Annotated in this window: 47 protein-coding genes and 3 tRNA genes (2 of these 50 cut by a window edge); 25 read left to right on the forward strand and 25 right to left on the reverse strand. The window is 39.1% G+C overall.

The annotated features are described in order from the left end of the window. Positions 1 to 93, reverse strand: partial view of an alpha-xenorhabdolysin family binary toxin subunit A gene (locus tag PSE60_RS04165; protein ID WP_272664637.1) — the 5' end (the start) only. 1,116 nt of this gene lie to the left of the window's left edge; 93 of the gene's 1,209 nt are visible here — the first part of the coding sequence; it begins with the start codon at positions 91 to 93; the stop codon falls past the left edge of the window. A 749-nt stretch (positions 94 to 842) separates the two neighbouring features. On the opposite strand from PSE60_RS04165, the gene PSE60_RS04170 reads away from it, so the two are divergent. The 6 genes from PSE60_RS04170 (at position 843) to menE (ending at position 7,970) form a co-directional block, all read left to right on the forward strand. Further along, positions 843 to 2,177, forward strand: coding sequence for an isochorismate synthase (locus PSE60_RS04170; protein WP_210837243.1), 1,335 nt, complete (start codon positions 843 to 845; stop codon positions 2,175 to 2,177). 117 nt (positions 2,178 to 2,294) lie between these two features. Beyond that, positions 2,295 to 3,968, forward strand: coding sequence for a 2-succinyl-5-enolpyruvyl-6-hydroxy-3-cyclohexene-1-carboxylic-acid synthase (gene menD / locus PSE60_RS04175; RefSeq protein ID WP_272664638.1), 1,674 nt, complete (start codon positions 2,295 to 2,297; stop codon positions 3,966 to 3,968). Then, entirely contained in the window at positions 3,968 to 4,732 is a 765-nt protein-coding gene (gene menH / locus PSE60_RS04180) for a 2-succinyl-6-hydroxy-2,4-cyclohexadiene-1-carboxylate synthase (RefSeq protein ID WP_272664639.1), read from the forward strand. The genes menD and menH overlap by 1 nt, the downstream gene beginning before the upstream one ends. 12 nt (positions 4,733 to 4,744) lie before the next feature. Next, positions 4,745 to 5,602, forward strand: coding sequence for a 1,4-dihydroxy-2-naphthoyl-CoA synthase (gene menB / locus PSE60_RS04185; RefSeq protein WP_210837248.1), 858 nt, complete (start codon positions 4,745 to 4,747; stop codon positions 5,600 to 5,602). After that, positions 5,602 to 6,573, forward strand: coding sequence for an o-succinylbenzoate synthase (menC, locus tag PSE60_RS04190; RefSeq protein ID WP_272664640.1), 972 nt, complete (start codon positions 5,602 to 5,604; stop codon positions 6,571 to 6,573). Before menB ends, menC begins: the two co-directional genes overlap by 1 nt. Then, positions 6,561 to 7,970, forward strand: coding sequence for an o-succinylbenzoate--CoA ligase (menE, locus tag PSE60_RS04195; protein ID WP_272664641.1), 1,410 nt, complete (start codon positions 6,561 to 6,563; stop codon positions 7,968 to 7,970). The genes menC and menE overlap by 13 nt, the downstream gene beginning before the upstream one ends. Before the next feature lie 43 nt (positions 7,971 to 8,013). Here menE and PSE60_RS04200 read toward each other — a convergent pair whose 3' ends face one another. After that, the gene (locus PSE60_RS04200) at positions 8,014 to 9,453 is read right to left on the reverse strand and encodes a catalase (protein WP_272664642.1); all 1,440 of its coding nucleotides are present in this window, start codon (positions 9,451 to 9,453) and stop codon (positions 8,014 to 8,016) included. A gap of 333 nt (positions 9,454 to 9,786) precedes the next feature. On the opposite strand from PSE60_RS04200, the gene PSE60_RS04205 reads away from it, so the two are divergent. After that, positions 9,787 to 10,326 carry a YfaZ family outer membrane protein gene (locus tag PSE60_RS04205; RefSeq protein ID WP_272664643.1) on the forward strand — a complete coding sequence of 180 codons (540 nt, stop codon included), beginning with the start codon at positions 9,787 to 9,789 and terminating at the stop codon, positions 10,324 to 10,326. 152 nt (positions 10,327 to 10,478) lie between these two features. Here the strand turns inward: PSE60_RS04205 and PSE60_RS04210 are convergent, their stop codons facing one another. Both PSE60_RS04210 and tyrP read right to left on the reverse strand, forming a co-directional pair. Beyond that, a complete protein-coding gene (locus PSE60_RS04210) occupies positions 10,479 to 11,417 on the reverse strand; it encodes an Rpn family recombination-promoting nuclease/putative transposase (RefSeq protein ID WP_272664644.1) in 939 nt (312 codons plus the stop codon). Positions 11,418 to 11,700: 283 nt separating this feature from the next. Continuing rightward, positions 11,701 to 12,849 (reverse strand): tyrosine transporter TyrP, encoded by a 1,149-nt coding sequence (gene tyrP / locus PSE60_RS04215; RefSeq protein WP_247605336.1) that lies wholly within the window; start codon positions 12,847 to 12,849, stop codon positions 11,701 to 11,703. A gap of 479 nt (positions 12,850 to 13,328) precedes the next feature. Here tyrP and PSE60_RS04220 point away from each other — a divergent pair, with 479 nt between their 5' ends. Further along, positions 13,329 to 14,669 (forward strand): anaerobic C4-dicarboxylate transporter, encoded by a 1,341-nt coding sequence (locus PSE60_RS04220; RefSeq protein ID WP_210837260.1) that lies wholly within the window; start codon positions 13,329 to 13,331, stop codon positions 14,667 to 14,669. A 72-nt stretch (positions 14,670 to 14,741) separates the two neighbouring features. On the opposite strand, the gene yfaE is transcribed toward PSE60_RS04220, so the two are convergent. From yfaE to ubiG, 4 genes are all read right to left on the reverse strand, one after another. After that, positions 14,742 to 15,005 carry a class I ribonucleotide reductase maintenance protein YfaE gene (yfaE, locus tag PSE60_RS04225; RefSeq protein WP_210837262.1) on the reverse strand — a complete coding sequence of 88 codons (264 nt, stop codon included), beginning with the start codon at positions 15,003 to 15,005 and terminating at the stop codon, positions 14,742 to 14,744. Positions 15,006 to 15,007: 2 nt separating this feature from the next. Beyond that, entirely contained in the window at positions 15,008 to 16,144 is a 1,137-nt protein-coding gene (gene nrdB, locus PSE60_RS04230; RefSeq protein WP_004912195.1) for a class Ia ribonucleoside-diphosphate reductase subunit beta, read from the reverse strand. A gap of 11 nt (positions 16,145 to 16,155) precedes the next feature. Then, positions 16,156 to 18,447, reverse strand: coding sequence for a class 1a ribonucleoside-diphosphate reductase subunit alpha (gene nrdA / locus PSE60_RS04235; protein WP_210837264.1), 2,292 nt, complete (start codon positions 18,445 to 18,447; stop codon positions 16,156 to 16,158). A gap of 357 nt (positions 18,448 to 18,804) precedes the next feature. After that, positions 18,805 to 19,527 carry a bifunctional 2-polyprenyl-6-hydroxyphenol methylase/3-demethylubiquinol 3-O-methyltransferase UbiG gene (gene ubiG / locus PSE60_RS04240; RefSeq protein ID WP_272664645.1) on the reverse strand — a complete coding sequence of 241 codons (723 nt, stop codon included), beginning with the start codon at positions 19,525 to 19,527 and terminating at the stop codon, positions 18,805 to 18,807. A 298-nt stretch (positions 19,528 to 19,825) separates the two neighbouring features. Here ubiG and gyrA point away from each other — a divergent pair, with 298 nt between their 5' ends. After that, entirely contained in the window at positions 19,826 to 22,441 is a 2,616-nt protein-coding gene (gene gyrA, locus PSE60_RS04245; RefSeq protein WP_272664646.1) for a DNA topoisomerase (ATP-hydrolyzing) subunit A, read from the forward strand. A 214-nt stretch (positions 22,442 to 22,655) separates the two neighbouring features. Beyond that, entirely contained in the window at positions 22,656 to 25,442 is a 2,787-nt protein-coding gene (gene rcsC, locus PSE60_RS04250; RefSeq protein WP_371031989.1) for a two-component system sensor histidine kinase RcsC, read from the forward strand. A gap of 78 nt (positions 25,443 to 25,520) precedes the next feature. Here the strand turns inward: rcsC and rcsB are convergent, their stop codons facing one another. Then, positions 25,521 to 26,171, reverse strand: coding sequence for a response regulator transcription factor RcsB (gene rcsB, locus PSE60_RS04255; RefSeq protein WP_004259923.1), 651 nt, complete (start codon positions 26,169 to 26,171; stop codon positions 25,521 to 25,523). A 1-nt stretch (position 26,172) separates the two neighbouring features. Continuing rightward, positions 26,173 to 28,872: a phosphotransferase RcsD gene (gene rcsD, locus PSE60_RS04260; protein ID WP_272664648.1), complete on the reverse strand. Its 2,700-nt coding sequence runs from the start codon at positions 28,870 to 28,872 to the stop codon at positions 26,173 to 26,175. 214 nt (positions 28,873 to 29,086) lie between these two features. Here rcsD and PSE60_RS04265 point away from each other — a divergent pair. The 3 genes from PSE60_RS04265 (at position 29,087) to lpxL (ending at position 30,913) form a co-directional block, all read left to right on the forward strand. Beyond that, a tRNA-Ser gene (locus tag PSE60_RS04265) sits at positions 29,087 to 29,174 on the forward strand. 5 nt (positions 29,175 to 29,179) lie between these two features. After that, a tRNA-Thr gene (locus PSE60_RS04270) sits at positions 29,180 to 29,255 on the forward strand. Positions 29,256 to 29,989: 734 nt separating this feature from the next. Continuing rightward, complete coding sequence (lpxL, locus tag PSE60_RS04275; RefSeq protein ID WP_272664649.1) at positions 29,990 to 30,913, forward strand: LpxL/LpxP family Kdo(2)-lipid IV(A) lauroyl/palmitoleoyl acyltransferase; 924 nt, start codon at positions 29,990 to 29,992, stop codon at positions 30,911 to 30,913. A 538-nt stretch (positions 30,914 to 31,451) separates the two neighbouring features. On the opposite strand, the gene gltP is transcribed toward lpxL, so the two are convergent. Both gltP and PSE60_RS04285 read right to left on the reverse strand, forming a co-directional pair. Continuing rightward, the gene (gene gltP / locus PSE60_RS04280) at positions 31,452 to 32,759 is read right to left on the reverse strand and encodes a glutamate/aspartate:proton symporter GltP (protein WP_272664650.1); all 1,308 of its coding nucleotides are present in this window, start codon (positions 32,757 to 32,759) and stop codon (positions 31,452 to 31,454) included. Between the two features lie 564 nt (positions 32,760 to 33,323). Beyond that, positions 33,324 to 33,986 (reverse strand): GntR family transcriptional regulator, encoded by a 663-nt coding sequence (locus tag PSE60_RS04285; RefSeq protein ID WP_272664651.1) that lies wholly within the window; start codon positions 33,984 to 33,986, stop codon positions 33,324 to 33,326. Between the two features lie 405 nt (positions 33,987 to 34,391). Here PSE60_RS04285 and PSE60_RS04290 point away from each other — a divergent pair, with 405 nt between their 5' ends. Genes PSE60_RS04290 through PSE60_RS04310 form a run of 5 tightly spaced genes read left to right on the forward strand, consistent with a single transcriptional unit; the run spans position 34,392 to position 40,570 of the window. Beyond that, complete coding sequence (locus tag PSE60_RS04290; RefSeq protein WP_004912166.1) at positions 34,392 to 35,633, forward strand: NRAMP family divalent metal transporter; 1,242 nt, start codon at positions 34,392 to 34,394, stop codon at positions 35,631 to 35,633. 14 nt (positions 35,634 to 35,647) lie between these two features. Continuing rightward, complete coding sequence (locus PSE60_RS04295) at positions 35,648 to 36,427, forward strand: LamB/YcsF family protein (RefSeq protein ID WP_272664652.1); 780 nt, start codon at positions 35,648 to 35,650, stop codon at positions 36,425 to 36,427. After that, the gene (locus PSE60_RS04300) at positions 36,424 to 37,230 is read left to right on the forward strand and encodes a putative hydro-lyase (RefSeq protein ID WP_272664653.1); all 807 of its coding nucleotides are present in this window, start codon (positions 36,424 to 36,426) and stop codon (positions 37,228 to 37,230) included. Before PSE60_RS04295 ends, PSE60_RS04300 begins: the two co-directional genes overlap by 4 nt. Positions 37,231 to 37,239: 9 nt before the next feature. After that, positions 37,240 to 38,844: a 5-oxoprolinase/urea amidolyase family protein gene (locus tag PSE60_RS04305; protein WP_272664654.1), complete on the forward strand. Its 1,605-nt coding sequence runs from the start codon at positions 37,240 to 37,242 to the stop codon at positions 38,842 to 38,844. After that, entirely contained in the window at positions 38,831 to 40,570 is a 1,740-nt protein-coding gene (locus PSE60_RS04310) for an acetyl/propionyl/methylcrotonyl-CoA carboxylase subunit alpha (RefSeq protein WP_272664655.1), read from the forward strand. Before PSE60_RS04305 ends, PSE60_RS04310 begins: the two co-directional genes overlap by 14 nt. A gap of 41 nt (positions 40,571 to 40,611) precedes the next feature. Here PSE60_RS04310 and PSE60_RS04315 read toward each other — a convergent pair whose 3' ends face one another. Continuing rightward, a complete protein-coding gene (locus PSE60_RS04315) occupies positions 40,612 to 40,881 on the reverse strand; it encodes a hypothetical protein (RefSeq protein ID WP_210839778.1) in 270 nt (89 codons plus the stop codon). Positions 40,882 to 41,283: 402 nt separating this feature from the next. Between PSE60_RS04315 and PSE60_RS04320 the strand changes: the two genes are divergently transcribed. Further along, complete coding sequence (locus tag PSE60_RS04320; protein WP_272664656.1) at positions 41,284 to 41,826, forward strand: DUF924 family protein; 543 nt, start codon at positions 41,284 to 41,286, stop codon at positions 41,824 to 41,826. Positions 41,827 to 41,884: 58 nt separating this feature from the next. On the opposite strand, the gene PSE60_RS04325 is transcribed toward PSE60_RS04320, so the two are convergent. The 5 genes from PSE60_RS04325 to PSE60_RS04345 form a co-directional block, all read right to left on the reverse strand. Further along, positions 41,885 to 42,478, reverse strand: coding sequence for a TorD/DmsD family molecular chaperone (locus tag PSE60_RS04325; protein ID WP_272664657.1), 594 nt, complete (start codon positions 42,476 to 42,478; stop codon positions 41,885 to 41,887). 150 nt (positions 42,479 to 42,628) lie between these two features. Then, positions 42,629 to 43,405 (reverse strand): dimethyl sulfoxide reductase anchor subunit family protein, encoded by a 777-nt coding sequence (locus tag PSE60_RS04330; RefSeq protein ID WP_210839766.1) that lies wholly within the window; start codon positions 43,403 to 43,405, stop codon positions 42,629 to 42,631. Position 43,406: 1 nt separating this feature from the next. Next, a complete protein-coding gene (locus PSE60_RS04335) occupies positions 43,407 to 44,024 on the reverse strand; it encodes a DMSO/selenate family reductase complex B subunit (protein WP_110731999.1) in 618 nt (205 codons plus the stop codon). A gap of 11 nt (positions 44,025 to 44,035) precedes the next feature. Further along, positions 44,036 to 46,465, reverse strand: a complete 2,430-nt coding sequence (locus tag PSE60_RS04340; protein ID WP_272664658.1) for a DMSO/selenate family reductase complex A subunit — start codon at positions 46,463 to 46,465, stop codon at positions 44,036 to 44,038. Positions 46,466 to 46,765: 300 nt separating this feature from the next. Then, positions 46,766 to 48,016 (reverse strand): mechanosensitive ion channel family protein, encoded by a 1,251-nt coding sequence (locus PSE60_RS04345; RefSeq protein WP_272664659.1) that lies wholly within the window; start codon positions 48,014 to 48,016, stop codon positions 46,766 to 46,768. 332 nt (positions 48,017 to 48,348) lie between these two features. On the opposite strand from PSE60_RS04345, the gene PSE60_RS04350 reads away from it, so the two are divergent. Next, complete coding sequence (locus PSE60_RS04350) at positions 48,349 to 48,873, forward strand: anti-virulence regulator CigR family protein (protein ID WP_272664660.1); 525 nt, start codon at positions 48,349 to 48,351, stop codon at positions 48,871 to 48,873. A gap of 450 nt (positions 48,874 to 49,323) precedes the next feature. Further along, positions 49,324 to 50,166, forward strand: coding sequence for a D-amino-acid transaminase (locus PSE60_RS04355; protein ID WP_210840321.1), 843 nt, complete (start codon positions 49,324 to 49,326; stop codon positions 50,164 to 50,166). 20 nt (positions 50,167 to 50,186) lie between these two features. Here the strand turns inward: PSE60_RS04355 and PSE60_RS04360 are convergent, their stop codons facing one another. The 3 genes from PSE60_RS04360 to PSE60_RS04370 form a co-directional block, all read right to left on the reverse strand. Further along, positions 50,187 to 50,762 carry a cysteine hydrolase family protein gene (locus tag PSE60_RS04360; protein WP_272664661.1) on the reverse strand — a complete coding sequence of 192 codons (576 nt, stop codon included), beginning with the start codon at positions 50,760 to 50,762 and terminating at the stop codon, positions 50,187 to 50,189. A gap of 96 nt (positions 50,763 to 50,858) precedes the next feature. Next, on the reverse strand, positions 50,859 to 52,220 hold the full coding sequence (locus PSE60_RS04365; protein ID WP_272664662.1) for a sensor histidine kinase: 1,362 nt from the start codon (positions 52,218 to 52,220) through the stop codon (positions 50,859 to 50,861). Beyond that, positions 52,210 to 52,884: a response regulator gene (locus PSE60_RS04370; RefSeq protein ID WP_272664663.1), complete on the reverse strand. Its 675-nt coding sequence runs from the start codon at positions 52,882 to 52,884 to the stop codon at positions 52,210 to 52,212. Before PSE60_RS04370 ends, PSE60_RS04365 begins: the two co-directional genes overlap by 11 nt. A 172-nt stretch (positions 52,885 to 53,056) precedes the next feature. On the opposite strand from PSE60_RS04370, the gene PSE60_RS04375 reads away from it, so the two are divergent. Then, positions 53,057 to 53,299: a hypothetical protein gene (locus tag PSE60_RS04375; protein ID WP_210836765.1), complete on the forward strand. Its 243-nt coding sequence runs from the start codon at positions 53,057 to 53,059 to the stop codon at positions 53,297 to 53,299. A 189-nt stretch (positions 53,300 to 53,488) separates the two neighbouring features. Here the strand turns inward: PSE60_RS04375 and PSE60_RS04380 are convergent, their stop codons facing one another. After that, positions 53,489 to 53,749: a DinI-like family protein gene (locus PSE60_RS04380; protein ID WP_272664664.1), complete on the reverse strand. Its 261-nt coding sequence runs from the start codon at positions 53,747 to 53,749 to the stop codon at positions 53,489 to 53,491. A 221-nt stretch (positions 53,750 to 53,970) separates the two neighbouring features. Between PSE60_RS04380 and PSE60_RS04385 the strand changes: the two genes are divergently transcribed. Next, complete coding sequence (locus PSE60_RS04385) at positions 53,971 to 54,504, forward strand: GNAT family N-acetyltransferase (RefSeq protein ID WP_210836766.1); 534 nt, start codon at positions 53,971 to 53,973, stop codon at positions 54,502 to 54,504. A gap of 18 nt (positions 54,505 to 54,522) precedes the next feature. Here PSE60_RS04385 and PSE60_RS04390 read toward each other — a convergent pair whose 3' ends face one another. Further along, positions 54,523 to 54,942 (reverse strand): GNAT family N-acetyltransferase, encoded by a 420-nt coding sequence (locus PSE60_RS04390; protein WP_272664665.1) that lies wholly within the window; start codon positions 54,940 to 54,942, stop codon positions 54,523 to 54,525. A gap of 287 nt (positions 54,943 to 55,229) precedes the next feature. Between PSE60_RS04390 and PSE60_RS04395 the strand changes: the two genes are divergently transcribed. Both PSE60_RS04395 and PSE60_RS04400 read left to right on the forward strand, forming a co-directional pair. Beyond that, positions 55,230 to 55,961 (forward strand): class I SAM-dependent methyltransferase, encoded by a 732-nt coding sequence (locus PSE60_RS04395; protein ID WP_272664666.1) that lies wholly within the window; start codon positions 55,230 to 55,232, stop codon positions 55,959 to 55,961. 148 nt (positions 55,962 to 56,109) lie between these two features. Continuing rightward, positions 56,110 to 56,223, forward strand: a complete 114-nt coding sequence (locus PSE60_RS04400; protein WP_272664796.1) for a DUF4113 domain-containing protein — start codon at positions 56,110 to 56,112, stop codon at positions 56,221 to 56,223. A 103-nt stretch (positions 56,224 to 56,326) separates the two neighbouring features. Here PSE60_RS04400 and PSE60_RS04405 read toward each other — a convergent pair. Both PSE60_RS04405 and yejM read right to left on the reverse strand, forming a co-directional pair. Further along, positions 56,327 to 56,403: transfer RNA gene (locus tag PSE60_RS04405), tRNA-Pro, on the reverse strand. A 73-nt stretch (positions 56,404 to 56,476) separates the two neighbouring features. Next, positions 56,477 to 57,671, reverse strand: partial view of an LPS biosynthesis-modulating metalloenzyme YejM gene (gene yejM / locus PSE60_RS04410; RefSeq protein ID WP_210840134.1) — the 3' portion only. Its footprint extends 521 nt past the window's final position; the window shows 1,195 of its 1,716 coding nt (coding positions 522-1,716); its start codon lies beyond the right edge, outside the window; it ends in the stop codon at positions 56,477 to 56,479.

Raw genomic sequence — 57,671 nt, forward strand, 5'->3', positions numbered from 1 at the left:
TGAAAGCGCATCTTGATTAGTTAATAAAGCTAAGGTTGTATGGCCTATATGTTCTTTTTCAATAATTCTGTCATAATTATCTTTTGTATTCATTTTAAATTCCACGTTGATTAAGTTAAAGACTGAATGCTTATTTTTTTAGTGCTGTTGTATGGTTGAATTACCTATTTATTGCAAATAAAAATATAAAATTCATATTTGTTAACCTACTAGAAATTGACTAAAATCTTTATACTAAAAAATGAAAAACAGAGCTAAAAAATAGCATTTTGAACAGTTTAATATGTGTTTTAAATATTATTCTCTATTATTTTTATTTGAAAATTATCTATAGTAATACTAAATAAAATAACTAATGAGAATATGATGTTAATTAAAATATACGATAAATTGTTGTTTTGAACTAAATAGGCTTGTAATGGAACATGGGTTTAAAGCTGACATACCGCTATGTTTCAAAATGAAATTTTCATTGGGTGAAAATGAAGCTATTTCGAGAAAGAAGCAAAGAATAAAGGGGATAAAATCACATTTTCCATTAATTAAATGAATAGAATGCTGTGTAATATACATAATAAGCTATACTATCAACAGCCTGAAGGTCGCTATTAGTGAGTGATAACCGGTTTATTTTGACACAGTTGCTCTTGGCTATCGTCATTTGGGCCATAAAAAATAATTATAGTGAAGTACTAAAAGCAATCTCTTAATTGCAGGTAATCTACTTTTAGCGCTGAATGGGCGATATAGCATTTACTGTTAGCTATCAATGTATTAAAAAATTGTATTGCGCTATATAATAACCGTAGTGAATTTGTGTGATGTAGCAGTGGGAATCTAAAGTGAACTATAAAAAAATTGATCTATTGATAACTGAAATTTTGGACCATTTGTCTACATTGACCCTAAAAAATCAAGAGTTTACTCGTTTAGTTTGGCAATTAGATGCACAAACCTCTTTTCCTGGCCTTTCATGGCTGTCGGCACAGCAAAGTTATCCTCAATTTTACTGGTATCAACGCACGGGGGCCGAGGAATGCAGTGCCCTTGGTATGGTGAAATCCTTTGATTCGATAGATACGGCACAAGCTTTTTTATCTCAGTATCCTGATATGCCAGAGATGCGCCTATGGGGGCTTAATGGCTGGAATGCGGTTGGAGCGGGCATTCCTGAAGAGGTAAAACGCCAAGCAACTTTTTGTTTTTTGCCCCGTATCGAAATTCATCGATTACGTTCGACAATTAGTGTTAGTGTCAATATTGAGGGGGAAGAAGACCGTTTAAATGCTATTCATCTTTTACAGCAATTGAAGCCGGCTTCTCACGTGACATTGACATTGAATGCCAATATTACGGCACAAGAACATATTCCTACGCATGATGAATGGTGTCGTTTATTAAATTGCGCTATTGACGACATGAAGTCAGGGAAGATGGAAAAAGTGGTGATGGCAAGGGAAACAAAACTTACTCTGTCTAAACCTATTGCGGTTGCTGAATTTTTAGCCCAAAGCCAGCAGGTGAATCATCATTGTTACCATTTTATGATGGCCTTCAACGCACAGTCAGGGTTCATCTCTTCGACTCCGGAACGTTTATATTTACGGCAAAATGAACAGCTGAATTCTGAGGCGTTAGCGGGAACTGTCGCTAATGACCCTGATGACACCGTCGCTGCGGAGTATGCTAAGTGGTTGATGGAAGATAAAAAGAACCAACATGAAAATTTAGTGGTTGTAGATGATATTTGCCAACAATTACAAGGTGCAGTGACGGGGGTTGATGTATCGTCAGCAAAAGTCATCCGCTTGAGAAAAATTCAACACCTTTATCGCTCTATTGTTGCGACATTAATCAATCCTTCTGATAGCGATTGCCTACAACGCCTTCAACCTACCGCTGCCGTATGTGGTTTACCTCGCAAAGTTGCACGGCAATTTTTAGCAAGTAATGAACCCTTTTCTCGTGGCTGGTATGCAGGAACTGGCGGATTTATTAGCTTGAATAAAAGTGAATTTGCGGTATCTCTTCGTTGTGCACAGATAGAAGGTGCACATGTCTCATTATATTCAGGTGCTGGCATTGTCAGTGGCTCAGACCCAGAGCAAGAGTGGATAGAAATTGAAAATAAAGCAGCTGGGCTTAAATCTTTGTTTGAAAATAACGAAAAACCATAAAATAAAAATGGTTATTTTCTTTTATTTCAATTAGTTCATCAAAAATTGTTCTGAGATCAAGAAATTTATTTCAATCAGTCTAAACTAATTGATAACTAATAATTTGCTGAGCATATTATGTCGAATTCTGCTTTTAATCTCCGTTGGGCTGAAGTGATTATTGAAGCACTATCTCGCCACGGAATGAAACATATCTGTATTGCGCCAGGCTCGCGCTCAACACCTCTGACCCTTGCGGCCATTAGTCATGGGAAATTGCATTGCCATACGCATTTCGATGAGCGTGGTTTAGGGCACCTTGCCCTCGGCTTAGCAAAAGCCAGTCATGAACCTGTAGGGGTCATTGTTACCTCAGGGACGGCGGTGGCAAACCTTTATCCCTCATTGATTGAAGCGGGTTTAACTGGGGAAAAGGTGATTTTTCTTACCGCAGACCGGCCTCCTGAACTGATTGACTGCGGTGCTAACCAGGCTATTCGGCAGACGCATATTTTTGCATCTCATCCTACTCAATCATTAATGTTGCCAAGGCCGACGCAAGATATTTCAGCTAAATGGTTGGTAACTGCGATTGATAATGGCATGAACCAGTTACACCACGGTGCATTTCATATCAACTGCCCATTTGCCGAGCCACTATATGGTGATATGGATGGGGAACATGAGTGGCAGAAAACACTTGGGGAATGGTGGAATTCGAATCACCCGTGGCTCACTGAACCGTTAACTCATTCTGTCGCTTTAGTGGCAGATTGGTATTTTTGGCGGCAAAAAAAGGGCGTTGTGATTGCCGGTAGAATGAGTGCGAGTGAAGGGGAGCGCGTGGCTCAATGGGCCCAAGAACTCGGATGGCCAGTTATAGGGGATGTGTTATCTCAAACAGGGCAGCCATACCCTTGTGCAGATTTATGGCTTCAGCATCCCAATGCTCAACAGATTTTAAAACATGCAGAATTAGTTGTTCAGTTTGGCTCAAGCTTAACAGGAAAACGACTATTACAATGGCAAGCCAATTGTGAACCGCAAGAGTATTGGATTATCGATTCGATACCTCAACGGCTAGACCCAGCAAATCATAGGGGGAGAAAGTTAACCTGTTCAATTAAAGGTTGGCTGGACAACCATCCTGCGCAGCCGAGAGGTTTGTGGTGTGAATCGCTGCTGACGTTAGCACAAAAAACCCAACATCATGTACACCAACAGTTACATGAAAAATTTTCAGAAGCAGCGGTGGCATACCAATTACCAGAGTTACTTTCTCCACGAGGCCAACTATTTGTTGGCAATAGCTTAATTGTCCGTTTGGTGGATGCGCTAGCACAACTCCCATTGGGTTATCCGGTGTATAGCAACCGCGGCGCAAGTGGTATTGATGGTCTGATTTCTACCATGGCGGGCGTGCAACGAGCAACAGCACGTCCAACATTGGCTATCGTTGGGGATATTTCTGCCTTATACGATTTGAATAGTTTGGCGCTGTTGCGAGAACCCTCAGCACCGACAGTCCTCATCATTGTGAATAACAATGGTGGGCAAATTTTCTCTATGTTACCCACACCAGACGAAGCAAGGCAAAATTATTACTGTATGCCGCAAAATGTCAGTTTCGAGCCTGCTGCGAAAATGTTTGGCTTACAATATTGTGCGCCGACAGATTGGGGAACACTAAAAAATACAGTTCAACAATTTTGGCATAGTCAGCAAGGAACATTGCTGGTGGAATTACAGGTGGCAAGCGATGAAGGCGCGCGTACTTTAAAACAGCTGCTCAATGAAGTTGTGGAATTGTAATGTTATCCGCCCATCGACACCATTCTACCTCTTCGACTCCTTGGATCATTTGGTTGCATGGTTTGTTAGGTAGTGCAGATGAATGGTCACCTGTGATTGATCAAACACGGGCTTTTCCATCATTAGCTGTGGATTTGCCAGGTCATGGCGGTTCTCATTCAGAACCATGCCAGAGTTTTTCACATTTTGATCAACAACTCAGCGAGCTTTTACAGTATCATCAAATTAATGAATACTACTTGGTTGGTTATTCACTTGGTGCTCGACTCGCAATGCATTTTGCCTGTCACTATCAGCCTAATGGGCTATTAGGTTTAGTGATTGAAGGCGGGAATGTGGGGTTAGCCAATGAACAAGAACGTGTTGCTCGAGCTGCTAATGATGGGGCATGGGCGCAACGTTTTCGTTCAGAACCCATTGAAGACGTGTTAGATGACTGGTATCAACAAACTGTATTTGCTGATTTGTCGGCCACTCAGCGCCAACAGTTAATTCAGTTACGCGGACAAAATAACCCGCACAGTATTGCTGCTATGCTAGAAAACACATCATTAGCAAAGCAACCTTTTTTGGCGGACAAATTGCGTCAATTAATCTGCCCTTATCGTTATTTTTGTGGCGAAAAGGATCAAAAATTTCGAAGCGTTTCGCAACAATATGCTTTGCCGTTAACGCTGATTGAAAATGCAGGGCATAATGCACATCGGGAAAACCCCATGGGCTTTGCAACTGCACTACACCATTTTTTATCACACTGTGGTTAAAGGAATCTGATAATGATTTATCCAAGCGAAGAAAAATTATACGCACCAATTGAATGGCAAGATTGCTCTACAGGGTTTGAAGATATTCGCTATCATAAATCTCCTGAAGGAATTGCTAAAATTACGATTAACCGTCCAGAAGTGCGTAATGCTTTTCGTCCACAAACCGTGAAAGAAATGATCCAAGCACTGTCCGATGCACGTTATGATGACCAAGTCGGAACTATCATTTTAACGGGCGAAGGTGAAAAAGCATTCTGTGCCGGTGGTGACCAAAAAATCCGTGGCGATTACGGCGGGTATCGTGATGCAAGTGGCACGCACCACTTGAACGTATTAGATTTCCAACGCCAGATTCGTACTTGTCCAAAGCCTGTTGTAGCGATGGTTGCGGGTTATTCTATTGGTGGTGGCCATGTGTTGCATATGATGTGTGACCTGACTATTGCTGCGGATAACGCAATATTTGGCCAAACCGGGCCAAAAGTCGGTTCATTTGATGGCGGTTGGGGCGCATCCTATATGGCGCGTATCGTTGGGCAGAAAAAGGCGCGTGAGATCTGGTTTTTATGTCGCCAATACAATGCACAAGAAGCATTAGACATGGGCTTGGTTAACACCGTTGTCCCATACGCAGATCTTGAAAAAGAAACCGTGCGTTGGTGCCGTGAAATGCTAGAAAATAGCCCAATGGCATTACGTTGCTTAAAAGCAGCATTAAATGCAGATTGTGATGGTCAGGCTGGCCTGCAAGAATTAGCCGGTAATGCCACAATGCTGTTTTATATGACAGACGAAGGGCAAGAAGGCCGTAATGCTTTTAATGAAAAACGTGCTCCAGACTTCTCTAAATATAAGCGTAATCCATAATGCGTAAAGCCCGTATTTATTCGTTCAGCCTGCCAATGGAGGCAGGCGTTATCCTTCGTTATCAGCGACTAAAAACTCGTGATGGGCTTTTAGTGTGTTTACAAGATGGGGATAATGAAGGTTGGGGAGAAATTTCGCCTCTACCTGAATTCAGTCGTGAAACATTAGAAGAAGCAACCGCCGAAACTATTAAGCGAATGAATGAATGGGTGAAAGAAGGCAAAATTTCTAATAGTCTACTACCCTCTGTGGCTTTTGGCTGTAGCTGTGCTCTTGCGGAGTTAACAGGGGAGCTACCGAAAGAGGCTGACTATCGCAAAGCACCACTGTGCAGTGGTGACCCTGATGACCTCATTTTGAGCCTTGATGCAATGGAAGGTGAAAAGGTTGCAAAGGTAAAAGTTGGGCTCTATGAAGCTGTGCGTGATGGCATGGTGGTTAACTTATTGTTAGAGGCAGTTCCAGAATTGAAACTGCGCTTGGATGCGAATCGCAGTTGGACTCGAACAAAAGCCGACGGTTTTGCCAAGTATGTTAACCCAGACTATCGTGACCGTATCGCATTCTTAGAAGAGCCGTGCAAAACCCGAGAAGAGTCACTGCAATTTGCAGCGGATACTGGCATTAGTATCGCTTGGGATGAAAGTGTACGAGAAGAAGGCTTTATGGTTGAGGCACAGGAAGGCGTTTCTGCGATTGTGATTAAACCAACACTGACAGGCAGCTTGTCTTATTGTCGCTACTTAGTAGAAGAAGCGCATCGCTTAGGATTACAAGCCGTGATCAGTTCATCCATTGAAAGTAGCTTTGGTTTAACGCAACTTGCTCGTGTAGCACATTGGCTAACGCCAAATACCATTCCAGGCTTAGATACGGTATCACTTATTCAATCTCAACTGATACGGCCTTGGCCACAATGTGATATTCCGCTCCAGCAGTTAGAAGATTTAACGCTTGTATGGCAGAACTAGATAACTTTAAAGATTGGCCTTGGCAACACTGGGCCAATCTTCGTCCCAACTCCATCGCCCTAATAACTGAGTCCCAAAGTATGACTTGGGAAAGCGTAAGCCAACAAGTTACAGACCTCAGAACTTACTTTTCAATGCAAGGCGTAACGCAAGGGCAGTGTATCGTTTTGCGTGGGAAAAATTCAGTTGAATTATTACTGAGTCAACTGGCTCTTATTGCGTGTGGTGCTCGTGTTTTACCGTTAAATCCCCGTCTCCCAGAACGGTTGTTAGCAGAATTACTGCATCATCTTAATGTTAGCGCAGCCATTGATTTTACTGATGAATCAAATTTATTAGCCAATTATCGTCATTTAGATTATCAACTCTATGATCATTTTATTGGTGATGAAGAGGTTGCTCCGGTTGTTTTTCAAGAGGCTATTCAGCAGCCTGCCACGTTGATTTTAACATCGGGGTCGACAGGTCTACCTAAAGCCGCCGTTCATTGTGTTGCTGCTCACCTCAATAGCGCTGCCGGTGTTGTTAATATGATGAATTATCAGCAAGATGATTGTTGGTTACTCTCGTTGCCGTTATTCCATGTGTCTGGTCAGGGCATTGTTTGGCGTTGGCTTTTGCAAGGCGGCGCACTTGCGGTAAAAAATCTCCCTTTAGCTCAGGCATTACATGAGGTGACTCATGCCTCTTTGGTGCCGACCCAGCTATGGCGTTTATTGAATGATAACTCAATGGCGAATATCGCGTTGAAAGCCGTTTTATTGGGCGGAGCCAGTATTCCTTCAACACTCACGGATTTGGCACAACAACATGGAATTGCGTGTTGGAGCGGCTATGGGATGACAGAAATGGCTTCTACAGTTTGTGCTAAACGTGCAGATGGCAAGAAAGGCGTTGGCTTACCCTTAAAAGGTAAGCAAATTCGTCTTGTGGATGATGAAATTCAAATCCAATCAGACAGTCAAGCGCTTGGTTATTGGTTTGATGGGCAAATTCACCCTTTAAACTGCCTAGATAACTGGTTTAAAACCAACGATAAAGGGGCATTTGTCGATGGTGAATATCAGATCCTTGGTCGTTTAGATAATTTATTTATCAGTGGTGGGGAATGTGTTCAACCGGAAGATATCGAATCAGTCATCAATTCACACACTGATGTCAGCCAAAGTTTTATTATTCCCATTGATGATGAACAATTTGGGCAACGCCCTGTTGCGGTTATTGAAGCAAATGAGTCAGTGGATTTGCATCAGCTGGCGGGTTGGCTAAAAGATAAACTCGCGCCATACCAATATCCTATGGCATTTTATTATTTAGACCCTGAATTAAAAGCAGGGGGAATAAAAGTGTCAAGGCAACAAGTGAAAAAGTGGCTGTTAGCTAGAATGCAGGAATAGGGTGAAATAGTGGTGGGTTATCCCCACCACTTAATGAATTACACTATTTTAGTGCTTTTAATGCTTTTTCAACACCAGCGCCATATTCTGGGTGAACTTGTTTAAATAGCTCGATTTGGCGCACTTGAGTGGCTTCTGTCGCGTCAATCAGTTCTCCCGCAATACGCTTAAACATACGTTGGTGCTCGGCATCATCTAATAACTCATATAATGCACGTGGTTGGCTGAAATAATCTTGGTCTTCGCGGTGATCCCAATGGTCAGCGGCACCTTCAATAGATAATGGCGGTTCGCTGAAGTCAGGTTGCTCTTGGAATAAACCGGCTTCATTTGGCTCATAGGTCACATGGTTGCCGCTATTACCGTCAACGCGCATTGCGCCATCACGATGGTAATTATGGAATGGGCAACGTGGGGCATTCACTGGGATTTGGTGGTGGTTAACCCCAAGGCGATAACGGTGGGCATCTCCATAGGAGAATAAACGGCCTTGTAGCATTCTATCTGGTGAGAAGCCAATACCTGGAACTACGTTAGCAGGGCTAAACGCCGCTTGTTCTACGTCAGCAAAATAGTTGTCTGGGTTACGATTAAGTTCAAAATAACCGACATCAATTAACGGATAATCTTTGTGCGGCCAAACTTTGGTTAAGTCAAATGGGTTATAAGGAACTTGGGAGGCCTCTTTCTCTGGCATAATTTGTACTTGCAAATTCCAGCGCGGGAAATCCCCATTTTCAATGGATTCAAACAGATCACGCTGTGAACTTTCTCTATCTTTACCCACTAATTGCTCAGCTTGTTCATCAGACAGATTCTGAATACCTTGTTGGCAACGGAAATGGAATTTAACCCAGAAGCGTTCATTATCACTGTTGATGAAGCTATATGTATGGCTACCAAACCCATGCATATGACGGTAACTTTGTGGGATACCACGGTCACTAGCATCAATGGTTAACTGGTGTAAAGATTCTGGTAATTGAGAGAAAAAGGCCCATTTGTGTTCCATTGTACGTAGGTTAGAGCGAGGGTCGCGTTTAACTACGTGGTTTAAATCAGGGAATTTTAATGGGTCGCGAAAATAGAACACAGGGGTGTTGTTACCCACCATATCCCAGTTACCTTCTTCAGTATAAAATTTTAATGCAAAGCCACGAATATCTCGTTCTGCGTCGGCAGCCCCGCGCTCACCTGCAACGGTAGAGAAGCGAGCAAACATTTCTGTTTTTTTCCCCACTTCAGAGAAAATTTTTGCACGGGTGTAGCGGCTAATATCATGCGTTACGGTAAATGTACCGAAAGCACCTGAACCTTTTGCGTGCATGCGTCTTTCAGGGATCACTTCACGGTCAAAATGGGCAAGTTTCTCTAAAAACCAAACATCCTGTAATAACATTGGGCCACGTTTACCTGCTGTCATCACATTATTATTATTGGCGACCGGGGCGCCAGAGGCGGTAGTAAGGCCTTTCTTTTTCATCACAATGCTCCTTTTTGGATTAAATGACTACACAAACCTAACTAATAAGTTAATTTTTTGTAAAAAAATAAAAATATGACTACAATGAACTTATAATTCAGTATAGTTATTATGGGATTGATTATCTAATTAATATAACCAATTACTGTGATTACCCGTGAAAAAAACGGTATTTATCGCACTTTTTCGCACTAAAATTTTTGATTTGTGAAATTTTGTAATGAATAAAGTCGGCTTTTGTAGCAGCTATAGCGTAAATCTAGGTAAGAATGGCTGAAAATAGGGTGAAATTCGCGTAGTATCCATAGGTAATAATATCAAGAGGATAAAATAATGCACAAATTATTATTAGCAGCAGCGATGTCACCATTGTTCGTAGGGACTGCCCATGCAGTTTCAGTCAGTGCACAAGCGGGTGAACATTTTACTGAGCTGTCTGCGGGGTTAGGTAACCAAAATGCAGGGTTAGCATTTAACGGTTCTTGGGCTCGTAGTGACCATGATGGGCAAACGGGTAGTATTGGTGCCACATTTGGCTTACCAGTCGGGCCTTTCTCTGCATTTGTAGGGGGTAAGGGGTTATATTTATCACCGGATCACAATAGTAGTGGTGCTGCATTAGCGGTTGGCGGTGGGTTAAATTGGCAGGCTATGCCTTCATTAAATATTTATGGTGAAGCCTATGGTGCTCCTGAGTCATTGACCTCAGGTAGCAAGTCTTATGTCGAAGCGAAAGCGGGTGCACGTTATACCGTATTTAAACCTTTATCTATTGATGCAGGTTATCGTTTGATTGAAATGAAAGGAACCCATGGCAATAGTAGCGATAAAGTTGCCGATGGCTGGTATGTAGGGGCTGGCCTTTCATTCTAATAGGGTTATCTTGTTCATGTCGCCCTTAGTTGCGTACATTAAATGTACGCCTAGGGCGAATTCTATGATGTAAACCTAGTTGAATATTTTTTAAATTAATAGGTTAAACTTCTAACTGCTTATCCACGCTATTCACTTTAGTTTTCATTGCATCACAGTAGTGACGTCAACTCATCAGGGCTCAATCCGGTACTTTTCATAATAATTTCAGGGCTAACACCATTTTTCAATAAATTACGGGCTAAGGTAGCTTTAGTTTTTTGAATGCCTTCTTGAATGCCTTCTTGTTTGCCTTTTTGAAGCCCCTCGAGAAGACCCTCTTGGTGGCCTTTATTATGTAAGCGTTGTGCGATATTCATAATCGTTTCCTTGTGTATTTCTGTTTGCGCTTCTAATGTGTAGATAATTTTTGCAAAATCAGTTGAGTCTAAAGCAGAAAATAGGTAATTGATGATAGTGATCACATCACTGTCGCTATTATAGTGTTGATTGAGCGCTTGTGCCAACAAAGGGATCACATGGTGAAACTCATCTCGCAACCGTTTATGTTTCATCGCTAATTCCATAACAGCAATTTTGCGATGATTAACTAATTCATCATCGTCTATGACAGTGATATCAACCAACGGGAATGGTTGTGTATATAACGTATTTGCTAGCTTGGGCAGAGGAAAACAATCTGTCCATAACTGAGTGTAAGGGTAAGATGAACGAGTCCCGTGGTAGAAAAGAATAGGAACAACTAGAGGTAATAAGGTGTTTCCTTGCTGCATATGCTGATTCATTGCTAAAAACGCATAGTACATTAAGCGCCACGCCATGAGCTTATCAGGGGTAGATTGGTGTTCTACAAGTAGATAAATGTATCCTTGGCCTTGTGCTGTTTGTACGGAATATAAAACATCCGATAAGCGTGAACGTAACTGCTTATCAATGAATGATGAGTTAGTCAGCTTTAACGTAGCGAAATCACATAATGATTTTATGTGTTTTGGTAAGTGAATCTCAAAAAAGTCACGTGCACTGTCTATGTTTGTCATAAAACCTTTAAATGCAGCATCATGGGTAGCAGAAACATTTTTTCCTTTCATTCAACTCAATCCCTTTATTTACCTCTCAACAACAATAAAGCAAGCAGATAGAGATGTCATTTCGGTATTATTTGCTGTTGTATGATGCAATTAAAGATGTATACATTAAATAATGTTCAAATAATATGTATGTATAGAATTAGTGGGAATGCTAAGTGATTATTGATTGATAGTAGATATCAAACTATGAACGACAGTGGCTGGGAGGAAGGGGGAGTTAATTTCAGTTAAACAAAAGCCGCAATTTGGAGTTACCCAGATTGCGGCTTAATTTATCAATTTGTTAACCGACGTTTGGTAAAAATCCGGCAACAATCGAAAATTGGATAGCGATTACGGCAATACCACATACTAATACTAAGGCTAAAATAGGGGTACCGCCTTTAACTTGATACCCATCTTGAGTTTCTAATTTACGTACACGCAGTGTTAACAGTGCAGGAATAATCAGTGCTAAGACTGAGAGCGCGACAGCAGCATAAGTTAATGCTTGTACGAAACTACTAAAGAATAGGGCGGCCAATAATGGTGGAACAAAGGTAAGCAAGCCTGTTTGTACACGACCGATAAATTGATTACTCCGTTTGAACAAATCTGCGAGGTAATCAAATAAGCCCAATGCAACACCTAAGAAGGACGTGGCTAACGCTAAATCCATAAATAGGCTGACGGCAATATTGACTCGAGGTGTTGCGACAACATCGCGAATCGCGGTAAGTAACCCATTAAGGCCAGACTCTTGCGCTAGGATCCCAATAAAGGTGTGTGATGGGATAGAACCTAACGTTGCAATTTGCCATAGAATATAAGCCACTAAAGGAATTGCGCTTCCGGTAATGAAAATCATACGTAATTTACGTACATCTCCATTCATATAGTTAACTAAACTCGGTACGCTACCATGAAAACCAAAAGAGGTAAAAATAACGGGCACTGCGGCCAAAACAAGGCCTTTTTCAATCGGCATAGTGCTTAAGTTTACCGCTTCAGCATGCGGCATCATCACAACGAGCATGATGACCAAAAAAATCGTTTTTGCTGTGAATAAAATTCGGTTAATAAAATCGACTGAATGTGTGCCAATACACACAACTGCACCACCAATAATAGTAAATGCGATAATGGCAGTGTTGGTTGAAATGTTAATTCCCCACCAAGAAGACAGGCTATCTGAAATTAATACACCAGCCCCTCCGATGTAAGCAGTTGTTAATGCGTACATTAATAGCAGCATACTGAGTCCAGTCACTATTTGGCCAACAGGACCCAGATATTTTTTAGCGACGGAGCCTAGGCCCATATTTGCAGGGTTATGCTGATACACTTCGACTAATAGCAATGAGGTATAACTCATTAACATCCATAATCCAACAAGCAAGCAAACGATGCCTGTGAAACCGACTCCTGCAGCGGCAAGTGGCATTGCCAACATCCCTGCACCTATTGTTGTCCCTGCAACGATTAACACACTGCCAAGCGTACGATTCTTCACAAGTTCCTCTGATTGAATTTGAATAATTAACAAGTGATGCAGATTATGCGATCGCAAGTTCACTGTCAAATGTAAATTACAGATAGTGTAATTATAAGTTTACACTAATAATCAAGTAGATAGCGAAACTGAAGACAATAAGCAGGGTTAATTAAGTGAAGAAAAAATGATGATTTATGGTGACTAAAGGTAAATTTATATGGGGTGATTTGTTAAAAATGGTATGGTAATAAGTTGATTTTTATTGAAATGACAGCTAACTGTACAGTATGTCAGTTACTTAATATAAATTATGTGATGAGGTCAAAATAAAAGCATAAAAAATAAAAGTAAATTGATTTTGAAGTTATCATAAATCAAATTAATGCTTGAAAATCATCCCGATAATATATGCAAACATATATATAAAGGATGGAACTATGGACTTTATGATTCAACTCGCCATTATCCTTGTTTGCTTATTCTATGGAGCAAAAAAAGGGGGAATGGCACTCGGGCTATTAGGTGGTGTTGGCCTAGTTATCTTAGTTTTTGGTTTTGGCTTACCACCTGGAAAACCGCCTGTTGATGTTATGCTTGTTATCATTGCTGTTGTTGCCGCATCAGCGACGTTACAAGCATCAGGCGGTTTAGATGTCATGCTGCAAATTGCAGAACGACTACTACGAAAAAACCCTAAGTACATTTCTATTGTGGCACCTTTTGTGACATGCATCTTAACCATTTTGTGTGGTACAGGGCATGTGGTATACACGATTTTACCTATCATCTACGATGCGGCGATTAAAAATAATATCCGTCCAGAAAGACCGATGGCCGCGAGCAGTATTGGCGCACAAATGGGGATTATCGCCAGCCCAGTTTCAGTCGCGGTTGTTTCATTAGTGGCAATGCTAAACGGCGTGACAATTAATGGTCAGTCCCTTGAATTCCTTGATTTATTAGCAATTACTATCCCATCAACATTAATTGGTATTTTAGCTATTGGTATTTTCAGTTGGTTTAGAGGTAAAGATCTCGATAAAGACCCTGTATTCCAAGAGTTTATCTCAGTCCCTGAAAACCATGATTATGTTTATGGTGACAGTGTGACACTGCTGAATACAAAATTACCGAAAATTAACTGGGTAGCGATGTGGATTTTTTTAGCCTCTATCGCAGTTGTCGCACTACTTGGCGCATTCTCTGAACTAAGGCCGCTAGTTAATGGTAAGCCGTTATCTATGGTTTTAGTCATCCAGATGTTTATGTTATTAGCGGGTGCGCTAATTATCATTATCTGTAAGACCAATCCTGGGCAAATTTCAAAGAATGAAGTATTCCGTTCAGGGATGATTGCTATCGTGGCGGTGTATGGTATCGCGTGGATGGCAGAAACCATGTTCGGCGCACACATGGATGAAATTAAAGGAACGTTAGGTTCTTTAGTGAAAGATTTCCCTTGGGCTTATGCCGTCATCTTGTTATTAGTTTCTAAGTTTGTTAACTCTCAAGCGGCTGCACTAGCCGCTGTAGTACCAATTGCATTAGGTATTGGTGTTGACCCTGCTTATATTATCGCTTCTGCACCTGCGTGTTATGGGTACTACATTTTACCGACTTATCCAAGTGATCTTGCGGCAATTCAATTTGACCGTTCTGGAACAACGCGTATTGGTAAATTTGTTATCAACCACAGTTTCATTCTACCGGGGTTAATTGGGGTGGGCGTGTCTTGTGTGTTTGGCTGGGTATTTGCAGGTTTATATGGTTATTTATAATCAATAAAGTAAGTGAATAAAAAGTGATTGCACAGGTAACGGATAAACCGCTGTGCAATCACCTATTTTAGATTAACCAATTTCAATATCCGATAGCGGATGGCAACAGCAAGGCAGAATCTCGCCATCTTGCACAAATGCGATAGGTTTTTGTTTATAACCCACTTTTCCACGTAATAATGTCACTCGGCACGAACCGCAGTAACCTTCACGACATTGGTATTCTACAGGGATACGACTGTCTTCTAAAGCTTCCAACAAACACGAATGAATGTCGGTATGGTAGGGGACTTGAACACCCTGCGTTAGCCGCAGGGTGATTTTATGGCTTGCCATGATTACAGTTCGAAGTCGCTCAAATCGTCGGTATCGACTTGAGAGTCAATCTGGCCGACTAAATAAGAACTCACTTCAACCTCTTGAGGCGCAACTTGTACGTTATCAGACACCAACCATGCGTTGATCCATGGAATTGGGTTTGAACGAGCTTCAAATGGCAATTTCAGGCCAACAGCTTGCATGCGAATGTTAGTAATATATTCAACATATTGGCATAAAATATCTTTATTTAAACCAATCATAGAGCCTTCGCTGAATAGGTAGTCAGCCCACTCTTTTTCTTGCTCTGCAGCTTGAACGAACAGGTCATAACACTCTTGTTCGCACTCTGCCGCTATTTCGGCCATTTCTGGGTCATCTTGCCCTGAGCGCAACAGGTTCAACATGTGTTGTGTTCCCGTTAAGTGCAGCGCTTCATCACGTGCGATTAGCTTGATGATTTTAGCATTTCCTTCCATGAGTTCGCGTTCAGCAAACGCAAATGAACAGGCAAAGCTAACATAGAAACGAATGGCTTCGAGCGCATTAACGCTCATTAGGCACAGGTACAGCTGTTTCTTCAATTGACGTAGAGAAACAGTGACTTGCTTGCCGTTGCAAGTATGCGTGCCTTCACCAAACATATGATAGTAATTGGTCATTTCGATCAGGTCATCGTAAAAACCAGAAATATCTTTAGCACGCTTTAAAATTTCTTCATTTTCAACGATGTCGTCAAAAATAATGGCTGGGTCATTCACGATATTACGAATAATATGCGTGTATGAACGTGAGTGGATCGTTTCAGAAAACGCCCACGTTTCTACCCAAGTTTCCAGTTCAGGAATCGAAATCAGCGGCAATAATGCCACATTAGGGCTGCGGCCCTGAATAGAGTCCAACAGCGTTTGATATTTCAGATTACTGATAAAAATATGTTTTTCGTGATCTGGCAGCGCATTATAATCAATACGGTCGCGAGATACGTCAACTTCTTCAGGGCGCCAGAAAAACGACAATTGTTTTTCAATCAGCTTTTCAAAAATAGGGTACTTTTGCTGATCATAGCGCGCCACGTTAACTGGTTGGCCGAAAAACATCGGCTCCAGCATTTGGTCATTTTTTTTCTGTGAAAACGTTGTATATGTGTGTGACATAACAATTCCTATTAAATTTTACACGCGCCGCCTTCGCAATCGGAATCTGCTGACTCAACAACTTCTTCCAGATCGCCCTGAACATCTTCCGCCCCATCGCGGGTGTTATGGTAGTAAAGTGTTTTCACACCAAACTTATAGGCGAGCAATAAATCTTTTAGCAATTGGTTCATTGGCACTTTGCCGCTCTCAAAACGAGTTGGGTCATAGTTTGTGTTAGCAGAAATCGACTGGTCGATAAATTTCTGCATGATACCAACGAGTTGTAAATAGCCACTGTTTGAAGGCATTTGCCATAGTAGCTCGTATGCGCCTTTCAGATTTTCGTAATCTGGCACCACTTGGCGCAAAATACCATCTTTAGAGGCTTTAATACTGATATAACCACGTGGTGGCTCAATACCATTGGTTGCGTTAGAAATCTGTGATGATGTCTCTGAAGGCATCAATGCAGACAGTGTCGAGTTACGCAGACCATGTTGTTTAATATCTTGGCGTAAGGCTTCCCAATCGTAATGCAAAGGTTCATTAGTTAACTTATCGAGCTCTTTTTTATAGGTATCGATAGGTAAAACGCCTTGTGCATAAGTTGTTTCATTGAACCATGGGCAAGCACCTTGCTCTTTTGCTAACTCATTCGAGGCTTTTAATAGATAATACTGAATGGCTTCGAATGTTTTGTGCGTTAAATTGTTCGCACTACCGTCAGAATAACGAACACCGTGCTTCGCGAGATAATAAGCGTAGTTAATCACCCCAATACCGAGTGTACGACGCCCCATTGAGCCTTGCTTCGCCGCAATGATTGGGTAATCTTGGTAGTCAAGCAGTGCATCAAGAGCACGAACAGCTAATATTGCCAGCTCTTCTAATTCATCTAGGCTATCAATCGCCCCTAAGTTAAATGCCGATAATGTACACAGCGCAATTTCACCGTTCTCGTCATTAATGTTGTTTAATGGCTTAGTTGGTAGTGCAATTTCTAAACATAAATTTGACTGACGAACAGGGGCAACCTGTGGGTCAAATGGGCTATGTGTATTACAGTGGTCAACGTTTTGAATATAGATTCGGCCAGTAGATGCACGTTCTTGCATCATTAATGAAAATAGCTCAACCGCTTTAACACTGGATTTGCGAATATTTTCATCTTGTTCGTATTTCACATATAAACGTTCAAATTCGTCTTGATCAGCGAAAAATGCATCATAAAGACCTGGAACGTCTGATGGGCTGAATAATGTAATATCTTGGTTTTTAATCAAACGCTCATACATTAGCTTGTTGAGTTGCACACCGTAATCCATATGGCGAACACGGTTACCTTCAACCCCACGGTTATTTTTCAGTACCAATAAGCTTTCAACTTCAAGGTGCCAAATAGGGTAGAACAAGGTTGCAGCACCACCACGAACCCCCCCTTGCGAACAAGATTTAACCGCAGTTTGGAAGTGTTTATAGAACGGAATACAGCCAGTGTGGAACGCTTCACCACCACGAATTGGGCTGCCTAATGCACGAATACGGCCTGCATTTACCCCAATACCCGCACGCTGCGAGACATACTTCACAATTGCGCTTGAAGTGGCATTGATGGAATCTAAGCTGTCACCACACTCAATCAGTACACAAGAGCTGAATTGACGTGTAGGAGTACGTACCCCCGCCATAATTGGCGTAGGTAATGAAATTTTGAATGTTGAAACGGCGTCATAGAAACGGCGAACATAATCGAGGCGCGTCTCTTTTGGGTAATGTGAAAACAGGCAAGCAGCAACTAAAATGTATAAAAACTGTGCGCTTTCATAAATTTCACCAGTAACACGGTTTTGAACTAAATATTTTCCTTCAAGCTGTTTTACCGCAGCATAGGAAAAATTCATATCACGCCAATGGTCTATAAAGCTATCCATTTGCTCGAACTCTGCTTCAGAGTAGTCTTCCAGCAAATGCTTGTCATATTTCCCCATTTCGACGAGGTGTTTAACATGCTTATATAATGCAGGCGGTTCAAACTGGCCATAGGCTTTCTTGCGTAAGTTAAAAATAGCAAGGCGTGCAGCTAAGTATTGGTAATCAGGTGTATCACCCGTAATTAAATCTGCTGCTGCTTTGATCATCGTTTCGTGAATGTCAGAAGTTCTGATCCCATCATAAAACTGAATCTGTGAACGTAACTCCACTTGAGAAACGGATACGTTACTTAGGCCTTCCGCGGCCCAGGTTATTACCTTGTGGATTTTGTCGAGATCAATGCGTTCTTTATGTCCATCACGCTTTGTGACTAACAGACTCTGGTTCATGAGCAAGTACACCTTGGTTGAACTACAAATGGGTTAAAAAAACATAAAAAAGCTCATGGTGTAATGCCATGAGGCTAGTAGTGTTATGTTTGCTTGTACCACTATATGTAGTAGTTTGTTTAGAATACCATAACAAGATAATGTTAATATGTGATTTTATCAAGTGAACAAATTAGAGGGATCTTGTGGATAACTGGTTGGATAAGAAAACAGATCATGTCGGTAAGCTGCATGGTAAAAGGCATTAATAAAAAAAATGCTTCCGACATGAGGACTAAAATAAATTTTGTAAAATGCGATCGTTTGCTGCTTTCTTAAACGTACTGCTTGTGATTTATTCTTTTCACGACTAAATGACTATTCGCTCACAGTATGCAGCATATAATTTACATCAACATTTGGCCCTAGCCAGAATTTATCCGTTAATGGGTTGAAGTGTAACCCTATGATATGTTTATCTTTCAGTGGTGTTCCGTCAATCCAGCCAATTAACTCAGAAGGGCGAATAAATTTGTTGGCATCATGAGTCCCTTTAGGCACGATTTTCATAATATATTCAGCGGCGACAACAGCCATTAACCATGCTTTTTTGTTGCGGTTAATGGTTGAAAAAATAACGTGTCCACCTGGTTTCACTAATTTAGCGCAAGCTCTAACGACAGACTGAGGATCTGGAACATGTTCAAGCATCTCCATACATGTAACAACATCATAGGCTTGAGGGTGCTTGTCAGCGTGCTGTTCGACGGTTTCTTGGACATATTCAACCGGAACACCGGACTCAAGGGAATGTAAGCGTGCGACCATTAAGGGTTCAGCCCCCATATCAAGACCGGTGATTTCTGCACCTTCACGCGCCATACTTTCGGATAAAATGCCACCGCCACAACCAACATCAAGAATTTTTTTACCGAAAACACCGTCTACACGCTGCATAATATAACCTAAACGTAATGGATTGATGCGGTGTAGTGGGGCAAACTCCCCTTCTAGGTCCCACCAACGGGAAGCGATGGACTCAAATTTCTCGATTTCTTGTTTATCGACGTTAAGGTACGTTGGGGTCTGGGTGTCATTCATACAAAAAAGCTCCTATTTTTAACCTATTCCCTAAAGCCTATTAACGATAACTATATTTAAACTATGCTCAATAGGGGGGAAATAGCGGCCCGATAAGAATTGATGGCTAAAATATAAACAACAATGCAATTATTGCAGTTATTAATTGATAAACCCTCAAGTTTCGGACACATAAACTTAATTTTCCGCTATTATACATAGCTTGGAAGACAAATACCCGTCTCTTATTTTTATTAAATTGGCGAATTGTGGTATAGTTCTACTCTTTGAATCCGAAGTTATGAGGGACAGTGGTTCCATGAGCGAGATTGCCAGAGAAATCACACCAGTTAATATCGAAGAAGAGCTTAAAAGTTCGTATTTGGATTATGCAATGTCCGTTATTGTCGGCCGTGCACTTCCAGATGTTCGAGATGGACTGAAGCCAGTACACCGCAGAGTACTGTTTGCGATGAATGTATTGGGAAATGATTGGAATAAACCCTATAAAAAATCTGCCCGTATTGTTGGGGACGTCATCGGTAAATACCATCCACATGGTGATAGCGCTGTTTACGAGACAATCGTTCGTCTAGCACAGCCTTTCTCAATGCGTTACATGCTGGTTGATGGTCAGGGAAACTTCGGTTCAGTTGACGGAGACTCCGCAGCGGCAATGCGTTATACGGAAATCCGTATGGCGAAAATTGCCCATGAGCTACTGGCGGACCTTGAAAAAGAAACCGTTGATTTCGTTCCAAACTATGATGGAACAGAGCAAATTCCTGAAGTTATGCCGACGAAAATCCCCAACCTTTTGGTTAATGGGTCTTCAGGTATTGCTGTTGGGATGGCAACCAATATTCCACCTCACAATTTAGGTGAAGTGATTAACGGTTGTCTTGCCTATATAGAAGATGAAGACATCAGTATTGAAGGCTTAATGGAACATATTCCAGGGCCTGACTTCCCTACAGCGGCGATTATCAACGGTCGTCGTGGGATTATTGATGCGTACCGTACAGGGCGTGGCAAGGTCTATATCCGTGCAAGCGCTGAAGTGGAAGTCGATGAGAAAAATGGTCGTGAAACCATTATTGTCAGCGAAATCCCTTATCAAGTGAATAAAGCTCGCTTGATTGAAAAAATTGCAGAATTAGTTAAAGACAAACGCGTTGAAGGTATCAGTGCACTGCGTGACGAGTCGGATAAAGACGGTATGCGCATTGTTATTGAGGTTAAACGCGATGCGGTGGGTGAAGTTGTACTAAACAACTTATATTCATTGACCCAATTGCAAGTTTCTTTTGGTATCAATATGGTAGCTCTACATCAAGGGCAACCCAAAATACTGAATTTAAAAGATATTATTGCTGCTTTTGTGCGTCACCGCCGTGAAGTTGTCACTCGTCGTACGATTTTCGAATTACGCAAAGCGCGTGACCGTGCTCATATCCTTGAAGCACTAGCAATCGCTCTGGCTAATATTGACCCAATTATTGAATTGATCCGTAAAGCACCAACGCCTGCCGAAGCAAAAGCAGGGCTGATTGCACGCTCTTGGGATCTGGGTAATGTTGCTGCGATGCTAGAACGTGCGGGTGATGACGCTGCTCGTCCTGAGTGGTTAGAACCCCAGTTTGGTGTGCATGAAGGGCAATATTTCCTGACTGAACAACAAGCCCAAGCTATTTTGGACTTACGCCTCCAAAAATTAACGGGTCTTGAGCATGAAAAATTACTGGAAGAGTACCGTGAACTTCTAGTGCAAATTGAAGCTTTACTGTTTATTTTACGCAGCCCTGAACGTTTGATGGAAGTGATTCGCGAAGAGTTAGAAATTATTCGTGATACCTACAACGACCCTCGTCGTACAGAAATTACAGAAAATACCGCAGACATCAATATTGAAGATTTGATTAATCAAGAAGATGTAGTGGTGACATTATCTCATCAAGGTTATGTGAAATATCAGCCTCTGTCTGATTACGAAGCACAGCGCCGTGGTGGTAAAGGTAAATCTGCTGCAAGAACTAAAGACGAAGACTTCATTGAGCGCTTATTGGTCGCCAATACACATGACACCATCTTGTGTTTCTCAAGCCGTGGTCGTTTATATTGGATGAAAGTTTACCAGTTACCAGAAGCGAGCCGTGGTGCACGTGGTCGCCCAATTGTTAACTTATTACCACTAGAGCAAGATGAACGTATTACGGCCATCTTACCTGTGCGTGAATATGAAGAGGGTTACAACGTCTTCATGGCAACGGCGAGTGGTACTGTGAAGAAAACACCTTTACAAGAGTTTAGTCGCCCAAGAAGCGCCGGTATTATTGCGGTGAACTTGAATGACGGTGATGAACTGATTGGTGTTGATTTAACAGATGGTTCAAACGAAGTCATGCTGTTTTCAGCTCAGGGTAAAGTTGTGCGCTTCGCTGAAGATGCCGTTCGTCCTATGGGACGTACCGCAACAGGTGTACGTGGTATTAAATTAATGGATAACGACAAAGTCGTTTCTTTGATTATTCCACGTGGAGAAGGGCATATCTTAACTGTGACAGAAAATGGTTACGGTAAACGTACTGAAGAAGCTGAATACCCAACTAAATCTCGTGCAACTCAAGGGGTTATCTCCATTAAAGTGAGTGAGCGAAACGGGAATGTAGTTGGCGCGATTCAGGTTGATGAAACAGACCAAATCATGATGATCACGGATGCCGGCACACTAGTTCGTACACGGGTGTCTGAAGTGAGTGTCGTTGGCCGTAATACTCAAGGTGTTACCTTGATTAGAACCGCTGAAGATGAAAAAGTTGTTGGTTTGCAGCGCGTTGCTGAAACGGATGACGATGAAAACAATGATGATGAGATTGCAAATGAAAACACTGAAGAAAATGGTGTTGATGATGCAAATATCTACGATCAAGAGTAATCATCGCGTTTAATTTAATGAACGGGTAGCGTAATTAGCTACCCGTTTTAGTTTCTAACCTTAATGTATTAATTTTAATACTTTTCATGTTAGTCGCTTTTTTATCATGTAATCGAGTATAATTAGCGGTCATAGTATCGAATATACAGGAAAGCGCTTGAGATATTTACCCTCGTTTAAAACATCACTTAGACTTTCTCGGGATTTATTTCGTATCCTCGGCTTGATGTTGTGGGGCATGGGCGTTTTTATCACTTTATTTTTCCTTTATTCGCAATTTAATGAATACAAATCAGATATTCGTCAACAGTTCTATTCAGGCTACGAAAACCTGCAAGCTTATATCCAACAAACGGGAGCGACACTTAATTCTATCCAGTCAATGACTGAGCTATATCGAGTAAAGCTGCAAGAATCAACAGACGTAAAGAATCTTCCAAGTAAATTTCTCGAATTACCGAATGCATCTAATTACTCTTTTTATAAATTAACGCCGAATACGGATTGTGATTATTTTAGGGATAGAGCAGAGAATTACTTACAAGCTTTTGAACAACTGAATTATTTTTGGAAAGAGAGTATTGCTGCACCTCAAGCTTTAAACCATGTCTTTTTAGTTGGTTCAAGAAGTTATTGTATGGTGGATTACCCGATCCGCTCAACAATATCTGATATCGAAATACTCAAAAAAGTCAGCTATGAAAGTGTGCGGACTTACCAAGGCTTGAGGTTACAAGGAAAAGAGCGTAATTTATTTACAATTATGCATGGCGCACAGCCAGATTATGGACAAGTTTACTTAATTCAGGCAATCAAGCACGATAACATGCTGCCTGCGTTTATTGGGTTAGAACGTTCAATTAACTTGAATCAGTTCAATATACGCCGAAATAAAGCTGTCGAAATACTCATAATTAACGATTATAACCAGCCTGTTTTATATTCTCCTATCGATATCAACCCTAAGAGCTCAGCATTACTCAATATTTCAGAACCTTCATTTTTTGGTTTTAACTCCGATTATTCAAAATTAATCTTTAAAAAGCGCTTATCACCTTCTCAAATTACGGTCATTTTCTCAATTGCGACGTCTGAAATATTAGCTAGCTTAGAAAATACTATTTTTTATGGCATCGTCCTTAACATTTTTACGGGAGGGCTAATTTTCTTTTTAATTTGGTTGCTTGAAAGGAAAATGTTAGAACCCGCAGAGAACACTGCGATACGGCTTGAAGAGCATGAACAATTCAATCACAAAATAGTGGCATCAGCACCTGTCGGCATTATCATTTTAAGGTTAACTGATGGAGGCAATATTCTCAGTAATGAATTAGCTCATGACTATTTTCGGTTATTAAATGATGATGATAAGCAGCGAATATTAACCATCATTCGCCAAAAAACGAGCAATTATATTGATGTGGTGACAACCAACGGAACACACTTACAAATTAGCTTTGTGAATTCGCGATATCAAAATGAAGATGTCGCTATTTGTGTATTAGTAGACATCAGTATTCGTGTTCAAATGGAAAAATCATTGCAAGATGTAGCCGATGCAGCGGAACAAGCGAACCATGCTAAGTCGATGTTCTTAGCGACAGTTAGCCATGAATTAAGAACGCCGCTATATGGCATTATTGGTAATATAGAATTGCTACAACGTTATGAGTTATCTGAGAAAGCGACACGCTTAGTTTCCACGATGGATAATTCATCGTCGCTTTTATTACAAATTATTAGTGATATTTTGGACTTTTCAAAAATTGAATCTAAGCAATTGAAAATAGAAAGTAAACTGTTTAATTGTCGAGAGGTTTTTGCATTTGTATTAGCGAACTACTTGCCATTAGTATCTAAGAAAAAAATATCATTATATTCTTATATTGAACCTAACATTCCTGATCTCATTTTGAACGATTCTGTGCGTTTACAACAAGTGGTTTCTAATATTGTTAATAACAGTATTAAATTTACAGAATCAGGTTTTGTATTGCTGTATGTCTGGAAAGATGAGAATTATTTAAAGATTGAAATACGTGATTCAGGAATTGGAATGACCCATGCCGTGGTCATGCAGTTGTTTGACCCATTTTTTCAAGTTCATGACCAAAATAATATCGGTCATAAAGGAACAGGGTTAGGATTAGCGATTTGTGAAAAACTGATTAACCTCATGGATGGTGACATTGAAGTCAGTTCCCAAATTGGACTTGGTAGCTCATTTACTATTCGTATTCCTTTATACGGTCAAGAATATATTAAGAAAAACATTCCAGAATACCGCGCACATTATCGTATTGCTATTTCGTGTCGAAATGAATTTTTAATGAACTTTCTTTTACGTTTGTTAAGCCATGAGCAATTTACGGTTGTCGGCCATAGCTCAATTGATAAAACACAAAATTATAATTTATTAATAACCGATTATGAGTATACAGAAGGTATAATCTGTGAAGATCATGTCCAGTTATCGAGTTTTTATGCCGGTGAGCTTTACGAAATAAAACCTAACCAATGGATTTGTAACACATATCAATTAGATAAATTACCTGTTTTAATTGATAAAGCCATCATGAAAACGATTGAGCAATCGCAGAAAAATAATATGGTAAATCAACCATTGATTGCTGATGATTCGTTGGGCGAATACCATGTGTTAATTGTCGATGACCACCCAATTAACCGAGCATTATTAAGTGAACAATTAGCGTCTATCGGTTTTACTACAGGAACGGCAATAGATGGGGTAGACGCACTAAAATACCTAAATAATCATCATGTTGATATTGTTTTAACAGATGTAAATATGCCAAATATGGATGGCTATCAGCTGGCAAAAGAACTGCGGCGCTTAGAGTCTAATTTACCGGTGATCGCATTAACTGCTAATGCAATGGCAGAAGAAAAGCAACGTTGTATTAATGCAGGAATGAATGATTGTTTATCAAAACCAACAACAATTGCAATTTTACGTGAGACCTTAACGCGCTATTGTTAAATATACTTAAAGATGAATGCAAAAATAAAAACCCATAACTGGGTTTTTATTTGTGTAGTCTTATCGTTGAAGTGAAGCTCACTCTGAAGGCGAGTTATCAATACTCACAGAAGAAAGGTAATTTAGTAGCGCAATATCATTTTCAACGCCTAATTTCAGCATGGCTGATTTTTTCTGGCTACTGATCGTTTTTATGCTACGGTTAAGTTTTTTCGCAATTTCAGTGACTAAAAAGCCTTCAGCAAATAAACGTAGTACTTCACTTTCTTTTGGTGATAAGCGTTTATCGCCGTAGCCGCTTGCATTGACTTTTTCCAGTAGCTTACTCACACTTTCTGGTGTGAATTTTTTGCCTTTCTGTAAAGCTGCTAAAGCTTTAGGTAAATCAGCTGGAGCGCCTTGTTTTAACACAATTCCTTCGATATCCAGCTCTAATATTGCGCTAAGAATGGCTGGGTTATTGTTCATTGTGAGAACAATGATTGATAGATCAGGATAATGCCGTTTGATGTATTTGATTAAAGTAATACCATCGCCATATTTATCACCTGGCATTGATAAATCAGTAACTAGCACGTCTGCATTTAAGCGTGCTAAGTTATTAATCAAAGAGGTTGAGTCCTCAAATTCCCCTACGATATTCACCCATTCAATTTGTTCAAGTGATTTTCTGATGCCGAAAAGAACGATAGGGTGATCATCGGCAACAATGACATTTAGGTTATTCATATTATTGGTTACCTTCTGGCATTAGTTTTTTGACTGAATTATCCAGCATGCTAATGCAATTTTTTATTTCCAATCCGTTTTCATCTGCTATGAAACGCTCCAAATCTTCACAAAGCTTATGAAGAAAAGTAAATTCGAGCATAGCAAAAACTCCTTTTAAACGATGTGCAGTGTTTTTTAATTCGGTCAAATCCTCAACACTTTCACTATTATACAGTTTATTAATATCTATCGGTACTGTTGTGATAAACAAATCTCGATATCCACTATTTGCTAGTATTAATTGATAACTTGCAATTGCATCTTCTATTGACTCATTCGAGGTTCGTGAAACCGTTTGAGCATCAACATTGTGAGAAATCAAATTATTAGAATGCTCATGTTCATGATCCGTGTTTTCGATCAGTAATGAGATGGCATCAATTAATTCATCAGCAAAATTATAGTTAGCTTCGATGTAATGAGGTTGTAATTGGTTTATTCCTGAAAGAGTACCATTTACTTTAACAATATTTTCAAAATATTCCTCATTATTATCAGTTATCAAGAGGTCCCAGTTGGTGTGAGGGGAACTCTCACTTAAGTCCAAATATTCTGCTCCATAATTAGTTAATATATTCCTAACAATCCGTGAGATATCGGCATTATGTATATTTAAGCGTATACAAATATCTTCCAATAAAGCAGGGTAATTCTTGACGAGTAGCTCTTTAGCAGCAGGAAGTGTAATTTCATAATGCGTGCCGATTGCATCACTAGAGCGAATAGAAAAAGCGCCATTCATTTTTTTTACCAGTAACTTGCATAAATAAAATGTTATACCGGAACGAGTAAAGTTAGAGGAGTTTAAAATCTGTCCAGTAAAGGGGCTTTGCAAATTACTCAGTTCTTGATTGCTTACGCCAGTTCCACTGTCTTTAATATTCAGTAAGATGACATTTTTACTGGCATCATAAGATAACGTGAATGAAATTTTTCCAAAAGAGGTTGTTGCAATAGAATAATCCCAAATTAGCTGTATTAATTGCTTTAAATAATCCAGATTAGCCACGATAAGTGAATCTGGGTTGAGATTATTATGAAAATAAAGCGCTAACCCTTTGTTATTACACTGCGATAAGTTTTGCTTTAAAAATTGGCTTACAAGGTTACTGATAGAGACGTGCTCTGTTTTTACGGGGTCAGCTTGGGACTCAAGTTGATTTAATAAGTTAATATTTTTAAACCAACGATTAATATGAAAAAGCTGATTTTCAATTTCTAAAATAAATGCGCGATTATTTATATTGGAAATTTCGGATAATCTGGTTAGTTTGTCATCTACTTTAATGAGTGAAGGTAATATTTCACTACACATATTCTCAAATACAACTTTACGCATATGAATATTTTTTTTGTATTCGCGATTCGCTAATTCTTGGCGTTTTTGGGTTAATGCTTCTTTATCTTTATCTATAATAATGAAAAGAACAGTATTGGGTTTTGATATGTTATTGACAAGAACAACTTCATAGACAATATTTTCGATAGAAACTTGAATAACATCATGGTTTTCCATCGCCATTTCTTTAATGTGAACCAGATCCATGGAAGGTAATAATTGATTAGCAATGTCATTGCTCAGAATTTTTTTGTTAGTGTTAAAGTCGTAAACTAAAATACCGTACGAAATATGGCTGATAATATCGCTAGTCAGTGCTTCATTAAAATTCAGTTCTTGCAGCATATTTGTATTGGGAGAAATCAGGCGTTTACGGATAAAGAGCATAATCAGCAAAGCAAAGAAGATCATGATAAGCATGCCAGTCATTAGCCATAAGTTATAGCTAATGACATTAAAAATAATGCTTTTTAATGAAACATGGTAATAAAGTTGATAACTGGTACCGTCAATAGGGTGGGAGAAAATGAGGTTAGTTCCAACCCAAGTTGTATGAGACTCATTGCTTCCTGTGCTTGCAGGGCGTGTATTAATGGTAAAAAAATCCCCATTTAAATTGGGGGGGATCAGTGAATTGATCGAGATATCAAAGGATATCACGCTCGTTAACTGCCCTGGGGAATTAAACATCAGCCGATAAGTATAGTAATAAAGGTTATCAGGGGAGTATTTTTGAATATTTGAAATTATTTCCCGTCGATCTAACAATGTTGATTGTGTCAACATATCAGCGCGCTTTTCTTCTGCCGTCAAGGTGAGGTAACTTTCTTTAAATCGTAGCTCAGGTTTAAGAATTGAATGGGTGGTCACTAAGACTAGTGTATTGTCTAAACCATTGAGATAATACATGGAGTTATATTCATTATGAGCTCCCCAGACAATCTCCATATAATTTGCAAGTTTAGAAGCTAAAACATTACTAGTTTGCTTATTATTACCAAATACAATGGCATCGATGGATTGGTTGGCGCTACTAAGCCAAAAAATATCATGGCGCATTCCTGTTACTGCGAGATTATCGGTAGGAGGAACCGATGCTTTGTCATTGGCAATTTTATAGATATGGCTTGCTTGATAACGATAATCTTCGATTTGATAGGCTAATCGACTCGCCATACTGTTCAAACTTGTCTGACGGCTTTGAACCAATGCTTGATAGTAGTTAAATAGTGATAAAAAAAGCATCACTATTAGCAACAGAATAAATGCTGCGAAAATACGGAAAAGAGTGTTTGGCTTTAATAATGATTGTTTATACATAATTGTAGCAAGTCGTCCCGTCGGCTAAAATATTATTAGATTAAAAATCATACGCCTAGAGAAAGGATAGACACCGATTTTGCACAGATATTACCATTTTTCTTGGGAAAGAGAGAGAGATTGAGTGAAGATTAGCCAAACGAAGTAAAAAAATCAATTTTTTTACTTTCAGGGGTAGACAAGTTGCAGGGATTCCTCCATAATCGCGCCCCATGGAGAGATGGCCGAGCGGTCGAAGGCAGCGGTCTTGAAAACCGCCGATGGGAAACCATCCTAGAGTTCGAATCTCTATCTCTCCGCCATATTCGCCGGCTTAGCTCAGTTGGTAGAGCAACTGACTTGTAATCAGTAGGTCACCAGTTCGACTCCGGTAGCCGGCACCAAATAAGAACCCGTTACATTTCATAGATGTAGCGGGTTTTTTCTTGCTTATAATTCATGTCACTTTACCCCTTCTAGTTGTTAATAAACACATTGAGAACATCACCACTCAAATGATTTTAAAACAATGAGAAAGTAGATATGGCTGAGATGAGATTAAAATCTCAGATGGATATTCGGGTTAACGGCAGAATTGGTGAGGAGAATGGTGAGAGGTGCTTGTGGCATTCCTATGAGAGGAGGAGCTATCCACTCTATAAGTGACTACAATCTTAGGCTAATTTACTGATGCTTATTTTTCCCATAGTAGTCTATGGTTGGTGGCATGAAGTTGCTAAGAATAGCGACTAAATTGACAAATATAAGCAAAATAATCCGTAAAATGACAAAAATGCATATTAATAATGAGATTAATTAACCCATATATGTGATAATTTTGTCAGTTCATTACTGTTTAAGTGATTACGTTTTTAGTTTAATCGGCGTATCGTTCTGAAGAGGAAAAAGAAACCCGACAGAACTTCTGGTTAATTAGCATACTAAAAATCAAATATTGCTTAATAGTTTTGAAAAGGTTATCCGACCGTTATCTACTTAAGTAGAAGGTGAATTTTAAGGATATTCAGCTAGTTGTGGGTGAAAACCCATTTTGTTGTAGTAATCATGTTGAATTTAAAAGACTAAATATTGTCTAAAATAGCGTGCATTCTGCAAAGGCGAAGTATTGGGAGATATAATGTACGCCAAAAACCCATTTTCACTGAAATTGGTCCATCCGAAGTACTTAGTCACATGGATGGGGGTTTTTATCTTATTTTTATTGGTTCAATTACCTTATAAATGGCAGATATCGTTAGGTGCTTTTTTAGGCATCAATTCACGGTATTTTATTAAAAGAAGAGTATCAATAATTAAACGAAATTTAGAGTTATGTTTTCCGGACAAAAATAAAAATGAAATAGATATTCTGGTAAATGATAATCTAAAATCTTTGGGGATCGCTTTATTTGAGACTGGAATTGCCTGGTTTTGGAGTGATAAAAGAGTTAAAAAGCTCTTTCAAGTAAAAGGAATGTCTAATTATTTAGATGCGATAGCGAAAAGCAAAGGTGTGATAATTGTTGGGGTTCATTTTATGTCACTTGAGTTAGGTGGCCGGATTATGGGCCTTTGTTTCCCTGTTAATGCAATGTATCGGCCGCATAATAATAAAGCGATGGAGTATATTCAAACAAAGGGACGGTGTCGTTCTGGTAAAGGAATGATTGACCGTAAAAATTTGAAATTTATGGTTCAAGAGTTAAAAAATGGTAAGTCCATATGGTTCGCACCCGACCAAGATTTTGGACGAAAAGGGACGATATTTGCGCCATTTTTTTCTGTCAAAAATAGTTCCACTTCAAAGGGAACATCAATACTTGCTCAATTATCTAAATCACCGACACTCACAGTAACATTATTGAGAAATAAGAGCGGTGTTAATTATGATTTGATACTGGGAAAAGAAATATCTGGGTACCCAAGTTGTAATGCATTACAGGATGCAACAGTAATTAACGCGGTTTTAGAGACGGAAATTATGAAAGCGCCAGAACAATATCTTTGGGCTCACCGACGGTTTAAAACTAGGCCGGAAGGGGAAGTGTCACTTTATAGTTAGCCTTATATTTATCTATAGCAGTAAAGGCAATCGTAATTAAAAGGAATTAGTTGGCTTTCTACTGATAACTCTTTTGTATTATAGTTCTTTTAGATTCATAATATAAAACGAGATAAATGAATGTTTTATCTCGTTTTAATCATAAATTATTGTATTGTTTAGTAAGGGGTTTTTCGTTAGAACCAGCTGTGTAGCATAAAATATGATAATGAAAATATAAAAATTACCATTAGGTGTTGGAGTACTTTTAAAAACAAAAGAAATCTTCTTATTTGATTCATTGTTTCCTGCTTTGGCTAACAAAAAGTGCAGCTAATTAAAAGTCTTATTCAGTGTAGTAACGCTAATTATAAAATACCAATTTTTATCAGAAATAATAAAAAAACGTGAAGTAGATTACACCTAATAAGTAAAAATAACTAAATAAATAAAAGCTAAAAATAACAAAACAATTGGATATTTACTGAGAAAAATAGAACCACCTTCAATAACGATATTAATCGAAGGCAATTCTATTATAGAGTTACTTTAGAATAAACTAAAAGCTTTTTTCATATTCTCGAGCTTTTTTATCGTCATAGTTATGTTCCCATTTGGCAATAACTAGAGCAGCTAGGGCATTACCTACCACATTAAGTGCCGTACGTGCCATATCTAGAATTCTGTCAACACCTGCGATGAAGGCTAACCCTTCTAATGGAATACCTACACTTCCTAGCGTGGCAAGAAGAACAACAAATGAAACACCTGGGACACCAGCAATACCTTTAGATGTGATCATAAGGGTAAATACTAAGATAAGTTCTTGCCCAATGGAGAGTTCGATACCATAAAGTTGGGCTATAAAAATAGCGGCAATACTTTGGTATAGTGTCGAGCCATCTAAGTTAAATGAATAACCAATTGGAATAACAAAGCTTGTTACAGACTTAGGCGCCCCATATTTTTCCATTTTATCCATAATACGAGGAAGTACGGTTTCAGAACTGGCTGTCGAATAAGCGAGTAATAATTCATCTTTCAATATTTTCATTAAAGTGAAAATATTTATTCGACAATAACGGGCAACTAATCCTAATACAACAACCGCAAAAAATATAATTGCACAGTGGACGAGTATAACCAGTTTCAATAAAGGAACTAATGATGAGAAACCAAAGTTAGCAACGGTAACGGATATTAATGCGAAAACTCCGATTGGAGCATACATCATAATCATGTTTGTTACGCGGAACATTGTTTCAGAGAAAGTTTGTAATACATTGAGCAATGGTTGTTTTTTTTCAGCAGGTAAAGAAGAAAGCCCTAAGCCAAATAATACAGCAAAAAAGATGACGGGTAGCATATCACCACTCGCCATCGCTGCGAAAATATTACTTGGGACTAAAGTGAGGATCGTATTAATGATCCCAGAAGGATGACTTTCAACTTCTTGAGTGGTCTTTTCATATTGTGAAATATCGACTTGAGTTAATTGCGACATGTCAATACCAACACCTGGTTGGAATATATTGGCAAAAGAGATACCGACGATAATGGCAATTGTAGTAATAATTTCAAAATAAAGGATAGTTTTAAAACCGAGAGAACCTAGTTGTTTGGTATTACCAACTCCTGCTATTCCAACAATTAGGGTCGATATTACAATAGGAACAACAATCATTTTGATTAACTGAATAAATATTTTTCCAGCCGGAGAAAGAATATTTAAAATCAACCAATCTTTGTACTCTGTATTATCATGTAAAAGCGCACCAGCAATAACGCCCAAAATAAGAGCAACCAATATTTGCCATCCTAGGCCAAATTTAAACGGTTTTTTTTTAGTCACTTGGTTTAATGTCATAATGAAATCTCTTTTTATATTAATAATTTTTATGTATGTCTTTTTATTTTCATAAATTTTATATCGAATATTCGAGAAAACTACAACTATTAACTCGATAAATTTGAGTAATTACAATGTGTAATTTATATCAATATGTTTATTTTGTTAAATTATAGGGTGATAATAACTTTTTATGTTAAATATTATGTATATGTGTGAATTTTTGGTGGATTTTGAAGGTAAATTAATATTTAAAGTAAATGGAGTAAATGTTTTAAAATTGTTAATGAAATGGTTTTTTGTGGTGCTTGTTTTTCGCCGATAAAACTAAATAGAGTAAAAAATAGCCACTAAAAGTTTTATTTTTATTGGAAAGGTTTCTGAATGTGATTTTATGTTTAAATCATTCTATTTAATTGGTTAACAAAAATTGAATTTAATCTAATAAAATTATGGCTAAATAATGAGGTATTATTAAAATATAAAAGTCATTACTACAAATGACTTCTCACTAAAATTTATGTAATGAGATTAGTAAGGAATAGAGGAATTAAATAATAGACAAATCAAACTTCAAATAACTCAAAGAGCAGATTGTTTCCGTTTAAGTGCAGCGAGTAATGTGCGTTCAGAAAGGTCTAAGTAATCCCGCAACATATTAGCCGCCTCTAAATTTTGGCCAGAATCTAATAAATTAAGAATAGAGTGGTTTTTATCAATATAGGGAGCATACAAAATTTTGGGGTCATTGAGGTGACCAAAGGCCAGTCGTAATTCAGCGGACACATTACGGTATAATTTAATTAAACGTTCGCTGTCGGATAACTCGACAATGGCAGTATGAAATTTCATATTTGCAGTACCTACACCTACCCAATTCTCTATCTTTTCATGCTCATGAGCTTCTTGAACAGCCTCTTTCATTTTATGAACAGATGGATGCAAGGCATATGCATGAGTTAATGCATCACACTCAATAAGTCGGCGAACTTGGTAGATATCGATAATGGCGGCCATATCAGGAACTGAGACAAATACACCCTTATTTGGGGCATAAGTTAATAAACCCTCCTGCGTAAGTACGCGAAATACTTCTCGCAATGTGTTTCGAGAGATATCGAGTTCTTCACTTAATGTTGTTTCAGATAAGCGCTGACCCGGCGTGATCTCCCCAACGGTTATCTTATAACGTATCACTTCTGCAATAGTGACAGATAAAGTTTGTGCAACAGGTTGTTTTTTCATAATAAAGGCTAACTTTAGTCTCAAGGGTAATAATTCGTTATATTCACATATTCAAGTTATAGCAGCAAGTTTCCTTTCTTTTTTACTTATCCCATTTCATATGTTTGCACAAAAATAGTGAAATTATAAATTTATCGCACCAACTTGGTGCGAACTAGTCGATAAGCAATATGCTTGTGCAGTGAAAATTGTTAAAAAAGTGATCTCGTCTTGATTTTTAAACGAGCAATTACGATTTTTATTGATTATTTATTCATCATTTAATACTAATTGTTCAACAATCCATTAAAGATGAATTAACAATATAGATAACAAGTAGAACAATGGCACGATAATTGCCTTAGTGATTGTGACATCAACAACTACATCAATAATTAAAACAATAACTATTAGAGGAGTATGCACATGGCCGCTCAAGAAAGTGCACCAACTACGGCTGAATATGTGAAAAGCCGCCGTTCATCACTGATAAGCGCAATTTTTTTAATGGCAACCTCTGCCATCGGGCCTGGGTTTATCACACAAACGGCTACTTTTACCGTGACATTAGGAGCCGCTTTTGCCTTCGGGATATTAGCGTCTATTGTGATTGACTTCATTGTTCAGCAGAACATATGGCGGGTTGTTACCCTGACTAAAATGCACTCATCCGAAATTGCAAATGCTACAATTCCTGGGAGTGGTTATTTACTTGCTATATTAGTTATTTTTGGCGGGTTAATCTTTAATATTGGCAATATTGCAGGCGCAGGGTTAGGGCTTAATGCCTTAGTTGGCTTAGACCCGAAATGGGGTGGTTTGATTAGCGCACTATTAGCCATTTATATTTTTTCCTCCCGTAAGGCCAGCACATTTATTGATAGGTTAATTATTGGATTAGGTGTAGTGATGATTGGCTTAACGTTATTTGTCGCTATTGCATCAAATCCGCCTGTTGGTGAGGCATTACGCCAAAGCGTACTACCTGACACGGTTGATTTTGCCATGATAACCACCATTGTTGGGGGCACTGTTGGGGGGTATATCTGTTATGCAGGCGCTCATCGTTTATTGGATAAAGGCGCAGTAGGTATTGAAAACATTAAAGTTGTTTCTAGCGCTGCGACAAAAGGTATCTTAGTTGTTGGCTTGATGCGCTACATTTTATTTTTGGCTATCTTAGGTGTAGTGGCAAGTGGTGTGACTATTGATATTTCTGGACATGCAGCTAACCCGGCATCGCAAGCATTTCAGGCAGCTGCGGGTAATTTTGGTTTACGTATCTTCGGTTTAATTCTATGGGCTGCAGCACTCACCAGTGTGATTGGTGCGGCGTATACCTCAATGAGCTTCTTAACGGCATTTAAGTCTTCTATCACAGAAAGGCAACGTAATGTCGCAACTATCATATTCATTGCAGTTTCTCTGATTGTCTATTTATTTATGGGAACAGCCCCTGCGGCATTATTGGTTTTTGCCGGTGGCTTCAATGGGCTAATTTTACCTATTGGTTTAACTTTATTTGTTTATATCGGCTGGAAACGCTCAGATTTAATGTCAGGTTACCATTATCCACGTTGGCTATTATGGTCTGGTGTTGTGACGTGTGCACTCACTTGGTATATGGGCGCAATGTCTGTCGGTGCAATCTTTAATTATCTGAAATAACTCAAGGAGAAGCCATGAGAAAGCAAATTGATTTAAATAGCGACCTTGGGGAGAGTTTTGGGCAATGGGAAATGGGGAACGATACCGCCATTCTTCCTGTTGTTAGTAGTGCCAATATTGCCTGCGGTTTTCATGCGGGCTCGCCAGAAGGGATATTAAAAACCCTTAAAGCAGCCAAGGAAAATGGTGTCGCTGTTGGTGCTCATGTTGGATATCCCGACTTAGTGGGATTTGGTCGACGTAATATGGATATTGCATCAAATGAATTAACAGCGGACGTGATTTATCAAATTGGTGCATTACAAGGGTTAGCAACCGCAGCAGGGACACAAGTTTTATATGTTAAACCCCATGGCGCACTGTATAACACGATTGCCCATGACCAACGCCAAGCAATGGCGGTGATTGATGCGATATTAGCCATTGATAAGCAGCTGATATTAGTCGCATTAGCGGGATCTCCATTAATTGAGTGGGCGAGAGAGTGTGGTTTAAATGTCGTCGCAGAAGCTTTTGCTGATCGAGCTTATAACAGCGATGGCACATTAGTATCTCGAAAATTAGCCGGCTCTGTATTACATGACCCACAGATAGTCGCAGACCGCATGTTACAACTAGTCATGGAGGGCGGTGTGATGTCAATTGATGGAAAATTTACACCTGTTGACGCGGGGTCAATTTGTGTTCATGGCGATAGCCCTGGCGCTCTTGAAATGGCAAAACAGGTGCGTAGCATACTAGAGAAACAAGGTATTGAAATTTATGGTTTTGCTCATAAAGGAGACCGCGAATGACACAGCTAATGAAGGCATCACTGCAGGCCATTGAAGCCGCTCGTCTTGCACGCCTTGCTATCCGCGAGGGGTATGACAAACCAACCGCAGGCCTTGCACCGGGTATGACTCAAGCCAATATGATTGCATTGCCACGTGATTGGGCATTTGACTTTTTATTATATGCTCAGCGTAATCCAAAGAGCTGCCCTGTTTTGGATGTATGCGAAGCAGGGAGTTGGCAAACTGTTTTGGCTGAAGGTGCTGATTTACGTACTGATATTCCACGTTACCGTGTGTGGGAAAATGGTCAGTTAACCACTGAAATTACGGATGCGACAGCGATTTATCAGCAACATCCTGATTTAGTGACTTTTTTAATTGGTTGCAGTTTTACTTTCGAAACACCAATGATTGAAGCCGGTATTGATGTACGGCATATCACCGATAAATCCAATGTTCCGATGTATAAAACCAATCGCCTTTGTCGCCCAGCAGGGCGTTTACAGGGGGAGCTAGTAGTTTCAATGCGACCAATACCTGCAAATCGAGTGGCGGATGCCGTGAGTATTACTGGCAGGTTTCCTGCAGTGCATGGCACGCCTGTTCATATTGGTGCACCAGAACAATTAGGTATTGTTGACATTATGCAACCTGACTTCGGTGATGCGGTTCGCATCGAAGAGGGCGAAATTCCCGTTTTTTGGGCTTGTGGCGTAACGCCCCAAGCTGCAGTGATGAAATCAGGGGTTCCCTTCGCATTAAGCCATGCACCTGGTTACATGTTTATTACGGATGTACCTGATGCCGCATATCATATATAGAGGTGCCAATTGAGATTTTTACCCGTCAATTTAAGTGCCTTTATGGTGGAGTTAGAAAGTCTTGAACAAACAATGGCATTGACTGATTCCTTAACAGAAATGCCAATTTATGGGATTGACGAAATTACGCCAGCAGCAAGGACGATTTTAATTCGCTATAACCCGATCAAGATTGATGTAAATGATTTGGTTGAAAAGATTTCGTTTAGGGATGTGTCAAGGATCGTCGGTAAGGCCAGCAAATTGGTCACTATCCCTGTTCATTATAATGGGGAGGATTTATCCGATGTTGCATTGCATTTAGGTATATCCACCGCTGAAGTTATACGTCGTCATACAGAAAATGAATTTCAGGTTGCATTTAGCGGTTTTGCCCCAGGTTTTGGTTACATGGTTTCGAAAGGCGCTAATTTGAATGTTCCAAGGCGTCAATCACCAAGGGTGCGTATTCCTGCGGGTTCTGTTGCATTAGCGGGAGAGTTTAGCAGTGTCTATCCACAAGCTAGCCCTGGCGGATGGCAGTTGATTGGTGTGACAGAGCTATTAATGTGGGATATCAATCGACCAGAACCTGCGTTAATTCAGGCAGGAACGCGGGTCAACTTTGTCGATGCAGCGAAAAGCCAGATTAGCTATAGCTTGCCAATTAAAGTAGAAATTGAAACTAAATCTGAGAGTGCCACTGCGGATTTAACTGTTTTAGCGACGGGGTTACAGGTTTTATTTCAAGATTTAGGGCGTATTGGCCAATCGGCATTAGGTATTTCAGAATCAGGCAGTATGGATAAATCGGCATTGCGTAGTGCAAACCGTATTGTGGGAAATGAATCAGACACCGCTGTTTTAGAGATAACACAAGGTGGGTTTAAGGCTCAAGCGCACAAAGATCTCATTGTTGCCGTGACTGGCGCGCCTTGTGTTATTGACGTTATCACGGCAGAACACGAACAATATCAAGTAAATACATATCAACCAATTCATTTAGTAAAAGGCGATACTATTAAATTAAGCCGCCCAAACAAAGGTGTACGTAGCTATTTTGCTGTGCGGGGTGGTTTTAATATAGAACCTATTTTATCAAGTTGCTCGTTTGATACATTAGCGCAAGTTGGTCCAGCCCCAATTGCAGCAGGTCAAACATTAACGGTTAATACTCATTCGTCTCCATTAGCTGTTTCATTGTTTGAAACACCTGCTTTTGATTATCCCGCTGAAAGCGACGTAGTGGTTTTGGATGTGGTATTGGGACCTCGAACGGATTGGTTTACAAAACAAGCCGTTGAGCAACTAACGAATCAATTATGGCAAGTCACTGCGTCATCAAACCGTATAGGCCTGCGCTTATTGAGTGAAAAACCGTTAGAGCGTGAACAATTACAGGAGCTACCGAGTGAAGGGACTTGCATTGGGGCAATTCAAGTGCCAGCAAATGGCCAGCCCGTTTTGTTTCTCAACGACCACCCTTTAACTGGCGGTTATCCCGTTATTGGCGCGGTATGTGAATACCATTTGGATTTAGCAGGGCAAATCCCGGTGAATGCCAAAATACGTTTTAATCCACTCGGTGAATTTAAAGCATTGCAAGGGAGCCATTGTGCTTATGAACATGAATAATAACAAAAACCATAAAGTATTGATTGCAAATCGAGGCGAAATCGCAGTTCGTATTATCCGTGCATGTCGTGATTACGGTTTTCAGTCTGTTGCCGTTTATGCGGATAGCGATATTGATGCACTCCACGTCAAAATGGCGGATGAAGCCTACGGGCTTGGAGGAAATTCCCCCACAGAGAGCTATTTGAATATTGAAAAGCTGATTAGTCTCGCTCAGCAATCGGGTTCGACGATGGTGCATCCAGGATATGGTTTTTTATCTGAACGGGCTGAGTTTGCACGTGCAGTTGAAGCCGCCGGGTTAATCTGGATTGGGCCTAGCGCAAACAGTATTGATATATTAGGAGATAAGGTTCAGGCTCGTCATATTGCAATGCAGGTCGGCGCACCGCTAGTGGTTGGCACAAAAGACCCGGTGAATAGCGCACAGGAAGTCCTCGAATTTGCCCATCAACATGGTTTACCTATTGCCATTAAGGCTGCGTTTGGTGGTGGAGGTAGAGGGTTAAAAGTCGCTTGGAAACTCCATGAAGTTGAAGAACTTTATCATTCGGCTGTACGTGAAGCGACCGCGGCATTTGGCCGTGGTGAATGCTTTATTGAACAATTCTTACACAACCCTCGGCACATTGAAGCACAAGTTATTGCGGATACGCATGGCAATGTGCTGGTAGTGGGAACTCGTGACTGTTCATTGCAGCGTCGTAATCAAAAACTGGTCGAAGAGTCGCCAGCGCCTTTTTTATCCGAAAGCCAACAACAACAAATTATTCAAGCCTCTACCGATATTTGCCGTAAAGCAGGTTATGTTGGAGCAGGAACCGTTGAATTTTTGTTAAGCCAAGATGGAACACTGTCATTTCTAGAAGTGAACACGCGCTTACAAGTTGAGCACCCAGTCACAGAGGAAACCGCAGGTATTGACTTAGTAATTGAGCAGTTACGAATTGCAGAAGGCTTACCTTTAAGTATTAAGGAGATGCCGATCCCACGAGGGCATGCTTTTGAATTTCGTATTAATGCTGAAGATGCTGGAAACGGGTTTTTACCGACCCCCGGCACTATTACCGTTTTTGATGCACCATCGGGGCCAGGAGTGCGTGTTGACAGTGGTGTAATGGCTGGAACAACAATACCGGGCACTTTTGATTCGTTAATGGCGAAATTAATTGTGGTGGGTCGTACTCGAGAGCAAGCTATTTCGCGTGCACGCCGTGCATTGGCTGAATTTACTATTGAAGGCGTTGCATCAGTTTTACCATTCCACCGTGCAGTAATAGAACAAGCTGATTTTTGTGATAATTTTAGTGTACATACGCGTTGGATAGAGACGGAATTTAATGTGGAAATTCCACCGGCAAAACGGCAAATTCCATTATCGGATCCTGAGATAACACGGACTTTCATTGAAATCGATGGAAAGCGTTGCGAGTTAGGTTTACCCACTCAATTGTTTTCTCGTTTTTCAGGTAATAACTCCGTAGCAGCCCATTCTGCGCCTCAGAAAGTTCACAATCCTGATGCGGTCAATGCCCCCATCTCTGGGATATTATTTAATTGGCTGATCCCTCAGGGAAATAATGTTTCAAAAGGGGATGTAATCGGTGTAATGGAAGCAATGAAAATGGAAGTGCAAATTGTTGCACACCGAGCCGGAACATTGAAACACGGAGCTATTAAAGGGGATTTTGTTGAAGCAGATAGCCCGATAGCTGAAATTATTTAATTTGGAGCCTGTTTAGTTTGAGCTAAAGGCGTTAGCTCAAACTAACGGGAAAGCCTTTCTGGCAATGTTCTGAGAGGGAGATGCGGTGCGGGTATGGCATGTTTCTCTTCAGCGGTCATCTCATTGCTATCGCGATAAACCTCACCACAGAGAAAATAGAGGTTCGGTCGCTTGGATTCTAGGTAGTTTTTTCGGCTAATACATTGTTCTTGTGTAAAAATAGTTTCAGTCACTGGTAACGCATCACATGAATCTGTGCCACAAGGGCTAACCCATAATGCCCAACCAATGAGTACCATATGTCCTGCCATTTACATTGCCTTCCTTAATAAGAACCAATATGAACCGCTGAAAGTAATGACTGTAAGTAACTATCTAATTCACATACGCATTATAGGTTAAATTCTAACATTGAGTTAACCAAATGTATGTATTTAGGCATGATGAATTCTCTCATGCACACTAAAAAGCAAATCTTTATAAATTAAAAAGTTGTGAATTATTATAAATAGAAAATAAATGATTTAATAATAAATAACGCGGAATATTGTTAAAATTACCTTGTCGATAATGAGTGTTTTTTTGGTGTTAGATCGCAAAAAACAAAATAATTATCTGCAATTAACCGATATTAGAGCTCAAGCCTGTCAATTAAGGCTATTTTTAACTAGGATTATGACAACCACTAATAAGAAAATAGATAGGAATAAATCATGAATGCCATGGAAGAAGTGCTTTCATTTTGGTTTGAGGAATCGACACCAAAACAATGGTTTGAAAAAAGCGCTAAATTTGATTTGACGATAGCACAACGGTTTGCGCATATTTGCGAACGTGCAGCTAAGGGAGAATTAGCTTATTGGCGGGCATCTATTCGTGGACGCTTAGCAGAAATTATTGTTCTAGACCAGTTTTCACGTAATTTATGGCGTGATACGCCAAGGTCTTTTGCCCAAGACACAATGGCTTTAGCATTAGCACAAGAGGCGATTAAGCAACATGATTATAATCTCCTGACATTATCACAGCGCAAGTTTGTTCTAATGCCATTTATGCACTCTGAATCGAGTTTTATTCATTTACAGGCAGTTGAGCTATTTCGCATGCTGGGTGACGACGGCACATTAGATTTTGAAATGCGACATAAAGCGATTATTGATAAATTTGGCCGCTATCCGCACCGTAATGAAATTTTAGGCCGTCCATCGACACAAGAAGAAATTGCATTTTTACAAGAGCCAAACTCTTCTTTTTAGGTTGAAACCAAATGAGCCCATATTTTGTTTAATAAACTCATTTGGTTTAGTCTTTTATTTAGCGGAATAATTCAGTATTGACTGGAGATAACGCTAATTCCAATTGAAGTGATTTAAGATAAATTTCAGTGAGTTGTGCAAGGGTAGGGTAAAAAGCAGTCTCTGTTTTGCTTTGCTGCACTAACTCTAAATAGCGGTATGCCCAAGGCAATAAATATTGTTCAAATAAAGTAATAATGGCGCTGTCGTCCTTTTGTTCCGCTAAAGCAGAAACGGCCATCATCATTAAGCCAAATTGGTCTTCTGGTTCCCGTAGCCCTGTATCAGTGACTAAGCCTTTCGTTTGCAAGAAATGGCGATAAGCCGATGTTGACTCACCCATAACCGTATTATCATGTTCTAAATACACTGAGCCCCATGGCGGAGCAGGCATACTGCCTTGTCCTTCGAATAAAATTGAATAATCATACGCAATATCATCAGGTTGTATTTTTGACAACAAAGTACAAATAGCCTGAATGTGCTCAGGGTTTTCCCAAGAATGTAATTGTGGTATTTCACCCAAGACAGGGTAGACGTTGCGTAAAGTATCCGATTGCGGAGGGTAGTAGAAAAACGCACCAAGGATGCGGATCATTGTAGTGTCAATCATATTATTTTATCCGTCTTATTTTGTGCTAAGCATGACATCATTATCTAATTTCCTGCAGTTATATTGATGCAGGGTGGTGTTGGGTTTCTAAACAAAGAACCCCAAAAGGAGTTCTTTGATAGGTCATCTTAACACAGCAACAACAAAGGGTTACATGGTGATTTGCCACAGATTATAGAATGCGATACGGCCAGCAAGTTCAGCTAATAATACTGCGGCAGCACAAGTCGCTAATGTCGCTTTTGGCGCGCGGTGCTTTAACGCCATACCAACGAATGCAGCTAAAGCAATGGCTAAGACAACGACTTGGAAGCCCCAGAAGCCAGTTTGTTCGTTGCTAAGAGCTGGACCAGTTTCGGTTAAGAAAGCTTGGTAACCAGCACGGCTAGCAAAAATAGCGAAAGTACCCATTAAGAATGAAGCAATACCTAGGCCACGAGCACCGATTGCAATGGCGAGTGCACCGCCTCCGACTAACATTGTCATCCACATTTGTAGCGTGGTGTAACCGGTGTTCCAGTTAGCAATAGTGGCGATGTTGTATACCTGAGGTATTGACCAAACAAATGCAAGTCCTGACACTACCGCGGCAATATTAGCTAGTTCACGTAATAACGTATGTTTGAAAAACAAAGTAAAAAATAACGTTGCAGCAGCGCATCCAACAAAAACGCCACTCAAGAACGCTTCATTACTCATTGGCGAACGGCCTACACCCAATAGCATATTAAAAAAGCGTAGTGGTTGGCCAACGTGCAACCCACCAATACCTAAACCTATTATCATAATAATAAAGGCTACGATATTGGCAGTTTTTAACTGTTTATCGTCAATAGAACCCATTCTACGGCTGATATAAGCGAGTAAGAAAAGCCCAGCAGCTGACTGTCCTAAGACGGTGAAAAAAACGAGTGGTAATTCATGCATCTTATACCTCCGCAGGGTTCTTTAATTCGCCACTTTTATCGCCAAATGGCTTCGCGTCTTTATGTGGTTTGATAACAATATTTGGGTTCGTCAGGCTTGGGTCTGGCATTGGCGCAATACCACACTCTGTGCCGTGTAATTCACGAAGAACATTAATATCATCAAAATCTAAAGCACGCTGCGGGCAAGATTCAACACAAACAGGCTTCATCCCTTTTGCGACACGCTCATAACAGCCGTCGCATTTACTCATCAGTTTTTTCTTCTCATCAAATTGTGGTGCGCCATACGGGCAGCGCAACTCACAATAACGACAACCAACACAAATAGATTGGTCAACCACGACTAAACCATCTTCTTCACGTTTATGCATTGCACCAGTTGGGCAACCTGCGACACAAGTCGGGTTTGAGCAATGGTTACATGAAATAGAAAGATAGTAATTAAAGACGTTTTGTTGCCAAATACCATCTTGTTTTTGCCAACTACCGCCTCCAAACTCGTAGACTCGACGGAATTTTGGACCTAAATCTAAATCTTTTTCATCCTTACAACTGACTTGACACGTTTTACAGCCAGTGCATTTTGTGGAGTCAAAGTAAAAGCCATATTGTTTCATCATTCAACTCCTTAAGCGCGTTTAACTTCAACAAGGTTAGTATGTTGTGGGGTACCTTTAGCCAATGGCGAAGGGACATGCGAGGTTAATGTATTGATACAACCACCGACATCTAGCCCATCATCATTGAGAGTACGCCATGCACCTTGTGGAACGGCGATAACACCAGGTAATACACGCTCTGTTACTTTCACTTTAATTTGAATACGACCACGATCATTAAATATTTCAGCCATATCACCATTGTTCAAGCCGCGTTGCTGAGCATCGATTGGGTTGAGCCAAAATTGATGTGGAATGGCTTCACGGAGCATAGCAACATTGTAATATGATGAATGCACATGGCCTTTATCATGAAAGCCCGTCATTAATAGCGGATGCTTTTGTTGGCTTGCTTGGGCTTCAACACCTTCTTTATTGAAGCAATACTCAGGAATGGCAGGAATACGCTGGCCTTCTGGTAACTCCCAATTTTTAACACGCTCAGCCAGTTGTTCTGAATAGATTTCCACTTTACCAGACGGTGTTTTCAATGGGTTATTGATTGGATCATCACGAAATTTCTTCAATGCAATATTTTCTGAGCTGTTTAGGAACTTACGATCGATAATACCTGCACCGTCGGTTTCACTGAACTCAGGTAAATGCGGCATTTTTTCACGTGTTTTGTTATAACAGAACTCAATCCATTCAGCGTAGGTACGGCCTTCGGTAAATTGCTCTTTTACGCCCATTTTTTCAGCAATTTCGGCTAAAACATCATAGTTAGGGCGGTTTTCCCACAGTGGCTCAATCGCATTTTGTAGGCGAACTAAATAGTGATACGCACCACTTGCATAGGAATTATTGATTAAATCGTTAGTTTCAACCGTTGTGACATCCGGTAATAATAAATCTGCATATTTTGCGGATGGGGTATCATGGTTATCCCACACTAAAATAAATTCACATTTTGATTCATCCGCAAGTATTTCATGCGTTTTATTTAAATCGCCATGTTGGTTACCAATGACATTACTGGAGTAACACCACATAAACTTGATGTCGTTGTTTAGTTTATCAACACCTTTAATACCACCATTTTCTGCGGTTAATTCTTTCCCGCGAACAATTGCTTCTGACCACATATAAGTCGGAATCAAGGCTTTTACTGGGTTAGGTAAAGCAAAACCTGCGACAGGGTAAGCATAGCTATTTCCCCACAGCCCAGTATTTGTTCCAGCACGACCAATATTGCCGGACATCAGAGGTAACATCATAATGGAGCGACAAGCTTGCTCGCCATTTTCTGTGCGTTGTAAGCCCCAGCCTTGTGAGATCCATGCTCTATTTGCATTGCCGATTTCACGTGCAAGTTGCTTAATACGTGCGACTGAGATACCGGTTAATTTGCTCGCCCACTCAGGTGTTTTAGCGATACCATCCGGGCCATTACCTAAAATATAATCTTTATATGATGCATTGCGCGGTGCAGAAGCAGGTAAGGTCGATTCATCCCAGCCGACACAATAATTTTTCAGAAATTCTTCATCAGTCAGCTGTTCTTCGATCATGACGTAGCCGAGAGCCGCAACTAATGCCGCATCAGTTCCTGGATAAATTGGGATCCATTCTGCACCAAGGGTTGTGACGCTATCGGTGCGACGCGGGTCAATGATAATAACTTTTGCTTTGCTTTTATCTAACGCATTGAGAGTTTCGTAAAATTGACCGCCACCAGACATACGTGTTTCAGCAAGGTTGTGGCCAAACATAACGACTAAGTCAGAATTTTGGATTTCAGATAAATAGGATTCTTCTACGCTACCATATACGTAAGGTGTTATTTCCATTAATTGAGCATATGAATATGTGCCATAATCACCCAAGAAACCGCCGGTTAAGCTTAATAAACGTTTACAAGCGGCACGGCCGTGTAAGTTTGCGCCTGTTGAACCTGAGCCATATTGGTAATAAATGGCATCACTTCCATATTTATCAATAGTATACTTCAGTTTTTCGGCGATAATGGTTATCGCCTCATCCCATGAAATCTTTTTAAATTTACCTTCACCACGTTTACCAACGCGAACCATTGGGTATTTTAAACGGTCTGGGTTGTAGGTTTTCCAACGCACTGAACGACCACGTAAACATGGACGGATTTGGTGTTCACCTAATGTTGAGTCGTCATACATCGTTTCATTGGAAATACGGCTGATAACACCATCTTTCACATGAACTTTTAATGGACAACGGCTACCACAGTTTACTAAGCATGCGCTATAGCTAATTTTTTCACTGACTTCGTCAGGCATGATTGCTGGTGTTTTTGCTTGAGCAGCAAAAGGAAGAGTGATTGAGCCAGCAACAGCAGCGACACCCGCAACGGTTGCAGAGGTTTGTATAAACTCCCTCCTGCTCAGTTCTCCAAATTGAGTATTTATTTTATTTTTATGCATTGACATTGCCTATATGTAAATAACAACATTACTTTCTTGTTTTATATGTTAAAAAAAGTTTCTGTTGAGTTACATGACTTACATCAATGTTATCCCTGATAAGATGAATGTATTTATTTAATTTATAAGGGTTTTTCATTAATCAGAACATAAATTAGTTTGATTTTTATTAACTATCGAAATATTAATTTATATATAACAATGGGTCGAGAAGTAAGGAAAAAGAGGGATATACCCTCCTTTTAAATACCACTTTAGATGTAGATGAATAAGAAAATTTAACTAATTACTTAGTATTAATTATTTTTCTGGGGAATTGCCTATCATTCTAACATCATTTCCGGTAGGTGATTGATGTACCATCAGATTAAATTGCGGAAGGATTGAAAAGATATGGTCAAAAATGTCTGACTGTATTCTTTCATATTCCACCCATACGGTTGTATTGGTAAATGCATATATTTCGATTGGGATACCATTTGAGTCAGACTCTAGCTGCCTGACCATGATCGTCATATTTTTGTGAATATTAGGATGTGATTTTAAATAAGCTTCAATATAAGCTCGGAAAGTCCCTATATTCGTCAAACGGCGTTGATTTAAAGGAACCGCTTTATCATCAGGTAGACTAGAATTAAAAACTTGAATCTCCGATATTTTCTGTTCGATATAGGGCTCAAGTAAATTTGCTTTAATGCATTGTTCTACTTCTTCAGATGTTAAAAAATGTACACTGCTGGCATCTAAGCGGACACTACGCTTAATTCTGCGGCCACCTGATTCAGTCATTCCTTTCCAGTTTTTGAAGGAATCAGAGATAAGGGCATAAGTAGGAATGGTTGTAACTGTGTTATCCCAGTTACGCACTTTTACTGTGGTTAAACCAATATCTACAACAGCGCCATCAGCGCCGTATTTAGGCATTTCTAACCAATCACCAATATTAACCATGTTATTGGCTGAAAGTTGAATTCCTGCAACTAAGCCCATAATGGGATCTTTAAACACTAACATCATAACGGCGGTCATTGCGCCAAGGCCGCTAAGAATAATTAGTGGGGATTTACCAATTAATAGCGCAATTATCATGATGCCAATTAAAATTGTAGCAATCAGCTTAAGGCTTTGGAATATTCCTCTAAGCGGTAAATGCGCAGTTTTGGCGGCACGCTGGAGCACACCGAGTATAATATCAAGAACAGAATAGAGGGTGAGTAAGCCAAATAATAGGCACCATGCCTGTGAACCGACCTTTAGAACGGCTTGTGCAGTCGAACCTGAATGCAACCATAGCGTTGCTTGGATATTGACAACAACACCTTGAATAACAAAAGCAAAGCGATTAAAAAGATTATGTTGAGTGATTAAATGAACCCAAGTTCCTGCACTTTTTTGCCCGCGTTTTTCGAGTTGTGGAAGTAATATTTTATGTAGAATTAAATGTAATACGCAGGCGACGATCAGAATTAAACCGAGTACCATCAGTAAAGAGGCAAGGTTAGCGTAATCTTGGTTGAACTGACGTACCCAGTCTAGCAGTTGCTGCTGCATGGTTTCTCCTTCTTTAGGGGTTAGGAACGATTACTTATAAAAATATTAGATAGTCAAACGACCTTATCATATTAGTAATGAAAATTCATGGTGAACAATATTAAACTCCGTCCTAATTCTTATTGTTAGTTCTAAGTATTGCTTAGTATATGAATGCAATACTGATGATAATAAAGGTTATTATAAAGGAGGACGTTCGTTAATTTGATGGGTTAAGTAACATTTACATAACATTACGTGTGATAAGTATTTTCTGATTGTGAGTCTCTATAACTAAGCATAATGTTCTTCAAAATATTCCTAATATTATATTCACTTTGCAGGAATTTATTATGAACATATTTAAAAAGCCGCTTTGTTCAGTTCTTTTGCAGTATATCTTATTGCCTGTTATTGCTTGTACGCCATTATTCGCAAATTCATCTCCTAATGGCAATCAAGGTCAAGAGAATGGTAAAGGAAATCAAAAAATTCATGGAAATAAAGGAAATCAGAACAAAGATAAATCAAATAAAGAAAATAGTAATCAACAGCTAAAACATACCAAATCGAACAAGTATTACGATAAACAACGGGGTTCGAGTGTGAGTTTCAATGTGAGTTTTGGTCATGTAAGGCCTTTGGCCATTGAGTATGGTTTGACGGGATACCAAAGCTTGCCGCCAGGTATTGCAAAGCAAGTGAGTAGGGGAAAACCGCTTCCTCCAGGTATTGCAAAAAAAGCGTTACCTTCACCATTTTTAGCGCAATTACCTGTTTATGTTGGCTATGAATGGAAAGTAAGTGGTCAGGATCTTATTCTAGTTGCGATAGGGACAGCGGTTGTAGCTGAAATTATTGAAAATGTTTTTGAATAAAAAAAACGACCTTGATTGCAAGGTCGTTGTGCAAAATAAATGCAATTAACGCTAATGATTAGGTAACTAAAAGGTTTGATTGACTACAAAATGATTAACTTGCTTACATAAAACGTTTAGAGAGTAATTCAACAACTTCTTGCACACTGCTGATAAATTCTTTGATGCTGTTCATCGGTAACTCCAAATTAAAATGTGATCCAGATCACGTGAGAGCATTTTAGCCATTAGCATGTTAATGTCAAGTTAATATTAAAAATAATTTTAAATATTAAACTATATTTTAATCTCTTTGCTGGCATTCATTTTGGTTGAAAGATACTCCGATAAGACGGATGAAAATCTATAAATGACTACAAAAATGTGAAGAATTGAAAGGTAATTTTTACAATATGGTGTATGGTTAAATAGAGAATAGGTAATGATTTGATTGATAAAGGAATACAGCGCATGATTGCTTATGTGAACGGCCAGTTTTTACCTGAAGAAGAAGCATCAGTATCTGTTTTTGACCGTGGGTTTTTATTTGCTGATGCAGTATATGAAGTGACAGCAATAATTAACGGTAAGCTAGTTGACTTTGAACATCATATGGCCCGTTTGCAGCGTTCTTGTACTGAATTACAGCTATCATTACCTTACGATTTAGCAGAATTAAAGCAAATTCATCTTCAACTAGTTCTACAAAATAATATAGAGGAAGGGCTTGTATATTTACAACTGACTCGCGGTAATGCAAGACAACGCAACTTTTTATATCCTGATAAAAAAACGAAGCCAACATTGGTCTTATTTACACAAAAGACGAAGATTGTTGAAAATGAAAAGTCTAAATATGGAATAAAAGTCATCACTGTCGATGATATTCGTTGGCAACGTTGTGATATTAAAACAGTCGCCTTATTAGCGGCTTCTATGGCAAAAGAATACGCTAAGCAACAAGGTGCAGATGACGCTATTTTTGTTAAAAATGGCTATGTTACGGAAGGAAGTTCCAGTAATTGTTTTATTATTACTCCTCAGAACCAAATACAAACACGAGGGCTAAGTAATAAGATATTGTCAGGTATTACCCGCCAAGCAATTTTACAGCTTGCTCGGGAGCAAGAAATAGACATTGTTGAAAAGCCATTTAGCATTGATGAAATGTTAGAAGCAAAAGAAGTCTTTATTACTTCTGCAACAACATTAGTTTGGTCAGTTATTATGGTGAATAACCAATTGATTGGGGAAGGTAAGCCGGGGAAACTTGCTACCCGGCTACGGGATATATACTTGCAAAAATTAAAATAATCTCATGAGATATCTAAGTGTTATTTTAATTGCATAAATTCTTTAACGGAAGAAACCGTTACCATTCCATCCAATGCCTGAATACTTTGCTGGTGGAGTTCTGGCGTTGGAGCGGCACATAAGTCTTCAAGTACGGTGACATAATACCCTAAGTCATGAGCCTGCCGAGCTGTACTTTCAATGGCTTTTACGGTACTAACTCCGCCAATAAACAATTTTGTAATGCCATTTTCGGTAAGCCATTTATGGAAATGGTTTCCTGCAAACGCAGAAACACCTTTTTTAATCATAACAGGGTCACGAAATGCCACTTCAAGGTCATGAGCCCAATTACACCCATTACCACTTAATTTTAAGGCACCAAGGCTTTTGGCTTGCTGAAACATTGGGGAGCCAGCAGGAACATCGTGGTAATTGTCTGAAAACCCAACTTTAACCCAAATAACTGGGATATGATGACTTCTTGCATATTGTGCTGCTTGATTGGCTTTTTCAACGATTTTGCGAGAGCAAGTCTGTTGATAGCTAGAATTAGATAAGCCATTTTTACCAATTATCTCTTCAATGAGATCAATAATAACTAATGCCTTGGACATTATTGCCTCTTTTAAGTGTACGTATATTAACTTATAAAAGGTGTATTCTAGCTAGAAAAAATAGTGAATGCTGTTAACTCAATAACATAATTAGATTTAGGGTAAGTCAATAATAAAACCAATGCCTCGATTGTCTAATCCATCAGTAACTCTAATTACTGCACCAATTTTATGGGCTAAATTATGAGCGATAGATAAACCTAAACCACTTCCGGTTTCCATTGTTCCAGGAACTCGATAAAAACGAGAAAATATAAGTTGACGGCTTTCTTCTGGAATTCCTCGGCCGTTATCTTGAACAGAAATAGTTCCACCAAATGGAGTTAGGTTTTTTAAAATAACTTTTATTTTCCCTTTTTCTGGGCAATATTTAATCGCATTTTCAATCAAATTTGTAAAAATATTACTCAGTGCAAGTTTATCAGTGAGGATATAAAACGATTTTGGGCTTTGTAGTTCGACATCAATGTTTTTGTTAATGGCGTAAGGTATATGTGAGGATATTAAGTGGCTGATTAATACGGGAAGGTCAACCTGCTCTTTATTTAATAAAAAATCTTCAGTTTCTAAGCGTGCTAAGTCAATTAATTGATGTGATAGAGAAGCTGCACGATTTAAAGTCTCTTGCATATCATTAATGATTTCTTCTTTTTCTTTTGGATTATCAATTTGCATTAATAAATGTAATTGAGCTATGACAGCTGCAATCGGTGTTCGTAATTCATGTGCAGCATCTGCCATGAAGCGCTTTTCGCGTTGATTCGCAGCATCAACACGAGACATAAGGTTATTGATTGCTGCAATGATAGGCCTAATTTCTTTATATTGTTCTTTCGTTTCTATTGGAGTTAAATTACCCGGCTGGCGGCTAGAGATTAGTTTTGCAGATTGCCTTAAAGGCCGTAGGCTAAAGTAAGCAGTAATTAAAATTGCTAACAGCATAATAGCCAAAATAAAAGCGAGAGGGATGGCGGTGCCTTCGGCTGGGCTACCTAATAAGGATTTACGGTCACTATAAGATTCGGCAATAACAACTTCAAAGGTTTTGTTGTCATTCCATGCAGACGTAAAGTGCCAGTCTTTATGTAATACAGCGAGCTCAGAGACGGATTTAATCGATGGAACGTGTAGCTTGTCACTGTTTCGATAATAGACATTCCCTTGTTTATCTCTAACAATCATAAATGGTCGATAACTAATATCGTCACCACTTTCCATCGCCGTAGAATAAAGTTCTTGTAGATTATCAGCAATTTTATTGAAATATTCTGGCTTATCAGCAACCACATCAAGTGTTTTAGCAAACCCTTGAGTGATGACGTTCTGTTGCTCATTTAACTCATCATGAATTGAAGGCCAATAAAAAAAATGTAGCCAACCAACTAATAACAGCCAAAGGAAAATAACTGAACTAATTTGTAGCCCAAACGTATAAATAAAAAATGATTTAACTTTCACTTAGTGGCACTTCTTTTTTTAATAAATAACCAATACCACGGATAGTAATTATACGGTCTTTACCTATTTTTCGACGTAAATTATGAATATGAACCTCTAAAGAGTTACTTTCCACATCGTCTAATCCGAATAGACGCTGTTCTAAATCTGTTTTTCTTACGACATTATCCGCATTTTTGATTAATTCATAGAGCAATAAATATTCTTTCCCAGAGAGCAATAGCAATTGTTCATTTAGGGTCACTTGGTGATTAAGAGGATTTAATTGCAGGTTACCAAGTTGCCATATTTCAGATGAAAAGCCAGCCATACGGCGGCTAACTGCTTTTACTCGAGAAATAAGCTCAGGCATAGCGAATGGTTTTGTTAAAAAGTCATCTGCACCTGAATCTAAACTAGAAACTAGGTTATCCATTTGATTTCTTGCTGTAAGAATAATTATTGGGATAGTTTCCCCCATATTACGCCAAGTAATGAGTTCTTCATGGCCATCGCCATCAGGCAAGCCTAAATCCAAGAGCATTAAGTCAAAATTACGGGAGGCAAGTTGTAATTTTGCGTCTGCAAGTAGCCTTACCCAACAAGGGTTAAAGCCTGCCAGTTCCAGTCCTCGACATAGTGCCTTTCCCAACTGAAGATCATCTTCGACTAATAGGATATTCATATTATCACCTCTACAAACAAGTATAAGCAGGCAGTGAGTATCAGACAATATGCATAGTTCAAGTTTGAATCAGATTTAAGCATATCTTAAGGTTGGTTTAACTCATTTTTAAGGTACAAAGAAATAGATTGTTTATTATCATTTCATCACTCAAACAATAAGAGCATTGGTAATGAAACAAGCATTTTATGAGGTGCCATTATTTATAGTAGCAATCGCGCTTGCTTTAATATTTATGGGAAAAGATTTCAATAATTCACCCTCAGTTAGCTTATCAACTCTAGCGCTAAATGAAGTTTCTACTTGCGTGAATGTTGATAACTGTATTTCGCAGGTTAGAACAACTCGTGAAGGAAATAAAAAATTAAACCCAGTGAAAGAAATTAAAGCTTTTCTTAGATATAAAATCTATTAATAAATAGCGAGTAAAATTTAGACATGAGAAATTTAAAACAAGTAATTTCTTTAATAATCAATGCATTATCTTGGTTTTATTCTCTTGCTAGTGGAAGTGTTTTTGTCGATGAGGCTGGGTTTAATTACGAGTTTTAGTAAAAGAAAAAGGAATGTTACACAATGGGTAAACATTCCTTTAAGTATTAGGTTAATCCACCGTTGTTTCTTCTGGGATCCAACCATCATCCATCCATATTTCTTCCAGTATCTCTTCAATACGAATTTTATCTTCCGTTATTTTAGTTCCAGAGATGTTAATGCGTTGTTGTGAGCTAAACCCAACCCGCGTTATCATATCAGGATATTGGTTTTGAAGTTTGCGTAAAATCTCAGTTTCAAGTGCTTGCAAAACAATTGAACTTGGTTTTTGTGGAGCGTTCTTATCAAATAATACTTCGATACGTAACATGATAGCCTCTAGTAAAGACTGTATTAATATACAGTATTTTTAGAGCTATTAGGTAAAAAAGTCAATATAGAGCCACAAATATTTTTATCAGCGAATGAAGTGAAAAAATAATAGCAAGATAAAACAAAAGGTTAATATTATGAATTCACGATAAATAATTGTCAGAAAATTTAAAATAGGTATGCTAGATAATATTTTTTATAAGGGTGAGTTTTGATTAAATGTTACATGCTTTAAGAGTTTCAAGTGAAGATAGCCAATCGATAGCAATGATTAACCAGTTGTATGACACCGCTTTTCCGTTATATGAACAAAGAAGCTACCAAGGAAGAGAGGCAATATTAAATCATAGCGATTATTATTTACTCAATTTCAAAGAGAATGACACTTTTATTGGTTTCATTGGTTGTTGGAAAATCGAAGATTATTATTACATTGAGCACCTTGCTATTTCCCCCATATTAAGAGGGCAAGGTTATGGGCAAAAGGTATTAAAACTGTTTTGCCATGATGTTGGTAAAGTAATTCTAGAAATAGACCCCATTATTGATGAAGTTAGCCAAAAACGTTGGTCTTTTTATCAACATTGCGGTTTTCAGCAAAACGAATACGCTCACGCACATCCAAGTTATTACCCAGAAAATATACCTCATAAGCTTAGGGTATTAAGCTATCCAGAAGTGATAGCTCAAGAAGTGTATCAGCAATTTAATCGCACCTTGCAAACGGTTGTGATGAATAAAGCGCTATTATAGTTCACCATGTAGATGGTTTTAATCAGGTATATAGCAATAGATAAGTTCGGGATCATTATCATCTAAATTTTCAATGTAGCCACTAGGAATAAAGCCAGCTTTTATTAAGAGTTGTTGAGTGGCTGTATTTGATTGATTTGTAGATGTAAAAATTTTTTGGGTTTTACTCTGCATTTTTAGTTTATTAATTAAAATGAGACCAAGGCCTTGCCGACGATAGTTTTTATTTATCATTAATAACTCTATAAAGGCATGGGAATAGAAATGATAATGTAGAACACCATACGCCAATATTTCGTTGTTGGCTTCCAGTACATAACATATTCCTTGTTCGATCCATTGGATAATGTCTTCATAGCGTTCTGTTGTCGCAATGGTATCTATGGAAAATATAGCATTTATATCAATTAGTGTTGCTACTCTAAAGTTAGTTTTCATTATTAATCAGTTATTTGCCAATGCTAAATGTCTTAATTTGAAAATATTACCGCATAGGGTTGGTTTAAATAAAAGGTTAATATAAAAACTTAAAATAAGTTCATTATAGTTATTTTTCTATTAACCTATTGATTTTTAATATTATAAACAGTTAGCTGAAAAGCTACCATAAAGTTTGCTCTTTACTATCATTGAGTCGTTGTAAAGCGATACAGTGCTATTTCTTATCAAAATTAAGAAATATAGAATATGATAGCCTAAGTTTCTTATTATTGTGGGAATAGACCATGTCTCAAAATATTTATGATGATCCTGATTTTTTTGCGGGCTATGCAACATTGCCTCGCTCAGTCAAAGGGCTTAATGGTGCACCAGAATGGAGTGCAATACAACGGTTATTACCAGATTTAAATGGAAAATCTATTATAGATTTAGGCTGTGGTTATGGTTGGTTTTGTCGTTGGGCTAGGGCTCAAGGGGCAACACAGGTAACGGGTGTTGACCTCTCAGAAAAAATGCTAACAAAAGCAATTTCCATGACAGATGATTCAGCAATAATTTATTTACGTGCTGACTTGGAAAAGTTGAGCTTACCCACTGAACAATATGATTTGATCTATAGCTCGCTGGCACTACATTATGTGGTCGATATTTATTCTCTATTAGCTAAGTTGTATCAAGCTCTAAATCAAGGTGGAAGGGTGATTTTTTCAGCAGAGCATCCAATATACACCGCACCACTTATTCAAGAATGGTGTACAGATAAGTATGGTAATAAAGCCTGGCCGGTTAATCAGTACCAGCAAGAAGGCAATAGAATTAGCAATTGGTTTGCTGATGGTGTCGTGAAGCAGCACAGAAAATTATCAACTTGGATTAACTTATTAATTTCTGCTGGGTTTGAAATAATTGCACTGGACGAGTGGGGGCCATCATGCGAGCAAATTATAGAAAATCCTACATTAGATGAGGAAAAAGAGCGACCAATGATATTTATTATTAGTGCTCAAAAATCATAATTAAAATCTTATGTTTTGGTAAAGTTTAATACACATCACAAGGCGATTTATTATGGTTCTATGAATCGCTAAGGATTGTTGTTGGTATAACGCACACAATAGTACTAGTGACTATGGGAAATATAACCATGGTTAGTAATTGACAGGTATGTGTAATGATTGTTTGTTAGTAAGAGTAGTAAATAGCGTATACAAGATGAAAAGAGAAATGTTGTCAGCATATACGACAAACGTTGATGAATTGCCAGTGGTTAAAAGCTAGGAAATTGGCTGGGATTTTACCGTGGTTTTACCGTCATTTTACCTTTTTAAAATTACACATACAAAAAAACCAACCATAACAGGTTGGTTTTCTTAGGGAATTTTGGTCGGCATGATAGGATTTGAACCTACGACCCCCGACACCCCATGACGGTGCGCTACCAAGCTGCGCTACATGCCGAACTTTGATTAATACTACTCAATTTGCTTTTAAAAGCAATAGACTGACGACACGACTGGTTGATATTTAAGCACTAATTTTCATTAAAACGTTTTAGCTCAGTAAAGATCTTCAACAACTCAGCTAAATCAGGCTTTTCATTTCGTTCTATAGCACCTTGTTTATCATAGATATTAAACTGACCATTTTGATCCATGTAGAGAGTGGCATTATCAGTGGTAATAACAACATCGTCGTTATCACCGGTGATCACCCATGGGTAAGTACGCTTAACACTAAATAAATCTTCACCTTGGCTGTAATCATCGGGTGGATTACTGACATGTAATAAACGCTGCATCAATGTTGTCATGACATCTTGATGGCTTGTTAGCTTATCTATTTGCTGCGCTGGTGTGTTTGGCCAATAAATGAATAGTGGCACTTGCATATTATTACGATTGAAGTGTTTGCCATCTAACCACTCGTTTTCTGCTTTTCCTTGGTTATTGTAATTTGCGGTTACAATAACAATGGTGTTTTGCAAGCGATTATCACGCTGTAATACAGCCATTACGCGATTGATTTGTTCATTGGTTTTCGCACTTCCAGGCGTTCCTTTAATATTGAGGAAAGAGAACCAAGGCGAGCCATTTTTAAGGTTATCTAGCCAATTATTCCATTGTGTGACCGTTAAATTATCGTTATCTGCTGTTTTGGCAGGTAATGAGTAATCCGCTAAAATAGCTTGCCTAAATAATGGAGAATTAAAGCCATCTGTTGAGAACAAACCAAACTGATACCCTTGATGTTGTAAGGCTTCGATTAGCGCTGATGGATGGCGACCATTGAGAATATTATCGAAATAAGTTGATGAAATACCATAGAATAAGCCAAATAGCGCGGTATCATTACGTAGGCCAGCAGTGTAGTGATTCGTAAACTGTGTACTGATTTCTTTAAATTCGTTTAACGCACCCATAGAATCTTGTTGAGATTTATCTCCAAGATCATCAATGACCAACAATAATAAGTTGTAATCGGCGCCTTGGTCATAATAACTTAAAGGTTTCAATGGGTAGTTTAATTTAAGTGCTGTCGGGCTACCTTGCTGGAATACACGGTTTTGATGTTCGGTTAAGTCTAACAGACCATACCTATCAAGGAGCTTCCGGGCTGTCATGGGTTGTGACAATGGATAATTGTAGCGTTGCATGGTGATAGGGCGATAAAAATTAGCATCGGCCCATGCATACATCAGGTGTGACATAATAAAGGTCACAATAAAA

Source organism: Providencia sp. PROV174 (assembly GCF_028480685.1).
Taxonomy (GTDB): Bacteria; Pseudomonadota; Gammaproteobacteria; order Enterobacterales; family Enterobacteriaceae; genus Providencia; species Providencia rettgeri.

Coding starts and splice junctions, on each gene's coding strand:
- nrdB (WP_004912195.1), bottom strand. CDS start 16,144: ATGTCACACACATATACAACGTTTTCACAGAAAAAAAATGACCAAATG.
- PSE60_RS04200 (WP_272664642.1), bottom strand. CDS start 9,453: ATGAAAAAGAAAGGCCTTACTACCGCCTCTGGCGCCCCGGTCGCCAAT.
- ubiG (WP_272664645.1), bottom strand. CDS start 19,527: ATGAATGACACCCAGACCCCAACGTACCTTAACGTCGATAAACAAGAA.
- PSE60_RS04375 (WP_210836765.1), top strand. CDS start 53,057: ATGAAACAAGCATTTTATGAGGTGCCATTATTTATAGTAGCAATCGCG.
- PSE60_RS04320 (WP_272664656.1), top strand. CDS start 41,284: ATGAATGCCATGGAAGAAGTGCTTTCATTTTGGTTTGAGGAATCGACA.
- PSE60_RS04220 (WP_210837260.1), top strand. CDS start 13,329: ATGGACTTTATGATTCAACTCGCCATTATCCTTGTTTGCTTATTCTAT.
- PSE60_RS04390 (WP_272664665.1), bottom strand. CDS start 54,942: ATGAAAACTAACTTTAGAGTAGCAACACTAATTGATATAAATGCTATA.
- PSE60_RS04290 (WP_004912166.1), top strand. CDS start 34,392: ATGGCCGCTCAAGAAAGTGCACCAACTACGGCTGAATATGTGAAAAGC.
- PSE60_RS04355 (WP_210840321.1), top strand. CDS start 49,324: ATGATTGCTTATGTGAACGGCCAGTTTTTACCTGAAGAAGAAGCATCA.
- gyrA (WP_272664646.1), top strand. CDS start 19,826: ATGAGCGAGATTGCCAGAGAAATCACACCAGTTAATATCGAAGAAGAG.
- PSE60_RS04360 (WP_272664661.1), bottom strand. CDS start 50,762: ATGTCCAAGGCATTAGTTATTATTGATCTCATTGAAGAGATAATTGGT.
- tyrP (WP_247605336.1), bottom strand. CDS start 12,849: ATGTTGGCAATGCCACTTGCCGCTGCAGGAGTCGGTTTCACAGGCATC.
- PSE60_RS04395 (WP_272664666.1), top strand. CDS start 55,230: ATGTCTCAAAATATTTATGATGATCCTGATTTTTTTGCGGGCTATGCA.
- nrdA (WP_210837264.1), bottom strand. CDS start 18,447: ATGAACCAGAGTCTGTTAGTCACAAAGCGTGATGGACATAAAGAACGC.
- yfaE (WP_210837262.1), bottom strand. CDS start 15,005: ATGGCAAGCCATAAAATCACCCTGCGGCTAACGCAGGGTGTTCAAGTC.
- gltP (WP_272664650.1), bottom strand. CDS start 32,759: ATGACATTAAACCAAGTGACTAAAAAAAAACCGTTTAAATTTGGCCTA.
- PSE60_RS04385 (WP_210836766.1), top strand. CDS start 53,971: ATGTTACATGCTTTAAGAGTTTCAAGTGAAGATAGCCAATCGATAGCA.
- PSE60_RS04330 (WP_210839766.1), bottom strand. CDS start 43,405: ATGCATGAATTACCACTCGTTTTTTTCACCGTCTTAGGACAGTCAGCT.
- lpxL (WP_272664649.1), top strand. CDS start 29,990: ATGTACGCCAAAAACCCATTTTCACTGAAATTGGTCCATCCGAAGTAC.
- rcsD (WP_272664648.1), bottom strand. CDS start 28,872: ATGTATAAACAATCATTATTAAAGCCAAACACTCTTTTCCGTATTTTC.
- PSE60_RS04345 (WP_272664659.1), bottom strand. CDS start 48,016: ATGCAGCAGCAACTGCTAGACTGGGTACGTCAGTTCAACCAAGATTAC.
- PSE60_RS04300 (WP_272664653.1), top strand. CDS start 36,424: ATGACACAGCTAATGAAGGCATCACTGCAGGCCATTGAAGCCGCTCGT.
- PSE60_RS04335 (WP_110731999.1), bottom strand. CDS start 44,024: ATGAAACAATATGGCTTTTACTTTGACTCCACAAAATGCACTGGCTGT.
- PSE60_RS04295 (WP_272664652.1), top strand. CDS start 35,648: ATGAGAAAGCAAATTGATTTAAATAGCGACCTTGGGGAGAGTTTTGGG.
- rcsB (WP_004259923.1), bottom strand. CDS start 26,171: ATGAATAACCTAAATGTCATTGTTGCCGATGATCACCCTATCGTTCTT.
- menB (WP_210837248.1), top strand. CDS start 4,745: ATGATTTATCCAAGCGAAGAAAAATTATACGCACCAATTGAATGGCAA.
- menE (WP_272664641.1), top strand. CDS start 6,561: ATGGCAGAACTAGATAACTTTAAAGATTGGCCTTGGCAACACTGGGCC.
- menC (WP_272664640.1), top strand. CDS start 5,602: ATGCGTAAAGCCCGTATTTATTCGTTCAGCCTGCCAATGGAGGCAGGC.
- PSE60_RS04350 (WP_272664660.1), top strand. CDS start 48,349: ATGAACATATTTAAAAAGCCGCTTTGTTCAGTTCTTTTGCAGTATATC.
- PSE60_RS04310 (WP_272664655.1), top strand. CDS start 38,831: ATGAACATGAATAATAACAAAAACCATAAAGTATTGATTGCAAATCGA.
- PSE60_RS04210 (WP_272664644.1), bottom strand. CDS start 11,417: ATGAAAGGAAAAAATGTTTCTGCTACCCATGATGCTGCATTTAAAGGT.
- menH (WP_272664639.1), top strand. CDS start 3,968: ATGTTATCCGCCCATCGACACCATTCTACCTCTTCGACTCCTTGGATC.
- PSE60_RS04370 (WP_272664663.1), bottom strand. CDS start 52,884: ATGAATATCCTATTAGTCGAAGATGATCTTCAGTTGGGAAAGGCACTA.
- menD (WP_272664638.1), top strand. CDS start 2,295: ATGTCGAATTCTGCTTTTAATCTCCGTTGGGCTGAAGTGATTATTGAA.
- PSE60_RS04205 (WP_272664643.1), top strand. CDS start 9,787: ATGCACAAATTATTATTAGCAGCAGCGATGTCACCATTGTTCGTAGGG.
- PSE60_RS04380 (WP_272664664.1), bottom strand. CDS start 53,749: ATGTTACGTATCGAAGTATTATTTGATAAGAACGCTCCACAAAAACCA.
- PSE60_RS04325 (WP_272664657.1), bottom strand. CDS start 42,478: ATGATTGACACTACAATGATCCGCATCCTTGGTGCGTTTTTCTACTAC.
- PSE60_RS04285 (WP_272664651.1), bottom strand. CDS start 33,986: ATGAAAAAACAACCTGTTGCACAAACTTTATCTGTCACTATTGCAGAA.
- PSE60_RS04315 (WP_210839778.1), bottom strand. CDS start 40,881: ATGGCAGGACATATGGTACTCATTGGTTGGGCATTATGGGTTAGCCCT.
- PSE60_RS04340 (WP_272664658.1), bottom strand. CDS start 46,465: ATGCATAAAAATAAAATAAATACTCAATTTGGAGAACTGAGCAGGAGG.
- PSE60_RS04400 (WP_272664796.1), top strand. CDS start 56,110: ATGTGTAATGATTGTTTGTTAGTAAGAGTAGTAAATAGCGTATACAAG.